Annotated in this window: 41 protein-coding genes, 5 pseudogenes and 1 CRISPR repeat array (1 of these 47 cut by a window edge); of the genes and pseudogenes, 22 read left to right on the top strand and 24 right to left on the bottom strand. The window is 67.5% G+C overall.

Annotated elements, in window-relative coordinates; genetic code table 11:
- Positions 1-254: 254 nt before the first annotated feature.
- Genes BVI061214_RS06780 through BVI061214_RS06755 form a run of 6 tightly spaced genes read right to left on the bottom strand, consistent with a single transcriptional unit; the run spans position 255 to position 6,934 of the window.
- Positions 255-1,088, bottom strand: coding sequence for an ABC transporter ATP-binding protein (locus tag BVI061214_RS06780; protein ID WP_003048110.1), 834 nt, complete (start codon positions 1,086-1,088; stop codon positions 255-257).
- 56 nt (positions 1,089-1,144) lie between these two features.
- Positions 1,145-2,341, bottom strand: a complete 1,197-nt coding sequence (locus BVI061214_RS06775) for an ABC transporter substrate-binding protein (protein WP_053767755.1) — start codon at positions 2,339-2,341, stop codon at positions 1,145-1,147.
- Between the two features lie 13 nt (positions 2,342-2,354).
- Entirely contained in the window at positions 2,355-3,422 is a 1,068-nt protein-coding gene (locus BVI061214_RS06770; protein WP_053767754.1) for a branched-chain amino acid ABC transporter permease, read from the bottom strand.
- Complete coding sequence (locus tag BVI061214_RS06765) at positions 3,419-4,267, bottom strand: branched-chain amino acid ABC transporter permease (RefSeq protein WP_156303236.1); 849 nt, start codon at positions 4,265-4,267, stop codon at positions 3,419-3,421. Before BVI061214_RS06765 ends, BVI061214_RS06770 begins: the two co-directional genes overlap by 4 nt.
- A complete protein-coding gene (locus BVI061214_RS06760; protein ID WP_156303235.1) occupies positions 4,242-6,176 on the bottom strand; it encodes a long-chain fatty acid--CoA ligase in 1,935 nt (644 codons plus the stop codon). Before BVI061214_RS06760 ends, BVI061214_RS06765 begins: the two co-directional genes overlap by 26 nt.
- Positions 6,173-6,934, bottom strand: a complete 762-nt coding sequence (locus BVI061214_RS06755) for an ABC transporter ATP-binding protein (RefSeq protein WP_053767753.1) — start codon at positions 6,932-6,934, stop codon at positions 6,173-6,175. Before BVI061214_RS06755 ends, BVI061214_RS06760 begins: the two co-directional genes overlap by 4 nt.
- Positions 6,935-7,096: 162 nt before the next feature.
- On the opposite strand from BVI061214_RS06755, the gene rpmH reads away from it, so the two are divergent.
- The 6 genes from rpmH to prmC are packed head-to-tail and all read left to right on the top strand — an operon-like array spanning position 7,097 to position 10,502.
- Positions 7,097-7,243 (top strand): 50S ribosomal protein L34, encoded by a 147-nt coding sequence (gene rpmH, locus BVI061214_RS06750; protein ID WP_003048093.1) that lies wholly within the window; start codon positions 7,097-7,099, stop codon positions 7,241-7,243.
- On the top strand, positions 7,213-7,581 hold the full coding sequence (gene rnpA / locus BVI061214_RS06745; protein ID WP_082333161.1) for a ribonuclease P protein component: 369 nt from the start codon (positions 7,213-7,215) through the stop codon (positions 7,579-7,581). The genes rpmH and rnpA overlap by 31 nt, the downstream gene beginning before the upstream one ends.
- A 5-nt stretch (positions 7,582-7,586) precedes the next feature.
- Complete coding sequence (gene yidD / locus BVI061214_RS06740; protein WP_003048091.1) at positions 7,587-7,835, top strand: membrane protein insertion efficiency factor YidD; 249 nt, start codon at positions 7,587-7,589, stop codon at positions 7,833-7,835.
- Complete coding sequence (locus BVI061214_RS06735) at positions 7,832-9,124, top strand: YidC/Oxa1 family membrane protein insertase (RefSeq protein ID WP_053767752.1); 1,293 nt, start codon at positions 7,832-7,834, stop codon at positions 9,122-9,124. The genes yidD and BVI061214_RS06735 overlap by 4 nt, the downstream gene beginning before the upstream one ends.
- Before the next feature lie 9 nt (positions 9,125-9,133).
- Positions 9,134-9,721, top strand: a complete 588-nt coding sequence (locus BVI061214_RS06730; protein WP_053767751.1) for a Jag family protein — start codon at positions 9,134-9,136, stop codon at positions 9,719-9,721.
- Positions 9,684-10,502 (top strand): peptide chain release factor N(5)-glutamine methyltransferase, encoded by an 819-nt coding sequence (gene prmC / locus BVI061214_RS06725; protein ID WP_053767750.1) that lies wholly within the window; start codon positions 9,684-9,686, stop codon positions 10,500-10,502. Before BVI061214_RS06730 ends, prmC begins: the two co-directional genes overlap by 38 nt.
- Here prmC and BVI061214_RS14040 read toward each other — a convergent pair.
- Together BVI061214_RS14040 and lptB are read right to left on the bottom strand one after the other, a co-directional pair.
- Positions 10,449-11,836 (bottom strand): annotated as a pseudogene (locus tag BVI061214_RS14040) (DUF3084 domain-containing protein). The gene prmC and the pseudogene BVI061214_RS14040 sit on opposite strands and share 54 nt — an antisense overlap.
- Positions 11,837-12,565 carry an LPS export ABC transporter ATP-binding protein gene (lptB, locus tag BVI061214_RS06715; RefSeq protein ID WP_003048086.1) on the bottom strand — a complete coding sequence of 243 codons (729 nt, stop codon included), beginning with the start codon at positions 12,563-12,565 and terminating at the stop codon, positions 11,837-11,839. It lies immediately after the preceding pseudogene.
- 53 nt (positions 12,566-12,618) lie between these two features.
- Here lptB and gltX point away from each other — a divergent pair, with 53 nt between their 5' ends.
- The 3 genes from gltX to ftsY are packed head-to-tail and all read left to right on the top strand — an operon-like array spanning position 12,619 to position 15,412.
- Complete coding sequence (gltX, locus tag BVI061214_RS06710; RefSeq protein WP_053767749.1) at positions 12,619-14,025, top strand: glutamate--tRNA ligase; 1,407 nt, start codon at positions 12,619-12,621, stop codon at positions 14,023-14,025.
- Positions 14,026-14,057: 32 nt separating this feature from the next.
- Complete coding sequence (locus BVI061214_RS06705; protein WP_040684469.1) at positions 14,058-14,498, top strand: hypothetical protein; 441 nt, start codon at positions 14,058-14,060, stop codon at positions 14,496-14,498.
- Complete coding sequence (gene ftsY, locus BVI061214_RS06700; RefSeq protein WP_053767748.1) at positions 14,498-15,412, top strand: signal recognition particle-docking protein FtsY; 915 nt, start codon at positions 14,498-14,500, stop codon at positions 15,410-15,412. The genes BVI061214_RS06705 and ftsY overlap by 1 nt, the downstream gene beginning before the upstream one ends.
- Here ftsY and BVI061214_RS13235 read toward each other — a convergent pair.
- A complete protein-coding gene (locus BVI061214_RS13235) occupies positions 15,409-15,555 on the bottom strand; it encodes a C1orf53 family protein (RefSeq protein ID WP_003048082.1) in 147 nt (48 codons plus the stop codon). The genes ftsY and BVI061214_RS13235 overlap by 4 nt on opposite strands.
- A gap of 29 nt (positions 15,556-15,584) precedes the next feature.
- On the opposite strand from BVI061214_RS13235, the gene BVI061214_RS06695 reads away from it, so the two are divergent.
- Positions 15,585-15,995 (top strand): disulfide oxidoreductase, encoded by a 411-nt coding sequence (locus BVI061214_RS06695; RefSeq protein ID WP_053767747.1) that lies wholly within the window; start codon positions 15,585-15,587, stop codon positions 15,993-15,995.
- A 128-nt stretch (positions 15,996-16,123) separates the two neighbouring features.
- Positions 16,124-16,640: a CRISPR direct-repeat array (repeat unit 28 nt; unit sequence GTAGTCCCCACGCACGTGGGGATGGCCC).
- A gap of 62 nt (positions 16,641-16,702) precedes the next feature.
- On the opposite strand, the gene BVI061214_RS06690 is transcribed toward BVI061214_RS06695, so the two are convergent.
- Together BVI061214_RS06690 and BVI061214_RS06685 are read right to left on the bottom strand one after the other, a co-directional pair.
- Complete coding sequence (locus BVI061214_RS06690; protein WP_053767746.1) at positions 16,703-17,416, bottom strand: hypothetical protein; 714 nt, start codon at positions 17,414-17,416, stop codon at positions 16,703-16,705.
- 10 nt (positions 17,417-17,426) lie between these two features.
- Positions 17,427-19,532, bottom strand: coding sequence for an ATP-dependent helicase (locus tag BVI061214_RS06685; protein WP_053767745.1), 2,106 nt, complete (start codon positions 19,530-19,532; stop codon positions 17,427-17,429).
- 34 nt (positions 19,533-19,566) lie between these two features.
- Between BVI061214_RS06685 and BVI061214_RS13230 the strand changes: the two are divergent.
- The 3 genes and pseudogenes from BVI061214_RS13230 to BVI061214_RS06670 form a co-directional block, all read left to right on the top strand.
- A pseudogene (locus BVI061214_RS13230) lies at positions 19,567-20,238 on the top strand (phosphohexomutase domain-containing protein); the annotation flags it as partial.
- 211 nt (positions 20,239-20,449) lie between these two features.
- Entirely contained in the window at positions 20,450-21,403 is a 954-nt protein-coding gene (locus tag BVI061214_RS06675) for an MBL fold metallo-hydrolase (protein WP_053768607.1), read from the top strand.
- Positions 21,404-21,471: 68 nt separating this feature from the next.
- A pseudogene (locus BVI061214_RS06670) lies at positions 21,472-21,799 on the top strand (DUF2267 domain-containing protein).
- Between the two features lie 116 nt (positions 21,800-21,915).
- On the opposite strand, the gene BVI061214_RS06665 reads toward BVI061214_RS06670, so the two are convergent.
- Genes BVI061214_RS06665 through BVI061214_RS06650 form a run of 4 tightly spaced genes read right to left on the bottom strand, consistent with a single transcriptional unit; the run spans position 21,916 to position 24,992 of the window.
- Positions 21,916-22,788, bottom strand: a complete 873-nt coding sequence (locus BVI061214_RS06665; protein WP_053767744.1) for an HD domain-containing protein — start codon at positions 22,786-22,788, stop codon at positions 21,916-21,918.
- A 38-nt stretch (positions 22,789-22,826) separates the two neighbouring features.
- Positions 22,827-23,642 carry an enoyl-CoA hydratase/isomerase family protein gene (locus BVI061214_RS06660; RefSeq protein WP_003048072.1) on the bottom strand — a complete coding sequence of 272 codons (816 nt, stop codon included), beginning with the start codon at positions 23,640-23,642 and terminating at the stop codon, positions 22,827-22,829.
- 1 nt (position 23,643) lies between these two features.
- Positions 23,644-24,351 carry a phosphorylase family protein gene (locus BVI061214_RS06655; RefSeq protein WP_053767743.1) on the bottom strand — a complete coding sequence of 236 codons (708 nt, stop codon included), beginning with the start codon at positions 24,349-24,351 and terminating at the stop codon, positions 23,644-23,646.
- Positions 24,352-24,365: 14 nt separating this feature from the next.
- The gene (locus BVI061214_RS06650; RefSeq protein WP_003048068.1) at positions 24,366-24,992 is read right to left on the bottom strand and encodes an ABC transporter ATP-binding protein; all 627 of its coding nucleotides are present in this window, start codon (positions 24,990-24,992) and stop codon (positions 24,366-24,368) included.
- A 48-nt stretch (positions 24,993-25,040) separates the two neighbouring features.
- Here BVI061214_RS06650 and BVI061214_RS14035 point away from each other — a divergent pair.
- Together BVI061214_RS14035 and BVI061214_RS12550 are read left to right on the top strand one after the other, a co-directional pair.
- A pseudogene (locus BVI061214_RS14035) lies at positions 25,041-25,687 on the top strand (Crp/Fnr family transcriptional regulator).
- 9 nt (positions 25,688-25,696) lie between these two features.
- Positions 25,697-26,439 (top strand): annotated as a pseudogene (locus tag BVI061214_RS12550) (2-phosphosulfolactate phosphatase).
- Here BVI061214_RS12550 and BVI061214_RS06635 read toward each other — a convergent pair.
- From BVI061214_RS06635 to BVI061214_RS06625, 3 genes are read right to left on the bottom strand one after another with little or no spacing between them, the layout of a single operon-like run.
- The gene (locus BVI061214_RS06635) at positions 26,396-27,688 is read right to left on the bottom strand and encodes a dipeptidase (protein ID WP_053767740.1); all 1,293 of its coding nucleotides are present in this window, start codon (positions 27,686-27,688) and stop codon (positions 26,396-26,398) included. The pseudogene BVI061214_RS12550 and the gene BVI061214_RS06635 sit on opposite strands and share 44 nt — an antisense overlap.
- Positions 27,688-28,383, bottom strand: coding sequence for a heat shock protein transcriptional repressor HspR, fused homodimer type (hspR, locus tag BVI061214_RS06630; RefSeq protein WP_003048059.1), 696 nt, complete (start codon positions 28,381-28,383; stop codon positions 27,688-27,690). Before hspR ends, BVI061214_RS06635 begins: the two co-directional genes overlap by 1 nt.
- A gap of 41 nt (positions 28,384-28,424) precedes the next feature.
- A complete protein-coding gene (locus BVI061214_RS06625; RefSeq protein ID WP_003048057.1) occupies positions 28,425-29,183 on the bottom strand; it encodes an IclR family transcriptional regulator in 759 nt (252 codons plus the stop codon).
- A gap of 97 nt (positions 29,184-29,280) precedes the next feature.
- Here BVI061214_RS06625 and aceB point away from each other — a divergent pair, with 97 nt between their 5' ends.
- Positions 29,281-30,843, top strand: a complete 1,563-nt coding sequence (gene aceB / locus BVI061214_RS06620; RefSeq protein WP_053767739.1) for a malate synthase A — start codon at positions 29,281-29,283, stop codon at positions 30,841-30,843.
- 205 nt (positions 30,844-31,048) lie between these two features.
- On the top strand, positions 31,049-31,267 hold the full coding sequence (locus tag BVI061214_RS06615; protein ID WP_003048053.1) for a CDGSH iron-sulfur domain-containing protein: 219 nt from the start codon (positions 31,049-31,051) through the stop codon (positions 31,265-31,267).
- On the opposite strand, the gene BVI061214_RS06610 is transcribed toward BVI061214_RS06615, so the two are convergent.
- From BVI061214_RS06610 to BVI061214_RS06590, 5 genes are all read right to left on the bottom strand, one after another.
- The gene (locus BVI061214_RS06610; protein WP_053767738.1) at positions 31,241-32,173 is read right to left on the bottom strand and encodes a restriction endonuclease subunit S domain-containing protein; all 933 of its coding nucleotides are present in this window, start codon (positions 32,171-32,173) and stop codon (positions 31,241-31,243) included. The genes BVI061214_RS06615 and BVI061214_RS06610 overlap by 27 nt on opposite strands.
- Positions 32,098-33,165, bottom strand: a complete 1,068-nt coding sequence (locus BVI061214_RS06605) for a hypothetical protein (RefSeq protein WP_156303233.1) — start codon at positions 33,163-33,165, stop codon at positions 32,098-32,100. Before BVI061214_RS06605 ends, BVI061214_RS06610 begins: the two co-directional genes overlap by 76 nt.
- 14 nt (positions 33,166-33,179) lie before the next feature.
- A complete protein-coding gene (locus tag BVI061214_RS06600; RefSeq protein ID WP_053767736.1) occupies positions 33,180-33,785 on the bottom strand; it encodes an N-6 DNA methylase in 606 nt (201 codons plus the stop codon).
- Complete coding sequence (locus BVI061214_RS06595) at positions 33,776-34,111, bottom strand: hypothetical protein (protein WP_156303232.1); 336 nt, start codon at positions 34,109-34,111, stop codon at positions 33,776-33,778. The genes BVI061214_RS06600 and BVI061214_RS06595 overlap by 10 nt, the downstream gene beginning before the upstream one ends.
- 360 nt (positions 34,112-34,471) lie before the next feature.
- Positions 34,472-35,545: a radical SAM protein gene (locus BVI061214_RS06590; RefSeq protein ID WP_053768606.1), complete on the bottom strand. Its 1,074-nt coding sequence runs from the start codon at positions 35,543-35,545 to the stop codon at positions 34,472-34,474.
- An 18-nt stretch (positions 35,546-35,563) separates the two neighbouring features.
- Here BVI061214_RS06590 and BVI061214_RS06585 point away from each other — a divergent pair, with 18 nt between their 5' ends.
- The 5 genes from BVI061214_RS06585 to wecB are packed head-to-tail and all read left to right on the top strand — an operon-like array spanning position 35,564 to position 39,806.
- On the top strand, positions 35,564-36,406 hold the full coding sequence (locus tag BVI061214_RS06585; RefSeq protein WP_053767734.1) for a phosphotransferase family protein: 843 nt from the start codon (positions 35,564-35,566) through the stop codon (positions 36,404-36,406).
- A gap of 10 nt (positions 36,407-36,416) precedes the next feature.
- Entirely contained in the window at positions 36,417-37,043 is a 627-nt protein-coding gene (gene upp / locus BVI061214_RS06580) for a uracil phosphoribosyltransferase (RefSeq protein WP_003048045.1), read from the top strand.
- Positions 37,040-38,128 carry an MraY family glycosyltransferase gene (locus BVI061214_RS06575; RefSeq protein ID WP_053767733.1) on the top strand — a complete coding sequence of 363 codons (1,089 nt, stop codon included), beginning with the start codon at positions 37,040-37,042 and terminating at the stop codon, positions 38,126-38,128. The genes upp and BVI061214_RS06575 overlap by 4 nt, the downstream gene beginning before the upstream one ends.
- A complete protein-coding gene (locus BVI061214_RS06570) occupies positions 38,125-38,691 on the top strand; it encodes a Uma2 family endonuclease (protein WP_053767732.1) in 567 nt (188 codons plus the stop codon). The genes BVI061214_RS06575 and BVI061214_RS06570 overlap by 4 nt, the downstream gene beginning before the upstream one ends.
- The gene (gene wecB, locus BVI061214_RS06565; protein WP_053767731.1) at positions 38,688-39,806 is read left to right on the top strand and encodes a non-hydrolyzing UDP-N-acetylglucosamine 2-epimerase; all 1,119 of its coding nucleotides are present in this window, start codon (positions 38,688-38,690) and stop codon (positions 39,804-39,806) included. Before BVI061214_RS06570 ends, wecB begins: the two co-directional genes overlap by 4 nt.
- Here the strand turns inward: wecB and BVI061214_RS06560 are convergent.
- Positions 39,781-40,806 carry the 3' portion of an MFS transporter gene (locus BVI061214_RS06560; protein ID WP_053767730.1) on the bottom strand. 171 nt of this gene lie beyond the right edge of the window, so the window shows 1,026 of its 1,197 coding nt (coding positions 172-1,197); its start codon lies beyond the right edge, outside the window; its stop codon occupies positions 39,781-39,783. The two genes, wecB and BVI061214_RS06560, sit on opposite strands and share 26 nt — an antisense overlap.

The following is a 40,806-nucleotide window of genomic DNA, read 5'->3' as shown; positions in this document are numbered from 1 at the left end:
TGGAGGACTTTTACGACAGCCTCTTAGACCCCCATCTCCCTCTTGAGGGCCAAGAGGGCCTCCAAGGACTATGAGGGCCAGGGCCGCGTAACTGCCCCTGGAGGACTTTTACGACAGCCTCTAAGTACCCCACCGCGGCGGGGGCCCCAGAAAAGCCCTTCCCCAGCCCGGACTTGGGCCATAGAGTGCGGGCACTTAGGGCAAGCCCCTAAGGGACCTTTTGGGCCCCCATGCGTAGGCCAGCATGGGGTGGACTACATGAAGCGCTTGCGCCTCTTGTAGGCCTTGACCTCCTTGAAGCTCTTCCGCCCGCCCCCCTTGGCCACGCCCAGGTAAAACTCCTGGACGTCGGGGTTTTCCAGGAGGTAGTCCCGGTCCCCCTCGAGGACCACCCGGCCCGTCTCCATGATGTAGCCGTAGTGGGCCACGGAAAGGGCCACCCGGGCGTTCTGCTCCACCACCAACACCGTGACCCCCTCCTCGGCGTTGACCCGGGCCACGATGTCAAAGATCTCCCGCACCAGAAGGGGGGCAAGGCCCAGAGAGGGCTCGTCCAGGAGGAGGAGCCTGGGCTTGGTGAGGAGGGCGCGGCCGATGGCGATCATCTGCTGCTCCCCCCCCGAACAGTACCCCGCCAAGCGGTGGCGGAGGTCGGCCAAGCGGGGGAAGTAGTGGTAGATGCGCTCCAGCTCCTCCTTCAGGTTCACCCCCCGCCGGGTCAGGGTCCCCACCAGGAGGTTCTCCTCCACTGTCAGGTGCTTGAAGACCCGCCGCCCCTCCAGGACCTGCACGATGCCCTTCTTGACGATCTCCTCCGGGGGCCGGTTGTGGATGGGCTCGTTTCGGTAGAGGATCTCCCCTCGGACCACCTCCCCGTCCTCGGGGATGAGAAGGCCGGAGATGGCCCTTAGCGTGGTGGTCTTCCCGGCGCCGTTGGGGCCCAGGAGGGCGGTGATCCGCCCCTCCGGCACCTTTAGGGAAACCCCCCGGAGCACCTGGATGATGTCGTGGTAGACCACCTCAATGTTGTTGACCAAAAGGAGAATGGGCCCCAGGTCCTCGGGGCGGGTGGGGTTCAGGGTGTCCATGCCGTGGCCTCCAAAAGGGGGGCCGAGGCCACAGGCCCCAGGCCCCCCGCCATGGGCTACTTGCCGTAGTGGACCTTGCGGAAGAGGGCCGAGGTGAAGGGCTCGGTGACGGGCACGAAACGGCCCCCCTTGGCCTCGAGGATCCTCAGGCCCTCGGCCCCGGTGCGCTCGCTCTTGGTGAAGTCCACCTCAATCCCCTGCTTGGTGGAGACCGCCAGGCCGGGCCGGAAAGCGTTGGGTCCGTTCATGGCCACGATGGCCTGGTAGACCGTCTCGTTGTTGATGCGCTTGAAGCGCTCCTGGGCCCGCCGCATGGCCTCCACGGCGATGGCCGCCGCCAGCATCCCCGCGGTGTAGTTGTGGTTCTGGGCGTAGCCCGCGGGCCTGCCAAAGCGGGAGACCAGCTCCTTCTGCAGGCGGATGCCCGGGGTGTCCTCCTCGGGGGTGAAATAGGGGCTCGCCCAGAGGAAGCCCTCCACCGCCTCCCCCGAAAGCTGCAGGAGGTCCACGCCGCCCGTGTAGACCGCCCCCAGGTGGCGCATCTTGCCGGAAAGCCCTAGCCTGCGGGTGTCCTTGAGGATGTTGGCCACGGGCCCGGCCACGTTCTGGTGGACCACGAACTCCACCCCGGCCGCCTCAAAGCGGCGGAGGAGGGCGGTGTTGTCCAGGTTGCCCGCCCCCACCTCCTGCACGTCCACGATCTGCAGGCCCAGCAGCTGGGCCGCCTTGCGGGCCGCCTCCACCGGAGCCCGGCCGAAGGGAGAAGGGTGAACCACCAGGGCCACCTTGGCCCCCTTCTTCTGCTTGGCGATGTACTCCAGGAGGGCCACCACCTGCTCGGAGTAGGTGGAGACGGGGATGAAGAAGTAGTCCCCGTTGGGGGGGTCAATGAGGCCCACGTGGTTGGAGGCGGGCAGGGTGGGGATCCGGAGCTCCTGGATGAGGGCCTTCATCTGGAGCATGGCCCCCGTGGAGTACCCCAGGTAGACGGGGATCTTGAACCGGTCCACCGCCTCCTCAAAGAGGCGCTGGGTGGTAGCGTTGTCGTAGCGGTCATCCCGCACCACGCAGTTCAGCACCACCCCGGGGATGGACCGGGCCATGTGCCGGCAGTAGTCCTCAATCGCCGCCCCGTAGGGAGCCCCCGTCTCCGAGGTGGGACCGGTGATGGCCCCCGACCAGAAGAGGGTCACCTGTTGCTGGCCTAAGGCCAACCCCAAAGCCGCCAAAACGCCTAAAACCGCCTTCCGCATACCTATCCCTCCCTTAGTACTTGAACGGCCAGGTGCGGAAAAAGCTCCGCACCAGTCGCCACCAGTTGTAGAGGCCTCGAGGCTCAAACATGAGGAAGAGCAGGATCACGAGGCCGAAGACCAAAGGCCGGAGGGCGCTGGCCACGTCCACCCCGGCCACGCTGAAACCCAAGCCCTTGATGAAGTTGGAAAGCGCCTCCATGTTCACGTCCAGAAGGACCAGGAAGCCCGTCCCCAGGAAGCTTCCCACCAGGGTGCCGAGCCCCCCCACGATGGCCATGGCCAGGTACTTCACCGAGTGGGCGAAGACGTAGTCCTCTATGACCACCGCCCGGGAGAGGTAGGCGTAGAGGACCCCCGCCACCCCGGCGTAAAAGGCCCCCAGGGCGAAGGCGAAGAGCTTGGTGCGCCCGGGGTCCATGCCCATGGCGTCGGCGGCCCGGTCGTTGTCCCGCACGGCGATGAGGGCCCGGCCGTACCGGGTCCTGAGGAGGTTCCGCCAAAAGAGGGCCAGGACCACCAGGGTGGCCAGGCTCACGTAGTACCAGAAGTGGAAGTGGTTGCGGAAGCCCGCCTCATAGCCGAAGAGGCTGGCCCGGGGCATGTCCATGGCCCCCCCTTGCTTCAGGAGGGGGGAGTGGCCCACGGTCCACTCAAAGATGATCTGGAAGGCCAGGGTGGCCAGGGCCAGGTAGAGGTGCTTCACCCTCAGGCTCGGAATCCCCACCAGGAAGCCGAAGAAGGCGGCCACCAAGCCCCCTATAGGGATCAGAAGCCAGAAGGGAAGGCCCAAGGGTGCCAAGAGGGCAGCCGTGTAGGCCCCTACCCCCATGAAGGCCGCCTGGCCGATGTTGATGAGGCCGGCGTAGCCGGTGGTGATGTTGAGCCCCAGCACCGCCACGCTGTAGACCAGGATCAGGTCCAGGATGAAGACCTGGGTCCGGGAGAGGAACTGGGGGAGCAGGAGGAGAAAGCCCAGGAAAAGGAGGAGGGAGACGAGTTCCCGGTGGGTGGCGAAGATGCTGGTGTCCTGCCGGTAGTCCGTGCGGTAGTTGCCGGTCTGGGCCCAAGGGTTTCTCATACGCGCTCAATCTCCTCCGTGCCGAAAAGGCCATGGGGCTTGAACCAGAGGACGAGAAGGAGGACCAAGAAGGGGAAGACCTCCCGGGTACCGCCGCCAGGCACCAAGGGGTCCAGGAAGCCCGCGGCCAGGTTCTCCAAGACCCCAATCAGAATGCCCGCCACCACCGCTCCCGGTATGGAGTCCAGCCCGCCCAGGATGACCACGGGGAAGACCCTGAGGCCGATGTGCACCAGGCTGTCCAGGTTGAGGCCGGAGATGGTGCCCACCATCACCCCCCCCGCGGCTGCCGTGAGGCCGGCGGCGGCCCAGGCCAGGGCGAAGACCTTGGCCACGGACACCCCCAGGCTCATGGCCGCCATCTGGTCGTCGGCCACGCTCCGCATGGCCACGCCCAGGGTGGAGCGCTGGAAAAACCAGCCGAAGGCCAGGATCAGGGCCAGGGTGAGCCCCAAGGCCAGGAGCTGGGCGTAGGAGATCCGGGCCCCCAAGAGGGTCACCCCGCCCTCGGGAAGGAAGGAGGGGTAGCCGTAGCTCCCCGCCCCGTAAGGGGTGAGGTGGAGGACCCCGTCCAGGAAGAAGGCCAGGCCGATGGTGGCCATGATGACGGAGATGATGGGCTGGCCCACCAGCCTTTTCAGGAAGACGCGTTCCAAGGTGTAGCCCACCACGGCCGTGAAGCCCAAGGCCAGGGGGAAGGCCAGAAGGAAGGGAAGCTTGAGGGTAACCAGGAAGAAGTGGGCGGCGAAGGCCCCAATGGCCAGGAGCTCCCGATCAGCCCCAGGACTATCCCAGATACCAGAAGCTCCACCAGAAAGCTCATACGGGCACCTCCGCCACCACATCCAAAACCGGAACCTTGGCCCGCACCCGCTGGACGCTACCGTCCTGGTAGCGATACTCCGCCTCCACCTCCACCTCCCTTGCCCCGGAGTAGAGGGCCTCCACCAGGGGGGCGTACTTCTTGGCGATCAGGCCCCGGCGCACCTTGCCGGTGCGGGTGAGCTCCTCGTCGTCGGCGTCCAGGAGCTTGTAGAGGAGGACGAAGCGCCGGATCCTAAGCTCCTCGGGAAGCTCGGCGTTCACCTTTTCCACCTCCTTGCGGATGAGCTCGGCCACCTCAGGCTTCAAGGAGAGGTCCAGATAGGTGGTGTAGGCCAGGCCCCGGTCCTCCGCCCACTTGCCCACGGTCTGGGGGTCAATGTTGATGAAGGCGGCCAGGTAGGGCTTGCGGTCCCCGAAGACCACGGCCTCCTTGATGTAGGGGGAGAACTTCAGCTTGTTCTCCACGAACTGGGGGCTGAAGACGGTGCCCCTCTCGGTGCGCATCACGTCGGAGAGGCGGTCAATGACCACCAGGTGGCCGTCCTCCGTCAGGTAGCCGGCGTCCCCGGTGTGGAGCCAGCCTTCCCGGAAGGTCTCCGCCGTGGCCTCGGGCCTCTCCCAGTAGCCGGCGCAGACGGCGTCCGAACGCAGGAGGATCTCCCCTTCCTCGCTGATCCGGACCTCGGTGCCGGGGATGGGCTTGCCCACGGTGTCGTAGCGGACATCCCCGTCCCGGTGGACGAAGGCGATGCCGTTGATCTCCGTCTGGCCGTAGATCTGCTTGAGGTTGACCCCGATGGCGTGAAAGAAGCGGAACACGTCGGGCCCCAAGGCGGCCCCGCCGGTGTAGGCCCGCCGGAGGCGAAGGAAGCCCAGCTGGTCCCTCAAGGGCTTGAAGAGCACCTGGTCCGCCAGCCAGTAGGCGAGGCGAAGGCCTAAGGGCATGGGCCTACCCCGCATGCGGTACTCCGCCGCCCGGTAGCCCACCCTAAGGAGCCTCTCGTAGACAAAGCGGTTAAAGGCGTAGCTTTCCGACATCCGCACCCAGATGTTGCTCTGGATGCTTTCCCACACCCTGGGGGGGCTGAACATGACGTGGGGGCCGATCTCCTTCAGGTCCTGCAGGGCGGTCTCCACCGCCTCCGGGAAGTTGACGGCGAAGCCCCCGGTGAGGGCCATGGCCACCGACATCATCTGCTCCCCGATCCAGGCCAGGGGCAGGAAGGAGAGGTAGTCGTCGGTGGGCAGGAGGGGGTCCACCTCCTGCAGGGCCACCCCCATGTGGACCATGTTGCGGTGGCGGAGCATGGCCGCCTTGGGCCTGCCCGTGGTCCCCGAGGTGGAGGAGAGATGGCAGACCTCCTCGGGGCTGGCCTCGAGGAGGAGCCTCTCCACGGCATCGGGGTGCTTCCTGCGGTGCTCCCGCCCCCTTTCCAGGACCTCCTCAAAGGAGAGGAGCCAGGGGTCCCGGTAGCCCCGCATGCCCTTCTCGTCCTCGTAGATGACGTGGCGGACCTTGGGGATCTCGGCCCTCACCTCGTAGAGCTTGTCTACCTGCTCCTGGTCCTCCGCCAGGACGACGCTGGCCCCGGTGTAGCTCAGCATGTAGGCGATCTCGGAGGGCAGGCCGGACTGGTACACGCCCACGCTGATACCCCGAACCGCCTGGGCCCCGAGCTCGGCGTAAAGCCACTCGGGGATGTTGTCGGCGATGATGGCGAGCCGATCCCCCGGCGCAAAGCCTAAGGAAAGGAGGCCGTGGGCGAAGAGGAGGACCTTCTCGTAGTACTCCCCGTAGGTGACCTCGTTCCAGATGCCCAGGTCCTTCTCCCGGAGGGCCACCCGGTCCCCTTCCTCCAGGGCGCGGAGCCTGAGGAGCTGGGGCAGGGTGTAGCGCTTCATCTCGTAGGAGGGGCGTAGGGCCTTCACGCTTCCACCCCCATGTAGGCCTCCTGGACCCGCGGGTTTTGGGCCACCTCCAGAGGCGGCCCCTCGGCGATGACCTGGCCGAAGTCCAGGACGTAGACCCGGTCGGAGATGTCCATGACCACCCCCAGGTCGTGCTCAATGAGGACCACGGTGGTGCCCTGGGCCTTGATCTCCAGGATGAAGCGCACCATGTCCTCCTTCTCCTCCAGGGTCATGCCCGCCATGGGCTCGTCCAGGAGGAGGAGCCTGGGGGAGAGGGCCAGGGCCCGGGCCACCTCCACCTGCTTCCTGACCCCGTAGGGCAGGTTGCCCACCAAAGCCTTGCGGTAGGGCTCCAGCTCCATGAAGTCTATGACCTCCTCCACCCTCCTGCGGTTTTCCACCTCGAGGTCCAAAGCCCTCCCGTAGAAGGCCCCGGCCTGGAGCAGGCCGTAGCGGAGGTAGGTGTGCCGGGCCAGCATGAGGTTTTCCAGGACGGTGAGGCCGGAGAAGAGCTCTATGTTCTGAAAGGCCCGGGCGATGCCCCGCTTGGTGATCTCGTGGGGGGAGGCCCGGGTGATCTCGTGCCCCTCAAAGAGGATGCGCCCTCGGTTTGGGTGGTAGAAGCCGGAGATGCAGTTCAAAAGGCTCGTCTTCCCCGCCCCGTTGGGGCCGATGACCGAGACCAGCTCCCCCTTCTCCACCGCCAGGGAAACCGCCGACAAGGCGGCTAGACCGCCAAAGGTTAAGGTGACGTTCTCCACCAGTAGCTGGGCCACGGGCTTCCTCCCTAGAGCCGTTTGGGGGGAAGTATAAGGGGAAGGCCCGAGCCTGTCAACGTTATGCCGCCCGGGTGCAAAAATCCGTTAGACCCAATGCAGGCCCTCTTGTGCTACACTCTTTAGGGTATCGGGGCCCGTGGGGCCCAGGGAGGGAAATGGATGAAAAGGACCTGGCAACCCAACCGGAGGAAGCGGGCCAAGACCCACGGCTTCCGGGCCCGCATGAAGACCCCAGGCGGCAGGAACGTGCTGAAGCGCAGGCGAAGAAAGGGCCGCTGGCGCCTGACGCCCAAGGTAAGCGGCTAGGCCAAGGCCCCCCCAAAGCGGGGGGCAGGCTTCTTTCCTTAAAAGGGGACCGGGCTTTCCAGCGCCTGCGCAAGGGCAGGGCGGGAAGGGGCAGGTTTGTGAGCGTGAAGTGGCTCCCCGCTCCCGAGGCCCGGGTGGGGATCGTGGTCTCCAAAAAGGTGGGCAAGGCGGTGGTGCGCAACAAGGTGAAAAGGCGCCTTCGGGAGATCCTCCGCCGCCTTCACCTCCCCAAGGCCCACATCCTCCTGGTGGCGAGCCCCGAAGCGCGGGAGGCGGGCTTCGCCGAGCTCTTCCAGGACGTGGTCCGGGCCCTCAGGAAAAGCGGGCTGATACAATAGGCGGCGTGCGCGGCCTCTTGATCCTGCTCGTGAAAGCTTACCGCCGGTTCATCTCCCCCCTGAAGCCCAGGACCTGCCGCTTCCACCCCACCTGCTCCGCCTACGCCCTCGAGGCCCTAGAACGGCACGGGGCCCTCTTGGGTAGCTACCTGGCGGCGCGGCGCCTTCTAAGGTGCCACCCCCTCCACCCCGGGGGGCTTGACCCCGTGCCCCCCGTCTTCCCGCCCAAGAAGGCCAAGGAGGGCCTCCGATGAGGCGCCTTATCGCCCTCGCCCTCCTCCTCCTTCCCGCCCTGGCCCTGGAGGCGGGCTTCAAGGACGTGGACGTGAACGGGGACGGCGTGCCGGAAAAGGTGGCCGTCACCAACCTCGTGGACCTGGCCTTTGACCAGAAGGGCCAGGTGGTGGGCTGGTACGTCAAGACCTACAAGGGCACCGCCATCGGCGACTACGCCAAGGCCCCCAACCTCAGGGCGAATGGCCCCGTGGTGAGCCCGGCGGGCTTTACCCCAACGAAGGCGGAGTTTTTGGTGGAGGACGGCCGCCTCCTGGCCCGCTTCCAGGGCCAGGAGGGCACCCTCACCTACGAGATCGCCAAGGGACGGTACACCGTGGGGGTCCGGGCGGACTTCCCCCTTACCCTAAGGCTTTCCGCCCAAGGGGCTCCCCGGGTCCTCCTGGAGGGCCAAGGGGAGCCCCTCCCCAGCGGGGAGGGCCGGTTCCGCTACCTGGCCTGGCAGACCCGGCCCAAAGCGGGCTATGCCCTGGTGGCCTTCGGAGAGGGGCCCCTCGAGGGCAAGCTGGTGGGGAAGGAGGGCGAGGTCCGGCTACCCCCGGGCCAGGAGGTCAAGGTCTACGGCGGGCAGAACGAGCTGGTGCGCTTCCACGTGGAGGGCCTCCTCGCTCTACCCGGCCTCTTCACCCCCAACCTCTGGGGCCAGCTCTCCTTGGGCCTTCTTTGGATCATGGAGATCGCCTTCCGCTACACGGGGAGCTGGGGCCTCGCCATCCTCTTCCTGACCCTGGTGGTGCGCCTCCTCCTCTGGCCCCTCATGCACCAGCAGTTCAAGAGCATGGCCGAGATGCAGCGCCTCCAGCCCCTCATCCAGAAGATCAACGAGAAGTACAAGGACGACCCCAACAAGCGGGCAGAGGCCACCATGAAGCTCTACCAGGAGCACAAGGTGAACCCCGCCGCCGGGTGCCTGCCCCTTTTCATCCAGATGCCCATCCTCTTCATCCTCTGGAAGGTGATCGCCAACTACGAGTTCGGCCAGGGCCTCCTCTGGATCCCCGACCTGGCCCTGCCCGACCCCTACTACATCCTCCCGGTCCTCTACGTGGCCTCCACCCTCCTCTCCACCTGGCTCTCCGCCCACGGCAACAAGGACGTCATCCGCCAGGGGCTTTTCATAAACTTGATCTTCGTCTTCCTGGTCCTGCAGTTCCCCGCCGGGGTCACCCTCTACTGGGTCCTCTCCAACCTCATCGGCCTCTTCCAGCAGTGGCTCATCAACAAAAGCCTCAAGCCCCTGGCGGCGTAAACTGGGGTCATGGACGAGAAGAAGAAGAGCATTGACGACCTCCTCTCCGACCTGGGGGTGCTGGAAGAGGCCCCGGTGGAGGTGGAGCTCAAAGAAAGCGGGAAGGAGAGCCAAACCAAGGGCCCCAAGGAGGTTCTGGAAGAGTTTCTCGTGGGCCTCCTCCTCCGCCTGGACCCCGCCCACTACGTGGAGGTGCGCCAGGAGGGAAACCTCCTCCGGGCCGAGGTCAAGGGCGGGGACCTGGGGCGCTTCATCGGCAAGGAGGGGCGGACCCTGAAGGCGGTGGAGTACCTGGCGGGGGTGGTCCTGGCCAAGCACTTCGGCGGGGCCTACCGGGTGGTCCTGGACGCCGCCGGCTACCGCAAGCGGCAGGAGGACAAGATCCGCAGGCTGGCCCAGGAGGCGGCCCTTACCGTGGAGCTCACGGGAGAGCCCCTGCCCCTGCCCCCCATGCGCCCCTCGGAAAGGCGCATCGTCCACATGCTCCTCAAGAACCACCCCAAGGTGACCACGGAAAGCCACGGGGAGGGGGAGGAGCGGCACGTGGTGGTCTACCCCCGTGATAAGGCTCCTCCGGGAACTGGAGAGGGAGCTTGAAGGGGCGGGCCTCCCCAAGGGCGAGGCCCTGGACCTTCTGGCCCTGGCGGCGGGGCTTCCCCGAAAGGCCCTCCTCCTTAGGCTTTCCGAGCCCCCACCCCCGGGAGCGGAGGCCAGAGCCCGGGAGCTCCTAAAAAGGCGGCTTTCCGGCTATCCCCTGCAGTACCTCCTGGGGGAGGTGGAGTTTTTTGGCCTCCCCCTAAAGGTGGCCGAGGGGGTCCTGATCCCGAGGCCGGAGACCGAAGGGCTGGTAGAGCTGGCCCTGAGCCTTCCCCTTCCCCCAAGGCCCCGCGTCCTGGACGTGGGGACGGGGACGGGGGCCATCGCCTTGGCCCTGAAGCGGCACCTCCCCGAGGCCGAGGTCCACGCCACCGAGGTGGACCCTAGGGCCCTGGCCCTGGCGGAGGAGAACGCCAGGAGGCTGGGCCTTCCGGTCCATTTCCTGAAGGCCCCCCTCACGGGGGGGCTAAGGAGGCTGGACCTCATCGTCTCCAACCCCCCGTACCTGCCCGAGGCTTACCGGGAGGTGGCCCCCAAGGAGCTCGCTTTTGAGAACCCGCTGGCCCTTTACGCCGGGCCTGAGGGCCTAGACGTGGCCCGGCCCCTGGCCGGTGAGGCCTGGGAGGCCCTGAGGCCCGGGGGCTTCCTCCTAATGGAGCTCGCCCCGGAGAACGTGGGCCTCATGGCGAAGGAGCTTGGCGCCATGGGCTTCCAGGAGGTGGCGGTCCTAAGGGACCTTCTGGGTCGGGAGCGGTACCTCCGGGCCCGGCGGCCCCCCTAGGAGCTGGTAGGCCAGAAGGGGCCTTTCCGTGGTCCAGAGGTCCTTGGCGGCCACCACGCCCAGGCGCACCACGCCCTTTCTGCCCTGGAGGAGGGCCAGGCCCCGGGCCAGCTCCTCGGGGGAGGGGAAGGTGGCGTCTCGGGGGGAAAGCCCGCCTCCAGAAGCCTCCGCCGCGCCTCCTCCCCCAGGCGCTCCAGGACCTCCTGGTGGCGGGCCTGGGTGGAGAGGCGGAAGGTGGCGCTGGCCAGGACCTCCCCGGCGGCAAAGGCCTTCTTCTCCGGGTAGAAGCGGAAGCGCACCAGAAGCCTGCCGTCCCGGTACCCCGCCCCCTCGAGGACCGCAAGACCCGGCCCCTGCACCTCCCCTTCCAATAGCTCCGCCCCCCGGAAGCCCTGGAGGAGGGCCCGCCGCTCGGCCACCCGCTCCAAAGTGGCCCTCCCCTCCTCGGCCCCCAGGCGCACCTCCCCCAGGTAAAGCCCCTGGCTCAGGCGCAAAAGCCTCTCCGAAAGCTGGCCCCGCTCCCCCGCCAGGGCCTCCGCCTGCCTGAGGAGGCCCCGCACCCGCTCCTCGGCCTGGGCCAGGCTTCTCTGGGCCTCGGCGAGCCGCCCCCGCAGAGCGGAAAGCTCCTCCTCAAGGCCCTGGCGCTCCCGCCTGGCCTCCTCCAGGCGGGCCTGGAGGAGGGCGATGTCGGCCTCCAGGCGGCCCTTTTCCCCTTCCAGCCGCTTCTTCTCCGCCGCCGTCCTCCTCAAAGCCTCCTCCAGGGCCTTCAGGGCCTCGGTCCCTTCGGCCAGAGCCCTTTCCTTCTCCGCGAGGGGGGCTTCCTTTTCCGAAAGGAGCGCCGCCAGCCGGGTCTTTTCTTCCTCCAGCCGGGCCTTCTCCTTCCCCAGGGCGGCCACCTGGGCCTGAAGGCCCCTGGCCTCGGCCATAAGGCGCCCCTTCAGGGCCTCGGCCTCTTCCAGGGCCTTTAGAAGCTCCTTCCTCTCCGCCCTGAGGGCGTTGAGCTCGGAAAGGGCCCGGGCGGCCTCGGCCTCCATGGCCTCTTTGGCCCTTAGGAGGGCTTCCCGCTCCCCCTTAAGCCGGTCCCGCTCCTCCCGGACGGCCTGGGCCTCGAGGATGGTCTCCCGGGCCTCCCGGAAGACCAGCAAAAAGCCCAGGTAGCTGAAGAGGGCGATCCCCACCCCGGTCATGACGGCCACCAGGGTGGCCGTCTGCCTGGGCCTGAGGCCCAGGAAGCGGAAGTGCCGCTTTCCCGCCCACTTGGCCACCCGGTCCCCCAGGTAGGCCACCAGGGCGGAGAGGAGGAGGATGAGGACGAGGAGGGCCCAGAAGGTCATCTAAAGCTCGTAGTCTTCCCCCAGGTAGTGCCGCCGCACCCCCTGGTCCTTGGCGAAGGTCTCGGGGTCGCCGTGGAAGAGGATCTCCCCGTCGTACATCACGTAGACCCGGTCGGTGATGGCCAGGGTCTCCCGCACGGCGTGGTCGGTGACGAAGACCCCCACGCCCCGCCTTTCCCGAAGCTCGGCGATGACCTTCTGGATCTCCCGCACGTTCTTGGGGTCCACCCCGGTGAAGGGCTCGTCCAGAAGGATGAAGTCGGGGTCGGTGCAGAGGGCCCGGGCGATCTCCAGCCGACGCCTTTCCCCGCCGGAGAGGGCGTAGGCCATGCGGTCTTTGAGGTGGTAGATGGCCAGCTCCTCCAGAAGGGCCTTGGCCTTTTCCAGTCGCTCCCTCTGGGAAAGGGGCTGGAACTCCAGGATGGCCAGGAGGTTTTCCAGCACCGTCATCCGCCGGAAGGCGCTGGGCTCCTGGGGCAGGTAGCCGAGGCCCATGCGGGCCCTTTTGTACATGGGCAGGCGGCCGATCTCCTGGCCCTTCAGGAAGATGCGCCCCCCGGTGGGCCGGATGAAGCCCACCACCATGTAAAAGGTCGTGGTCTTCCCCGCCCCGTTGGGGCCGAAGAGGGCCACGATCTCCCCCCGCTTGAGGTGGAGGTCCACCCCCTTGACCACCTCCTTGGGGCCGTAGCGTTTCCTAAGTCCCTGGGCCACAAGCTCGCCGTCCATGGCCCTAAGCCTAAGGGCAAACCTTTAGCCCTGGGTGAGATAATGGGCCAGGTATGGTGGTGACCCGCATCGCCCCAAGCCCCACCGGCGACCCCCACGTGGGCACGGCCTACATCGCCCTCTTCAACTACGCCTGGGCGCGAAAGAACGGGGGCCGCTTCATCGTCCGCATTGAGGACACGGACCGGGCCCGCTACGTGCCCGGGGCCGAGGAGAGGATCCTGGCCGCGCTGAAGTGGCTGGAGATCGCCTACGACGAGGGGCCGGACATCGGCGGGCCCCACGCCCCCTACCGCCAGTCGGAGCGTCTGCCCATTTATAAAGCCCACGCCGAGGAGCTTCTGAGGCGGGGGTGGGCCTACCGGGCCTTTGAGACCCCGGAGGAGCTGGAGAGGATCCGCCAGGAGAAGGGGGGCTACGACGGCCGGGCCCGCCACATCCCCCCCGAGGAGGCCGAGGAGCGGGCCAGGCGGGGCGAACCCCACGTGATCCGCCTCAAGGTCCCCCGCCCCGGTACCACGGCGGTCAAGGACGAGCTCAGGGGCGTGGTGGTCTACGACAACGGGGAGATCCCCGACGTGGTTCTCCTCAAGTCCGACGGCTACCCCACCTACCACCTGGCCAACGTAGTGGACGACCACCTCATGGGGGTCACCGACGTGATCCGGGCCGAGGAGTGGCTGGTCTCCACGCCCATCCACGTCCTCCTCTACCAAGCCTTCGGCTGGGAGGTGCCCCGCTTCTACCACATGCCCCTCCTCAGGAACCCCGACAGGACCAAGATCTCCAAGCGCAAGAGCCACACCTCCCTGGAGTGGTACAGGGTGGAGGGCTTCTTGCCCGAGGCCCTGAGGAACTACCTTTGCCTCATGGGCTTCTCCATGCCCGACGGGCGGGAGATCTTCACCCTCGAGGAGTTCGTGGCCGCCTTTTCCTGGGAGAGGGTCTCCCTGGGCGGGCCCATCTTTGACCTGGAGAAGCTCCGCTGGATGAACGGCAAGTACATCCGGGAGGTCCTTTCCCTGGAAGAGGTGGCCCAGCGGGTCAAGCCCTTCCTGGAGGCGGCGGGCTTCTTTTGGCCCAGCGAGGCCTACCTGCGCCGGGCGGTGGAGCTCATGCGCCCCCGCATAGACACCCTGAAGGAGCTTCCCGAGAAGGCCCCTTATCTCTTCACCGAGGACTACCCCTTCTCCGAGAAGGCCAGGGCCAAGCTGGAGGAGGGCCTTCCCGTCCTCAAGGAGCTCCTTCCCCTCCTGAAGGCCCAGGAGGACTGGGGCGAGGCCGCCCTCGAGGCCCTTCTCCGGAACTTCGCCGCCCAAAGGGGCCTTAAACTGGGCCAGGTGGCCCAGCCCCTCCGGGCCGCCCTCACCGGGAGCCTGGAAACCCCGGGCCTCTTTGAGATCATGGCCCTTCTGGGCCGGGAACGGACCCTTTCCCGCCTGGAGCGGGCTCTTTCGTGAAGAAAGCCGCAAGCCGGGGTATACTGGAGAGCGTGAAGCGGTTCCTTCTCGCCACCATAGCCCTTTTGGGCCTGGCCACGGCTCAGAGCGCCATCCAGATGCGCTTCGGCTATGGGGAGGGCCTGGGCCTCACCTTCGGGGCCGGGGTGGAAAGCCGCCTCCGGCAGAACCTCTCCGGCCGCCTCCTGGCCGAGCTGGCCCCCGCCGCCCCCGGGGTGGCCCTCGAGGCCAGCCTCCTCTTCAAGCCGGACCTGGGCCAGTACGACCCCACCCTTAGGGGCCTCCTCCCCTACTTCGGCGGGGGGCTGAGCGGGCTCTTGGGCGAGCAGTCCACCGCTGGCGTCAGCTTCAGCGCCGGGCTTGAGGGGCTCCTTGACCCCTACACCGGCCTCTTCGCCGAGGCTACCTACGTCTACGGCTTCGCGGGCTTCCCCAAGGTCTGGCGCTTTGGGCTTGGCGTCAACTTCCGCTGATGGGCTTCTTTGACCGGCTAAAGGCGGGCCTGGCCAAGACCAGGGAGCGGCTTCTCAAGGCCATTCCCTGGGGCGGCAACCTCGAGGAGGTCCTGGAGGAGCTAGAGATGGCCCTCCTGGCCGCCGACGTGGGCCTCTCCGCCACCGAGGAGATCCTTCAGGAAGTCCGGGCCTCGGGCCGCAAAGACCTGAAGGAGGCGGTGAAGGAAAAGCTGGTAGGGATGCTGGAGCCGGACGAGCGCCGGGCCACCCTGAGGAAGCTGGGCTTCAACCCGCAAAAGCCCAAGCCCGTGGAGCCCAAGGGCCGGGTGGTTCTGGTGGTGGGCGTGAATGGGGTGGGCAAGACCACCACCATCGCCAAGCTGGGCCGCTACTACCAGAACCTGGGCAAGAAGGTCATGTTTTGCGCCGGGGACACCTTCCGGGCCGCCGGGGGAACCCAGCTTTCCGAGTGGGGAAAGCGCCTTTCTATCCCCGTGATCCAAGGACCGGAGGGCACCGACCCCGCCGCTCTCGCCTACGACGCCGTCCAGGCCATGAAGGCCCGGGGCTACGACCTCCTCTTCGTGGACACCGCAGGCCGCCTCCACACCAAGCACAACCTCATGGAGGAGCTGAAGAAGGTCAAGCGGGCCATCGCCAAGGCCGACCCGGAGGAGCCCAAGGAGGTCTGGCTGGTGCTGGACGCCGTCACCGGCCAAAACGGCCTGGAGCAGGCCAAGAAATTCCACGAGGCCGTGGGCCTCACCGGGGTCATCGTCACCAAGCTGGACGGCACCGCCAAGGGCGGGGTCCTGATCCCCATCGTGCGCACCCTGAAGGTGCCCATCAAGTTCGTCGGGGTAGGCGAGGGGCCGGACGACCTCCAACCCTTTGACCCTGAGGCCTTCGTGGAAGCCCTTCTGGAGGACTAGTTTTCCTCTTCCTCCCGCCAGGGGCAGTGGCGGCAACCCGAGCCGCAGCAGTACCCCCGCTTCAGGTGGTAGGCCTCGGTGAAGACCAGGTAGCCGTTTTCCAGGTAGTAGTCCTCCCCTTCCTTGAGCTCTTCTTCCCGCACGCCCTCAGTTTAGGGGTATGCTGGGCCCGATGCAGCGCGCTCCCCTTCTCTTGGCCTTCGCTTGGATCGTGGCCCTGGTGGCCACCCTGGGAAGCCTCTACTACTCCGAGGTGCGGCTTTTCCTGCCCTGCGAGCTCTGCTGGTACCAGCGCATCTTCATGTACCCGCAGGCCGTCATCCTGGGCCTGGCCCTGTGGCGGCAGGACTTTGGGGTCTGGCCCTACAGCCTGGCCCTTTCCCTGATCGGGGGGAGCATCAGCACCCTGCATCTCCTGGAGCAGAAGTTCCCCAACCTCTTCACCCTGGCCTGCAAGCCCCCGGTGCCCTGCTCCGTGGAGTACATACCCCAGTTTCCCATCCCCCTTCAGGCCCTCATCGCCTTCGCCCTCATCGCCCTCAGCATGGCCCTTCTCGCCCGGGAAGCCCGTGTGGTAAGATGACCCAAGCGCCCCACCCTCACCCCTTCCCCCGGCGCGGCGGAACTTGAAAACCCCTTCCCGGAACTTCTCCCGAAAAGATACATAACGGGGGGTAAGCGGGTATTTTCGCCGTCCTGGTCAAGTGTAGTGTAGTCCCCACGCACGTGGGAATGGCCCGCCCGGGCCGCCGAGCTGGCCCGGCGGGCGTTCGTAGTCCCCACGCACGTGGGAATGGCCCAGCTCCACCACGTGCTCCTGGCCATCGTAGCGGGTAGTCCCCACGCACGTGGGAATGGCCCAGGTGGGCCCCAGCTGCCGGGCCCACCCCCTGAGTAGTCCCCACGCACGTGGGGATGGCCCGCGTGTCCAGGACCGCCATAGCCACCTGGGGGTGTAGTCCCCACGCACGTGGGGATGGCCCAGGGGGTCCAGGACGCGCTGGTAGCCGCCAGGGTGTAGTCCCCACGCACGTGGGGATGGCCCTCCGTTACCCTCTCCCCATACGGTGTAATAAGCGTAGTCCCCACGCACGTGGGGATGGCCCGGCTCTGGTGAACGCCCTTGCGGCGGTGCCCACGTAGTCCCCACGCACGTGGGGATGGCCCGCTTGGCCAGGTCCTCGGGGGAGTTCACCCCGGGTAGTCCCCACGCACGTGGGGATGGCCCGAGGAGGCGGGAGACCTCCCGGAGGCCGTAGGAGTAGTCCCCACACGCGTGGGGACGTTTTTTTATGGGGTGTACCCCAAGGCCTCCAACACCGCCTTGGCCCGGAAGTCCAGAAGGGTCTCCGGGCCGTGGACCTCGAGGACCCTCTCCCTCACCCCCCGCTCCACCGGGGCCAGGGCCAGGAGGGCGTGGAAGGGTTGGAGAACGTCCAGGGGAAGCCTGCCCCCGGCGAAGATGACCAGGTCCGCCTTGAGGGCTAAGGCGCCCACCTCCTCGGGCCTCAGGGCCACGTGCCCCCGGGCCCTTTCGGGCAGGCGGGCCAGGAAGCTATCCCCCTCGGCGAAGCTCCCCGCCCCCACGGAAACCTGGCCAAGGGCCCGGAGGAAGGGGGCGAGGCCCAGGCGCAAGGGGCCAAGCCAAAGGGCTTTGGACCCCGGGAAGAAGGCGGAAAGGAGCCGGTCCAAAGCGAGCCCCTCCGTGTAATGCCCCACGAGCCCCAAGGCCCCCGGCACCACCAGGTCCACCAGGCCCGCCCGCTCCGCCTCGGCCTCGAGGCGCATCCCCTCGGGAGGCGGCGAGGCCTCCTCCAGCACCATCCCGGCGAAGTCCAAAGGCCTCAGGCAGGGAAGGGCCGCCCAGGGGTCCTGGTCCTCCACCGGGTAGGGGAAGAGGGGGAGGCGGCTTGCGGCGATCTCCGCCGCCAGGGGCCCGAAGAAGGCCGAGGCCTTCCCGTAGAAGACGGGAAGGGGCCTTGCCTTGTGGTAGGGGGGCCACATCCTTCGCCTCCTAGGCCGGCCTCAGGTCGGCGTACTTCAGGGAGAGGCGCTTGAGCCCCACCCCCTCAAAGTGCACGGTGACCTCGTCCCCGGCCGCCGCCACCACGGTCCCCGGGCCGAAGCGGGGGTGGACCACCTTCTCCCCACCCCTAAAGGCCCCGGGCAGGGCCCGGTGGGGCGGCGGGGTGGGCTTCCTGGAGCTTTGGCGGTAAGGGTCGTAGACCTCGTAGAGGCCCTCGTCCACCTCCTCTAGGAAGCGGCTTGGGCGCACGGGCTCTAGGCGGCCGTAGATCTCCCGCTCCTGGGCGTAGGAGAGGTAAAGCCGCTCCTGGGCCCGGGTGACCCCCACGTAGAAGAGGCGGCGCTCCTCCTCGAGGCCCTCCTGGGTGGAGAGGGAGGAGCGGTGGGGCAGAAGCCCCTCCTCCACCCCCACCAGGAAGACCACGGGAAACTCCAGCCCCTTGGCGTTGTGGAGGGTCATGAGGGCAACCCGCCCCTCGGCCTCGGCGGGCTCCTCCGCCCGGGCCGTGAGGGCCACCTTGTCCAGGAAGTCCATGAGGCTTTCCGCCTCCTTGGCGGCCCGCAAAAGCTCCTCCACGTTCTCCAGGCGGTCCTCGGCGTCTTCGGGGTAGGCCTCCTTCAGGTAGGCGGGGTAGTCGGTGGCCAGGAGGAGGTGGCGGAAAAAGGCCTCCGCCGGGCCGAAGGCCAGGTCCATGAGCTCCTCCATGAGGGCCAGGAAGGCCCGCAGGGGCTCGGGGCGGGGAAGGGTCCGCGCCGCCACCTTCAGGGCCTCAAAGAGGGGCAGGCCCCGCTCCTTTGCGATGGCCTGGACCTTCTCCACCGTGGCCGGGCCGATTCCCCGGGGCGGCGTGTTCAGGACCCGCTTGAGGCTCACGGCGTCCAGAGGGTTCAGGCTCAGGCGGGCGTAGGCCAAAAGGTCCTTCACCTCGGCCCGCTCAAAGAAGCCCACGCCCCCCACCACCCGGGCCGGAATGCCCCGGCTGGCCAGGGCCTGCTCCAGGAGGCGGCTTTGCGCGTTGGTGCGGTAGAGGACGGCCACCCGGTCAAAAGGGGGGCCAAGCCGCGCGATCTCCTCGGCCACGAAGCGGGCCTCGTCCCGGGCGCTTTCCGCCCGGAAAAGCCGCACGGGCTCCCCGCCCTTTTTCACCGGCCTCAGGGTCTTCTCCAAGCGGAGGGCGTTCTTAACGATGATGGCGTTGGCGAAGCGGAGGATGGCCTCGGTGGAGCGGTAGTTGTCCTCGAGGCGGTAGACCCTGGCCTTGGGGTAGTCCTGGGTGAAGTCCAGGATGTTGCGGATGTCGGCCGCCCGGAAGGAGTAGATGCCCTGGTCCGGGTCCCCCACCGCCATGAGGTTGGCCTCCTCCCCCGCCAGAAGCCGGGTGAAGCGGTACTGGACGGGGTTGGTGTCCTGGTACTCGTCCACGTGGATGAAGCGGGCCCGCTTCCTGACCCGCTTCAGGACCTCTCCGTCCTCCTCCAGAAGCTTTAGGGCATAAAGGAGAATGTCCCCAAAGTCCAAAGCCCCCTGGGCCCTCAGGGCCTCCTGGTAGCGGTGGAGGACGTCCTGGAGCCTCCCCCGGGAAAGCCCGGCGTAGAACTCGGGAAGCTCCAAAAGAAGGCGCTCGGGGGGCACCCCCTGGTTCTTGGCCCGGTCCAAGAGGCTCTTGATGGGACCGGGCTTGGCGGCGAGCCCGAGCTCTTTGAAGATTTCCTTGAGCAAAGCCGTCTGGTCGTCCTCGTCGTAGACCACGAAGCCGGGCTTCAGGCCCACCCGCTCCCCGTAGACCCTGAGGATGCGCAGGGCGGCGGCGTGGAAGGTGGAGACCCAAAGCTCCCCCGCCCCGCTCACCATGGCCTTCAGGCGGGCCTTCATCTCCTCGGCGGCCTTGTTGGTGAAGGTGACGGCTAGGATCTCCGAGGGGAAGACCCCGCGCCTGGCGATGAGGTAGGCCACCCGGTGGACCACGGTCCGGGTCTTGCCGCTACCCGCCCCCGCCACCACCAAAGCCGGGCCCTCAAAGTGGAGGACGGCCTGGCGCTGGGCCTCGTTCAGGGAGGAGAGCAGGGCCTCTTCGGAGGGATGCGCCTCGCCCACGGGGGTGAGTCTACCACGGGGTAGACTCTAAGGCATGGAGCTCTACCCCACGCCCGAAGGCTTCGTGGGCGAACTGGCCCGAGGCTTCACCTTTGGGAGCGCGGCCCGTCCGGCGGCGGGCCTGGGCGAGGCCCTTCTCGCCCGAGGCATCAAAAGGGCGGTGGTGGGCCACGACGCCCGCTTCCTGGCCCGGGAGATGGCGGAGGAGGCCGCCCGGGTCCTCTCGGGCCTGGGCCTGGAAACCCACCTTCTCCTGGGCCCCGCCCCCCTTCCCCTCTTCGGCCTGGCCCTGGAGACCCTGGAGGCGGGGGGCCTCTACCTGACGGCAAGCCGCAGGCCCGCCCGCTTCCAGGGGGTGAAGCTCCGCCTGGGGCCCGGAGAGCCTCTTCCCGGAGAGGCCCTCACCCTGCCCGAGACCCTTCCCGAGCCCGCGCCCTTCGCCCCCCTGGACCTGCGCCAGGCCTACCTGGAGCGCCTCCTGAAGGACCTGGGGGAGGCCCCTAAAGGGAAGGCCGGGGTGGTCTACCTGGACACCATGGGCGGGGCGGGGGGCGGGGTCCTGCCCCAGGCCTTCCGCGCCCTGGGGCTTGCGGCGGAGCTTCGGGAGCTCCACCCCCTCCCCCACCCCCTCTTCTACGGGGTGGACCCCGACCCCAAACCGGAAAACCTCAAGACCCTCCGGGTCCTCCTCAAGGCCCAGGAGCCCCCGGCGGTGGGCTTCGCCCTGGACGGGGACGCCGACCGCCTGGCCGTCTTCCAGGTGGACGGGGAGGCCCTCCCGCCCGAGGCGGTCCTGGCGGGGCTAAAGGAGGCCCTGGGGGGCCTCGAGGTGGTGGCGGACGGGGAAGGAGGCTACCTCTTTCCCTGGCATCTTAAGGAAAGACCCCTTCCTGGCCGCCCTCCTCCTAGGTGCTCCTGTGAGGGAACTCCTCCCCGGCCTCTACCTCCTCCCCGTCCCCATCCCCTACCCCCTGAAGACGGTGAACCTCTACCTCCTGAAGGGAAACGGGGAGGTGGCCCTGGTGGACACCGCCTTGGGCACCCGCGCCGCCAAGGGCACCCTGGAGCTCTACCTGGCGGAACTGGGGCTTTGCTTCGCCGACATCGGCGCCGTCCTCCTCACCCACCACCACCCCGACCACTACGGCCTGGCCGGCTTCCTGGAGGGTCTTGGCGCTAGGGTCTTCCTCCACGAGGAGGAGCTACCAAGGGGGCACCGCTTCTGGCGCGAGCCCGAGGCCTTCGCCGAGGCGAGCCTTCGGCTTTTCCTGGACCACGGGATGCCGGAGGAGGCCCTTTTGGGCATCCAGGAGACCATGGCCAAGACCCGGGAGCGGGTTCACCCCCCGCAAAGCCCCACACCCCTGAAGGACGGAGAGGTCCTGGAGGTGGCGGGAAGGCGCCTCAAGACCGTCTGGACCCCCGGCCACGCCGACGGGCACGTGGCCTTCTTCCTGGAGGAAGAGGGGGTGCTTTTGGCGGGGGACGCCCTCCTGGAGCGGGTCTCCCCCAACGTGGGCCTATGGGCCTACACCCGGGAAAACCCCTTGAAGGACTTCCTGGCCTCCCTGGACCGCCTGGCGGAGCTTCCCGCCAAGGTAGCCCACGCCGGGCACTTCGGCCCCATTCAGGACGTCCGGGCCAGGGCCCTGGAGCTCAAGGCCCACCACGCCGAGCGCCTCGAGGGCCTCCTCGCCCTCCTGGAGGAGCCCAAGACCGCCTGGGCGCTCTCCCTCAAGCTTTTCCCCCAGGAGCTGGACGCCGCCGGCCGCCGCTTCGCCTTCGCCGAGACCCTGGCCCACCTGGAGTACCTGCGCCTGGAGGGGCTTCTCCTCCGGGAAGGCCCCCCCTACCGCTACTTCCGGGCCTGAGGCCCACCCCCCTTGGCCAAGCCTTTACGTAGACTCAAGCGATGGCCTCAAGGTAAGGGGGTGAAGATATGAGCGCCACCGGCCTGGAGGTGTTTGACCGCACCCTCTACAAGACCCACACCTGGCTCAAGGAGATCATGGAGGCCCTGGGCACCGAGGACCGCCACCGGGCCCACATGGCCCTCAGGACCGTGCTCCACGAAGGAGCGGCATAAGGAGGAGTTCCTGGCCCACGTGGCCCGGGAGCTCAAGACCCCTTCGGGCCCCGCCGTGGACCCCGAGGCGGCGGCGCGGGCGGTCTTCGGCGCGATGGCCAAGAAGGTCTCCGAGGGCGAGCTTCAGGACATCCTGGGCCTTCTGCCCAAGGAGCTCAAGGAACTCTGGCCCAAGGCCTGAAAAGGCCCCACCCTTGAGTTAAGTACCCCACCGCGGCCTTTGCCGCGGTGGGGGCCCCAGAAAAGCCTTTAGCCCCGACTTGGACACCCCAGGTTGCGAAACCAGAGTGCCGGCACTTAGTCCAAGACGAAGCGGTCCTCGCTCTCGTGCAGGCGGACCCGGTGGACGATGCGCTGGTCCCCCCCGTCCCCCTCGGTCATGGCCACCACGCTCACGTAGGGGCGCAAGGGGCTCCTCAGGACCTTCTTGGTGAGGGTCTCCTCCACCTGGAAGATGCCGGCGGAGTTGTTCATGGTGACCTGGATCTCCACCGGCACCTTCTCCCCCTTCAGGATGCGCACCTCGTCCACGGCCAGGGCGCTGATGGAGTGGATGTCTATGCTCCCCAGGGCGAAGGCCTTCCGCCCCCGGCCCTTGGTGATGTCGGTGCCGTCGGCCACGGCGGTGATGCCGGCCTCGAGGGTCAGAGGCTCCGGGTTCAGGTCGTGGCTGTAGATGCCGTGGAGGATCAGGGCCCGAAGGGCGGTGCGCTGCTCGGGGTCAGGGTAGATCTTCTCCAGAATGCGGTTCAGGATGGGCAGGGCCAGGGTCACCCCGAAGACCTCGTGCCCCACCCGGTGCACCTGGTTGCCCAGGTCGTGGAGCATGGTGGAGAGGAGGACCACCACGTAGGCGTCCTCCAGCTCCCCCGCCCCGGACTCCAGGGTGTCCAGCCTCACCCCCGCCTCGGAAAGAAGGCGCAGAATGGCCACGCTGGCCGCCCCCGTGAGGAGGGCGTGGACCCGGCCGTGGTCGTTGTAGCCCAGCTTGCGCATGGTGAGGTAGTTGGCCATGTTCCACCCGGCCCGGGCCTCAGGGTCCTGGATGAGGAGCTCGTAGGCCTTGAGGGCCTTGGGGAAGGCCTTCAGGTGCTCGCGGATGGCCTGGTCCGCCTCGGCGTAGAGCTTGGCCTTGGGGCTGGCTACGTGGACCACGCGCTCTTCCGTCATGGGCATCCCTTACCTTACACCACCGCCGCCCAAAGGGCCTACTCTCCCTTAAAGTTGGGGGGGCGCTTTTCCAAAAAGGCCCGCACCCCCTCCTTCATGTCCTCGGTGGCCGCGGCGTAGCCGAAGAGGTCGGCCTCAATCTCCAGGGCCTCGGCCAGGTCCAGCCCCTCGCCCCGCACCACGCTCTCCTTGGCCAGGGCCAGGGCGATGGGGGCATTCTTGAGGATCTTCTCCGCCAGCTTCCTGGCCTCCTCCAGGGCATCCTCCCCCACCCGGTTCACCAGGCCCATGCTGAGGGCCTCCTCGGCGGTCACGTGCCGCCCGGTGAAGATGAGGTCCAAGGCCCGCCCCCGGCCGATGAGGCGGGGCAGGCGCTGGGTCCCGCCGAAGCCGGGGATGAGGCCCAGGCCCACCTCAGGCAGGCCCAGCCTGGCCCCCGTGGCGGCCACCCGGAGGTCGCAGGCCAAGGCCAGCTCCAGCCCCCCGCCCAGGGCGTAGCCATTGATAGCGGCGATGGTGGGGATGGGCAAGGCGGCGATCTCCGAGAAGACCTGCTGGCCCAAAAGGGCGTACTCCCGGGCCATGAAGGGGTCCTTGATGGCGGCGATCTCCTTCAGGTCCGCCCCGGCGGCGAAGGCCTTCCCCTCCCCGGTGAAGATGGCCACCCGGGCCTCGGGGTCCTGGGCGAGGACCTCGGCCACCTCGGCGAGCTCCCGCAGAAGGTCCTGGGAGAGGGCGTTTAGGGCCTCGGGCCGCCTCAGGGTGACCAGGGCGATGCCCTCTTCCACCTCGTAGGAGAGGTGCTCAAACTCGGGGATCTCCAGGATGAACTCGTGCCCATGCTCCTCTGCCATCTCACACCTCCAGAAGGGCCTCGAGGGCCACCTCCACCATACGCCGAACCCCCTCCTTCAGGACCTCCTCCGGGGCCAGCTCGGGGTCGCCGATCTGATTGGAGACGGTGAGGATGGCCCCGGCCCGCACACCCCGCATCTTTCCGATCAGGAAGAGGGCGCTGGCCTCCATCTCAAAGGCCAAGACCCCAAACCGGCTCCAGGCCCTGGCCCCCTCGGGGGTGGTGGCGTAAAAGGCGTCCTCGGTGGCGATGAGGCCCACGTGGTGGGGGTAGCCCAGGGCCTCGGCCTTCCTCCACAGGGCCGCAAAAAGCCCGGCGTCGGGCAGGGGGGCGTAGGGGCGGCCCTCCAGGTACTGCCGGCTGGCCCCGTCCAGGGGCACGGCCCCCTGGGCGATGACCAGGTCCCCCGGGGCCAGGCCCTCGTCCACCGCCCCGCAGGTGCCCACCCTCAGGAGAACCCGGGCTCCTAGCCCGATGAGCTCCTCGGCCACGATGCTGGCCGAAGGGGCCCCCATGCCCGTGGTCTGCACGGAAACGGGCACGCCCTTGTAGCGGCCGGTATAGCCCAGGAGGCCCCGGTGGGAGGTGTAGAGGACGGGGTCCTGGAGGAAGGTTTTGGCGATCCACTCCGCCCGGCCCGGGTCCCCGGGAAGCAGGACCCTCTCGGCCACCTCCCCCGGCTTTCCCCGCACGTGGATGGGACTCATACCGCCTAAGGATACTACAGGCGCAGGGTGGGAAGGCCTTCCACCAGGGCCTCGTCGTGGGTGGCTAGGACCAGGGCCGCCCCCACCTCCCGGGAAAGCTCCAAAAGGAGGGCCAGGACCTCCCGGGCCTGGCGGCGGTCCAGGCTGGCCGTGGGCTCGTCGGCCAGGAGGAGGCGGGGCCTCAGGTAGAGGGCCCGGGCCACGGCCACCCGCTGCCGCTCCCCGCCGGAAAGCCTTTGGGGCAGGAAGTGGGCCCTTTTTGCCAGGCCCAGCCGGTCCAGAAGGCCAAGGGCCCGGGTCCGGTCCACCCGCCCCGCCAAATACCCGGGGGCCAGGACGTTCTCCAAGGCGGTGAGCTCGGGGAAGAGAAAGTGGTGCTGGAAGATAAGACCCAGAAAGTGAAGCCGCTTCCGGGCCAGAACCCCTTCGGAGAGGCCCCGAATGGCCTCCCCCTCCCAGTAGACCTCCCCCTCCTGCAAGGGGAGAAGCCCCGCCAGGAGGTGGAGGAGGGTGGTCTTGCCGCTTCCCGAGGGCCCCAAAAGGGCCAGCGCCTCCCCGGGGGCCAGGGCGAAGGAGAGGTCCCGGAAGAGGGCGCCCTCGTAGGCGAACCCCAGGCGACGGGCCTCCAGAACTGGCCTCACCCCCCCATCCTCTAGGCAAAAGATGAAGTTTCGGTTAGAGTAAGCCCGATGCCTGGCCCCCTGTTCCACGACCTGCCCCGGAGGAGGAGGCCCTGGCCCGCTCCTACTTCCTGCGCCAGGCCTACCCCAAGGGGAAGCCCGTCTTCCACCAGGGAGACCTGGGGCAGGCCCTCTACCTGGTGGAAAGGGGCCGGGTGCGCCTCTTCCGCACCCACCTGGGAGGGCAGGAGAAGACCCTGGGCTACGTGGGCCCCGGGGAGATCTTCGGGGAGATGAGCCTTTTGGACGGAAGCGAGCGGAGCGCCAGCGCCCTGGCCGAGGAGGAGGCCCTCCTCCTGGTCCTCCACCGGGAGGCCTACCTGGCCCTCATCCGCCGCCTCCCCCTCATCGCCCACAACCTGGCCCGCCTCCTGGCCCACCGCCTGCGGGAGGCCGATCTGGAGCTGGACCTCATGGCCTTTGAGGAGGCCAAGAGCCGGGTGGCCTACGCCCTTTTGAAGCTCCTGCGCCAGGGGATGGGCCCCAAGATCCGGGCGCGCCAGCAGGAGTTGGCGGCCCTGGCGGGGGCCAGCCGGGAGACAGTCACCCGGGCCCTTCAGGAGCTTAAGGCCCAGGGGGCGGTGCGCCTGGCCCCCGGGGAGGTGGAGGTCCTGAGCCCGGCCCTTCTGGAAGAGGTGGCCTTCGGGCTGGTGTGAGGAGAAGGCATGCGCCTTAGGGTAGACCCTCTGCCCACGGAAGAGCTGGTGTACCCGGACGTGGTCCTGGTGGTGGACGTGATCCGGGCCACCACCACGGGGGCGGCCCTCCTGGAAGCGGGGGCCGAAGCCCTCTACCTGACGGGGGACCTCGAGGCCGCCAGGGCCTTCAAGGACGCCGACGTCCTCCTGGCGGGGGAGGTGGGGGGGCTGAAGCCCCCGGGCTTTGACCTAGGGAACTCGCCCAGGGAGGCCCTCGAGGCTCCCGTGGGGGGCAGGATCGTGGTCATGAGCACCACCAACGGCACCAAGGCGGCCCACGTCGCCGCCAAAACGGCCAAGCACGTCCTCCTGGCCTCCCTCTACAACGCCCACGCGGCCGCCAGGCTGGCCCTGGAGCTGGCCACCGAGGAGGTGGCCATCCTCTGCGCCGGCAAGGAGGGGCGCGTGGGGCTGGACGACCTCTACACCGCCGGGGTCCTGGCGGAGTACCTGGGCCTCATGGGGGAGGTGGAGCCGGAGGATGGGGCCAGGGTGGCCCTGGCCGTCAAGCGGGCCTACCAGGACCCTCTGGAGGCCCTAAGCCTCTCCGCCGCCGCCTTTGCCCTGAAGGCCGTGGGCCTGGAAGGAGACGTCCCCTTCGCCGCCCAGGTGGCCAAAAGCGCCGCCGTCCCCCTCCTTGTGGGGCGGGGGGCGAGGCCCTCATCTTCAAGCGGGCGAGGCCGCCAGAAGCTCGTAAAAACGCCGAATAACGGTGACCAGGTCCAGCTTCTCGTTGGGGGCGTGGAGGTTGTCGTCGGGAAGGCCCAGGCCCAGGAGGACGATGGGGGCCCCCAGGGCCTCCTTCAGCTCCGCCACCACGGGGATCGTCCCCCCTTCCCGGGCGTAGACGGGAGGCCGGCCCCAGACCTCCTCGAGGGCCTTGGCCATGATGCGCATGGGAGGGCTAAAGGGGTCGGTGAGGACCGGCTTTCCGCCGTGGAGCCTTTTGACCTCTAGGCGGTAGCCGGGGGGCAGGAGGGCCCGGAGGTGGGCCTCGGCCAGTTCGGCCACCTCCTCGGGGTCCTGGTCGGGCACCAGGCGCAGGGAGAGCTTCATCCCCGCCTCCTTGGGGATCACCGTCTTGGAACCCTCCCCCTGGTAGCCGCCCCACACCCCGTTCGGGTCCAGGGTGGGCCGGGCCCAGAGCCTCTCCAAAGGCCTATACCCCTCCTCCCCGGGAAGGACCTCCACCCCCAGCTCCCGCTTCAGGGCCTCCTCGTCCAGGGCCGGCCAGAGGGCCTTCTCCTCCTGGGAGACGGGGCGCACCTTCTCGTAAAAGCCGGGGATCAGGACCTTCCCCGTCCCCTCGTCCTTGAGCCGGGCCAGGATCCAGCCCAGGGCCTGGATGGGGTTGGGGGCCACCCCGCCGAAGGCCCCGGAGTGGAGGTCCCGCCTGGCCCCAAAAAGGCGCACCTCCAGGTAGCAAAGCCCCCGGAGGCCGTAGGTCAGCGTGGGCACCCCGGGGGCGAACATGGCCCCATCGGAGATGAGGACGGCATCGGCCTTAAGCCTCTCCCGGTTCGCCCGCACGAAGGGCAGGAGGCTCGGGCTTCCGATCTCCTCCTCCCCCTCCACCAGGAACTTGATGCTGACGGGGGCCTCTAGGCCCTCCAAAGCCGCCACGTGGGCGAAGAGCTGGCCCTTGTCGTCGGAGGCCCCCCGGGCGTAGAGCCTCCCCTCCCGCACCGTGGGGGAAAAGGGCGGGGTTTCCCAAAGCTCCAGGGGGTCGGGGGGCTGGACGTCGTAGTGGCCGTAGACCAAGACGGTGGGGGCGCCCTCTAGCAGGCGCTCGGCGTAGAGGATGGGGTGGAGGGGGGTTTCGTGGAGCTCGGTGCGGAAGCCCAGAGCCTTCAGCCTTTCCTCAAGCCACAAGGCCGCCCGACGCACGTCCTCCTTGCGGGCGGAGTCGGTGGAAACGGAGGGAATGGCGAGCCATTCCATAAGGGGGCTTAGGTCCATCACGCCCCCATGCTACTCTCCCGGAGGCCTCTGCCCTCCTCCAAAAGGAGGAGCCTGAGCCTGGTCACCTCGGCCTCAAAGCGGGCCTGGAGGGCCTCGAGCTCAGACCTGAGGCGCATGATCTCCTCCACCCCCGCCAGGTTCACCCCCAGCTCCTGCGTCAGGCGGCGGATCTCCCTAAGCCTCTCAATGTCCCGCTCGGAATATAGCCTCGTCTTCCCCCCAGACCGCTTGGGCTTGATGAGCCCCTTCCGCTCGTAAAGCCTCAGGGTCTGGGGGTGCATCTCCACCAGCTCCGCCGCCACGCTGATGATGTAGAGGGGGCGGTCCTTGGGGGAGGGCTTGGCGGTCTCACCGGGGGCGGGGAGGGCCTTGCGCTCAAGCTCCTTGAAGCGCTCCCCCAGCTCGGCCTTGAGCCTTTGCACCTCGGCCTCAAAGCGGGCCTGGAGGGCCTCGAGCTCAGACCTGAGGCGCATGATCTCCTCCACCCCCGCCAGGTTCACCCCCAGCTCCTGCGTCAGGCGGCGGATCTCCCTAAGCCTCTCAATGTCCCGCTCGGAATATAGCCTCGTCTTCCCCCCAGACCGCTTGGGCTTGATGAGCCCCTTCCGCTCGTAAAGCCTCAGGGTCTGGGGGTGCATCTCCACCAGCTCCGCCGCCACGCTGATGATGTACACGGGACGATCCTTGTCCATGGCCCTTAGCCCCTCCCGCTAAAGCGTCCTAACCCTTCTCATTATACAGACCCTGTGAAGCCCAGGCGCAAGGAGGCCCTGCGGGCGGCCGCCACCACCTGGGGGGCCAGGCGGTGGGCCTCCTCGGGGGAGAGGCGGCTTGCGGGGGCGGAGAGGGAAAGCGCGGCCACCACCTCCCCCCCGGGGCCGAAGACGGGCGCGGCCACGCACCGCACCCCAAGCTCCTTCTCCTCGTTGTCCAAGGCGTAGCCCTGGGCCCGGACCCGCTTTAGCTCCTCCAGAAGGCCCTCCCGGGTGGTGAGGGTGTGGGGGGTGTAGGCCTCCAGGGAAAGCCCCTCCGGCACCCCCCGGTAGGCCAGGAGGACCTTCCCCACCCCTGTGGCGTGGAGGGGGGCCCGGGAGCCGGGAGCGGTGAAGAGGCGGACCAGCTTCTTCCCCTCCACCTGGTCCAAGTAGAGGGCCTCGAGGCCCGCCATGACCGCCAGGTTCACGCTCTCGCCCAAAGCCTCCGCCAAGGCCTCCATCTCCGGCCGCGCCGCCTCTAAGAGGCTCTGCCTGGGGTAGGCCTGGCCCACGGCGAAGGCCCGGGGGCCCACCCGGTAGACCCCGCCCGCCTCCTCCACGAACCCCTTCCGGACCAGGGTCTGGAGGAGGCGGTACAGGGTGCTCTTGGAAAGCCCCGTGGCCGCCGCCAAAGGCCCGAGCCCCGCCTCGCCCAGGACGGAGAGGGCCTCGAGGACCATTAGCCCCCGCTCCAGGGTCCTCACCTCCCCGGCGCCCTTGGCTTTGGGCCTGGGCATGGCCTTAAGGTAGCAGGTCCCCCCTTGTTTTTCAATAGATGAAAAACCTTTTCGTTACTTGACAAACCCCGCGCCCTTCCCTTAGGCTCAAGCCACCATGAAGGGCGTGGAGATCCTCAAGGACCATCCTCTCCTCGGGGAAGTGCTGACGGAAGAGGCCCTCCGGTTTGTGGTGGCCCTGCACCGGGAGTTCAACCCCGTGCGCAAGGCCCTCCTGGAGCGGCGCAAAACCCTCTGGGAGCGGTACAAGGCGGGGGAAAAGCCGGACTTTTTAGAGGAGACCGCCTTCGTGCGCGGGGGAAGCTGGCAGGTGGCCGAGGCCCCACCGGACCTAAAGGACCGCCGGGTGGAGATCACCGGCCCCGTGGACCGGAAGATGATCGTGAACGCCCTAAACTCCGGGGCCAAGGTCTTCATGGCCGACTTTGAGGACGCCCTCTCCCCCACCTGGGACAACGTCCTAAGGGGCCAGAAGAACCTCTACGACGCCGTGCGCCGCCAGATAGACTTCGTCTCCCCGGAAGGCAAGGCGTACCGCCTGAAGGAGAAGGTGGCCACCCTGGTGGTGCGCCCAAGGGGCTGGCACCTCCCGGAAAAACACGTCCTGGTGGACGGGGAGCCCATCTCGGCCAGCCTCTTTGACTTCGGCCTCTACTTCTTCCACAACGCCCACGAGCTCCTGAGACGGGGGAGCGGCCCCTACTTCTACCTGCCCAAACTGGAAAGCCACCTCGAGGCCCGGCTTTGGAACCAGGTCTTCGTGTTCGCCCAGGACTACCTGGGCCTCCCCCGGGGCACCATCCGGGCCACGGTCCTCATTGAGACCATCCTGGCGGCCTTTGAGATGGAGGAGATCCTCTACGAGCTCAAGGAGCACGCCGCCGGGCTCAACGCCGGCAGGTGGGACTACATCTTCAGCTGCATCAAGAAGTTCGCCACCACCGCCCCCATCTTCCCCGACCGGGCCCAGGTCACCATGACCGTCCCCTTCATGAAGGCCTACACCGAGCTCTTGGTGAAAAGCTGCCACATCCACGGGGCCCACGCCATCGGGGGCATGGCCGCCTTCATCCCCAGCCGCAAGGACCCCGAGGTGAACGAACGCGCCTTCCGGCAGGTCCAGGCCGACAAGGAGCGGGAGGCCTCCCAGGGCTTTGACGGCACCTGGGTGGCCCACCCCGACCTGGTGCCCGTGGCCATGGAGGTCTTTGACCGCTACCTGGGGGACAAGCCCCACCAGAAGCACGTGAAGCGGGAGGACGTGAAGGTGGGCGCCGAGGACCTCCTGAACTTCACCGTGCCCGGGGGGAAGGTCACGGAAGGGGGCCTCAGGAACAACATCTCCGTGGCCCTCCAGTACCTGAACCAGTGGCTTCTGGGCAACGGGGCCGCCGCCATCTTCAACCTCATGGAGGACGCCGCCACGGCGGAAATCAGCCGGGCCCAGCTCTGGCAGTGGGTGCACCGGAAGGCAGAGCTGGAGGACGGCCGCACCATCACCCCGGAGCTTTACCAGAAGATCAAGGAAGAGGAGCTTTCCAAGCTGGGAGGGCGCGAAAGGGAGCGCTACCGGGAGGCGGAGGAGATCCTGGACCGGCTGGTCCTTTCCGAGGAGTTCATTGAGTTCCTGACCCTGGTGGCGTACGAGTACATTGATTGATACCCTCGTTTCCTGTTTCCTTCGGCCCACCATGCCTGGTGTCTTCCCCGGTAACCTTTTGCCGGGGCCCCCATGCTGGCGCAAGCCAGCATGGGGTGGTATGAGTACCCCGCCGTGGCCCTTGCCACGGTGGGGGCCCCAAAAGGGCGTGCCAGAGCCTACATGGGCGCTTGACGCTTGGCTCTTCACCCTTGACCATACCCCTATGCGCCTGCGGTTTCGGGAGAACGGGCCCTACGTGCTGGACCTGCCGGAAGGGACTACCTTCCGGTGGAACGGGAAGGAGATGCGCCTGGAAAAGGCCAAGCTGGCCCTCTGCCGTTGCGGGGGCTCTGGGAACAAGCCCTTCTGCGACGGGAGCCACAAGGAGCTGGGCTTTCAGGGGGAGGCGGGAGAACTAGAATCCTTTCAAGCTAAGCCGTAGGAGCTCCCGGTCCACCTGACCAAACCGGAAGGTAGCCAACACCCGGGCGAACTGGCACCGGGTCAGGTGGAAAACCTCGCGTGCGATAAGAGCCTCCAGCTCAGCCCGATCCGCCCGATTTTGAGCCAAGGACGCTTCCACCTTTTTTGCTAACGCCACCACCCGGGCCTTTAGCCCAGGGTCAGGCATGGGAATGGGAAGCTCCCGCAAGAAGAAAATGTTGACGTGGCTGGTGGTCCTAAGCCGAAGGTAGTAGTCCAGGACAAAGCTGTTGAAGAGGGCCAAGAGGTAGAGGAACTCCTCTTCCGGCACCACCTCCTGGTCCACCTCCTCCTCCCCTACCCGGTAACGGTAGGGGCGAACGTAGTTCAGGGTATTGCCCAGGAAGACCCCTGCCGGCACTCGGGCGGCGATGAGCGTGCGCTCGTTGGTGGAGCTGGCCACATCGCGCCACACCAGGCGGGGAAGCTGGTGGGGAAGCCGCCAAGCCCCCCGGCGGAACTGCTCTTCCGCCTTGGCCAGCTGGTCCCTCACAAAGGCCTTGGCCTCCTTGGCCCCAAGCCCCTTCCGCTTCGCCAGCTCCTGGTAATGCCCCTTCAGGCGAGCAAGCTCTCGGCGCAGGAGCTCCTCGTACCCCTCCGAGGGGTCCACCCCATACCGGGGCGGTTCAAAGCGGGGGTTGTACTGGTGCACGCTCTTCCCCTCCAAAAGGGAGGGCAGGCTAGAGGAAGCCTCGCGAAAGAGCCTCTTATCGTTAGTCATGTGGAAGTCGGTGCCAAACTCATACCCCAACTCCCCTAGAAGCGGGTGGGTTCCGCGGATGGCGCTAGCTAAGGGGATGTCGCCATGATAGCGGAACTCCACCAGCCCCTTGGCCCAGGGAGAGAAGCGCTCCAGGGTGTCCAAGGGATAGGGAAAGTGCCGATTCCACTCTTCCTCCTTCCGGATGTAGAAGCGGGCGGGAAAGGTGCCTTGGGACGGCTGGTCCATCCGGAAGGCCAGAAGATCAAACTTGAACTGAGGATGGACATCCGCGAACCAGCGCTTGCCCCGGTTCTCAAAGCTAAAGAGGGATCCCCTTGGCCCATAAGGGGGTAGCGCTCCTTGAGAAAGCCAGCGTACATCCGCCTGCTCTCTTGGTAAGCCTCCCAGCCCTCGCGGAAGCCCTGATCCTTCAGGGCCTCCTGGAAGCGCCTCTCAAACTCCTTGTCGTCCAAGGCGAACTTACTGAAGTCCTCCCCGAAAAACTGGGGAAAGCGGGCGGCGTACTCCTTCTTGAAGGGCTTGACGTTCTCCCAGGGGGGTTCCACGTGGGCCCCGGGGTTGGGGAGAGGCTCTCCCTCCGGGTCAAAGAAGAGCCAAAAGAACTCCAGCTCCAAAAAGGTCCCGTCGCCCAAGTTCAGGTCTTTGTTCAGGTCTTTCCGAAGCTGGTCCTTTAGCGCCAAGGCCTCCTCTAGAGGAGCGTGATCTAAAGGGTTTCGGAGGTAAGCCTCCCTTAAGCTCCAGAGCCTCTTCAGATCGGCGCTTCGGGGCGCGAGGGCTTTCAAAACCTCCCCACGGGGCGGGGAGAGGAGGGTGTCCCCATGGATCAGGTTGAGGCGGAGGTCGGGCAGGGCGTGGCCCACCTGCCCCAGGTTGGTGTAGCGGAAAGCCTTGGGAGCCAACTTGATGGCCTCCTTCCAGAGGTTGACCCGGGCCACGTCTAGCGCCCTGGTGTCCAAGTCCACGGCCACCAGGTGGCGCAGGATGAGCCTGGAGAGAACCTTAGGGTCCGGCCAAAGGCCAGAAAACCCCAGGATATCCCTCACCTTTAGGACGGCCTCTCTGGCCCGGGCCTGGGCCGGGGGAAGGAAGAGGCCCTCCTGGAGCTCCAAAGCCCAGCGGGTTCTCTCTTCCAAATAAGCGTAGACCTCTACCACTTCGCGGAGGATTTTGACCAGGAAGCTTCCCGACCCGCCGCCGGGTCCAAGAAGGCCACCTGGGTGAGGTCCCGGGCCCTAGCCTCCGCCTCGTCATAGCGCTCTTCCCCAAGGGCGCGGTCCAGTTCCCGAGCTCGGGGCCAAAGGGTTTCCTCCACCGCCATCTTGGCCATGAGGGCGGTGAGGCTGGAGGGGGTGTAATAAATCCCGCCCTCCTTCCGCCCCTGGGCCAGGAAGGTTTCGTACGCTTTGCCGAAAACATCCTCGTCTATAGCCCGGTAGTTGTAGTGGAGGAGGCCTTGGCCGAAGGTGGCCTGCCAAGCTCCGAAGCCTAGGATCTCCTCCATCGCTAGGAGGAAATCCTCCAGATTCTTAGGGTCCTGTTCCAGGTGCTCCAAAAAACTATCCTGAAAAAGTTCCGTATCGTAAAAGGCGTAGAACCATTCATCCACCCCCCGCAAAAAGGCTTCAGCCACCTTAGCGGTGCCCTTGGGGCCCCAGAGGCGCCGGGCCTCCTCGTACTTATCTCGGAGGAAGCGGAAGGGAATGAGAGCGTGGTCCTCGAGGGTTTGGGCAAAGACGAACTTGTTTAGCAGCAAACCCGCTTCTCCGCCTTCTCCGGTTCGGAAAGCCCCTCGCGGAAGCGAACCTCAGTTAGCCGGGCGTACCAGCGCTTGAGGTCCTCATAAAAGCGGCGGTCCAAGCCATGCCGAGGCGTCCGGTCCTCTATCCGCCTGAGAGCTTCCCAGGGATCGGCCACCTGCCTGATTTCCCGGTAGAGATCGGCAAACTCCCCCCTGGCAAAGGGCTCAAATCTGACCAGGGCTTCCCGGTTGAAAAGGGCATACTCTACCAGGTTGGTGAGGACCACGTACTCGTAGTCCCGGAGGTAGTCCTTGACCTGGTTGCGCCCGCTGCTTTCCATGGAGCTAAGGTCACGCAAGTGCCAGTCCAAGTCTCTGGAAACAATCTTTTTCTGTCTTTTATCCCAAACCAAGGGGGGCTTTAGCTCTATGGCCACGGGGTTTCCCGACGCTCCTCGGATAAGGTAGTCCACCCAGCCGTCGCCTGCCTGCATTTGGCCGCTCCAAGCGACGCGGGCCTCTTTTTGCAAGAGCTCCACTAAAGGAAGCCATATCTTCTCGGTGAGGGCGGTTTCCGGTTTGGTGGAGGGCAAAACAGCCAGGTAGTCTTTCCCTTCCTCACTGAGGGGAGGCTCACCGCGAAGGAGCCTCCTGATGTCTTCCAGTAGAATCTCTGGAGTAGAGGGTCCCACGAACACACTCTAATACACGAACTCCCGGATGTCGTACCGGGCCGCCTTTAGCCCCATCTTGCGGATGGCCTCCGCCCATAGGGCAAGCTCCGCCTCCACGTCCGGCAAAGGCTCCAGGCCCAAAGCGGCGTAGGGGGTGCCCGGGGTTTCCTGGAAGGGAGAGAGGTAGACCAGGTCCCCCCGACCCAGGGGAAGCCCGGCGAGAAGCGAGAGGCTCTCCTCCCGGTGGGCCTTTTCGTAGGTCCTCCCCCCCGCCCCCACCATGAGGATCAGGCCCAGGGCCAACCCCGCCTCCTTCAGGGCCCGGGCCAGGGGAAGGAGCTCCTTGGGGTGGCCGGGCTTCCCCAAAAGGGCGAGGAGGGGGGCGTGGCCCGTCTCCAGGCCGATGTAGACCCTGCGGAGGCCCAGGCCGAAAAGCCTCGTCCACCAGGAGGCCTCCTTCTTAAGCCCCGTGAAGAGGTCCAGAAAGCCCAAGACCGGCTCCCCGGGGAGGCGCGCCCCCACGGCCTCCAGAAGGGGAATGAGGGGCTCGGAGAGGGCCAGGGCGTTGCCGTCCGCCAGGAAGACCCCGCGCCTTAGAAGCCGCCCCCGGCCCAGGAGGTCCAAGACGGCCTCCACGTGGGCTAAAAACTCCTCCTCGCTCCGCTTCCTGAAAGGACGGTCCTGGTAGAAGGCGCAGAAGGTGCAGCGGTTCCAGGTGCACCCGGTGGTGGCCTGGAGGACGACGGAGAGGTAGGCGTCCGGGGGCAGGATGCTTACGGGCCAGGCGTAGGCCCTCTGGTAAGGGGTGGGGTCCAGGAGGGCCTCGGGGGTCCAGCGGAGGATCTCCCGCCGCCTCTTTTCGTCCCGAAGGTGGCGCCGGGCCAGGTCCAGGATCTCCTCGTAGAGGGCCAGGGCCTCCTCCGGCGAAAGCCGCCTCCGCTTTCTCTCCCCTTCCCGGTAGCGGAGGTGGAGGCTTCCGTCCAGGGCCCGCTTGTAGGTGAGCCCCTGGCGGAAGTAGTGGTAGGGCCGCCCCTCCCGGTCAAAGGAGAGGACCCTGTCCCCCAGGGAAAGAAGGGTGGCCTCCTGGCGGAGAAGTTCCACAGGGCTAGAATAAACCCCGTGGCCGTGGCCGCCCTCAAGGGCCTCCTCCCCCAAGAAGGCTTCGCCCGCCTCACGCCCTTGGGGGGGTTTGAGGCCCGGGTGTATACGGACGGCGAGCGGGTCTACAAGGTGTACGGGCGGGAAGAGGCCCACCTGGCAGCCCTCGAGGCCAAGCGCATGGCCCGGGCCGGCCTGGGAAGCCTGGTCCTGGGGGTGGTGGAGGTGGAGGGCCAGGGGGTCCTGGTGACCCGGCGCTTTCCCGGCAGGCCCTTCTCCCCCGAGGCCTTCACGCCCAAGACCCTCGCCGCCTTGTCCCACCTCTTCCTCTCCCTCCACCGCCTGCCCGAGCCCGGGGTGGTGAGCCGGGAAGAGCTTCTGGAGCGGCTTGAGCGCTTCGCCGAAAGCCTCTTTTCCGTCCCCGAGGCCTTGGACCTGGTGAAGGCCCTGAAGAAGGAGGTGGCGCTGGCCGCCGGAGTGGAGCGCCGCTTCTGCCACCGGGACGCCTGGGCGGGCAACCTCCTCCTGAAGGAGCCCGGGGCGGAGGGCCTGGAGGTCATCCTGGTGGACTGGGTGCGCTCCGGTGGGGACGACCCGGCCCGGGACCTGGCCCTCCTTAAGACGGGAAGCCTGGACCTCCTGGGGGAGGCCAAAGCCCGGGAGGCCCTCCTCCGCCTGGGCCGCCTCTACCCCAAGGAGGTGCGGGAGCGCCTGGGGTTCTACGTCCCCCTCACCTACCTCCACGACCTCCACTGGTTCAGGAGCAAGAAGCCCGAGGAGTTCCCCGAGGCCCTAAAGGAAAAGCTTCCCAAGGCCCTCAGCTTCTTCCAGGACTGCTTTCCCCGGAAGGGGAAGGCGTGTTAGGCTTCTTGGGATGAAGATCACCCTGGTGGACCACCCCCTGGTCCAGCACAAGCTGGCCCACCTCCGGGACAAGCGCACCGGCCCCAAGGACTTCCGGGAGCTGGCCGAGGAGCTTTCCCTCCTCATGGCCTACGAGGCCATGCGGGACCTGGAGCTCACCGAGGCCACCGTGGAAACCCCCGTGGCCCCCGCCCGGGTCAAGGTGCTCTCGGGCAAGAAGCTGGCCCTGGTGGCCATCCTGCGGGCCGGCCTGGTCATGGTGGAGGGCATCCTCAAGCTGGTCCCCCACGCCCGGGTGGGGCACATCGGCCTCTACCGGGACCCCGAGTCCCTAAAGCCCGTCCAGTACTACGCCAAGCTCCCACCCGACATCGCCGAAAGGCGGGTCTTCCTCCTGGACCCCATGCTGGCCACCGGGGGAAGCGCCAGCCACGCCCTCTCCCTCCTCAAGGAAAAGGGGGCCACCGGCATCAAGCTCATGTGCATCATCGCCGCCCCGGAGGGCCTGGAGCGCATCGCCCGGGACCACCCCGACACCGAGGTGGTGGTGGCCGCCATTGACGAGCGCCTGAACCAGCACGGCTACATCGTCCCCGGCCTGGGCGATGCCGGGGACCGCATCTACGGGACCAAATGAGCGAGGTCCTTAAACGCATCGGCGTCGCCGAGCCCACGGGCGGGGGCTGGCTCACGGTGGTCTTCGTCTTCCTGGTGGCCCTCTTCTTCACCTGGCGCTTCATCCCCCATGTGCGCCGCTTCGCCCTCAAAGTGGGCTGGGCCGACCTGCCCAACGAGCGGCGCCTGAACCGCGAACCCCTTCCCAACGCCGGGGGGCTCGCCCTGTACGCCGGCGTGGTCCTGGCCCTGGTGGCGGCGGCCTTCCTCCGGCCCATCCTGGTGGAGGGGGTCCTCATCCAGGTCCTGGCCATCCTCCTGGGAGGGGCCTGGCTGGTGCTGGTGGGCTTCGTGGACGACCAGTTCGGCCTTCCCCCCCTCTTCCGCCTCTTCGTCCAGACCCTGGCGGCCCTCCTCCTCATGGCGGTGGGCATCCGCTTTGAGGCCGCCTTCGGCACGCCTTTGGACCCCGCCTTGGGCCTCTTCCTCACCTGGCTCTGGGTGGTGGGCATCACCAACGCCCTGAACCTCATGGACGGGTTGGACGGCCTGGCGGGCGGCGTGGCCTACGTGAGCGCCATGAGCCTCCTCTTCGTCTCCGCCCAGTTCCCCTACTGGGCGGCGGGGACGCTGGTCCTCGCCGCCCTGGCGGGGGCCGCTTTGGGCTTCCTCAGGCACAACCTCCACCCAAGCCGCATCATCCTGGGGGACGCCGGGGCCTACTTCCTGGGCTACACCCTGGCGGCCACCGCCCTTCTGGGCAACCTGAAGCTCACCACCCTCCTGGGCCTCCTGCCCCCCGCCCTCTTCCTCCTCCTGCCCATCCTGGACACCACCCAGGTGGTGGTGCGGAGGCTCTTGAGGGGCCAGAACCCCCTCTCCACCCCCGGCAAGGACCACATCCACCACCGCCTCCTGGCCCGGGGGCTTTCCCAGAGGCGGGTGGCCTTCCTCCTCTGGGGCCTGGCCCTCCTCTTCAACCTGCTGGCCATGGCCTACCTGAGGATGCCCTGGGAGGCCATCCTGGCCAGCTTCCTGGCCACGGCCCTGGGCCTGGCCTGGGTCACCTACCGGAGGCTCCGAGCCCTTCTGCGGGAAGTAGAATGAGGGCCGTGGTCAAGCGGAGGCCCTTCACCACCGAGGAGTACCACCGCCTCCTTCAGGCCGGCATCCTGCGCGAGGACGACCGGGTGGAACTCATTGAGGGGGAGATCCTGGAGATGAGCCCCATCGGCAGCCGACACGCCGCCGCGGTCAAGCGGCTAAACCACCTCTTCCACGAGTTGCTGAAGGGTAAGGCCCTCCTCGGGGTCCAGGACCTCGTCCGCCTTGGCCCCTACTCCGAACCCCAGCCGGACCTAACGCTTCTTAGGCCCAGGCCCGACTTCTACGGAGAGTCTCACCCGGGGCCGGAGGACGTGCTCCTCCTGGTGGAGGTCATGGACACCTCCCAGGCCTACGACCGGGAGGTGAAGCTTCCCCTTTACGCCAAGGCGGGGATCCCCGAGGTCTGGCTTGTGGACCTCGAGGCCCACCGCCTGGAGGTCTACCGGAAGCCCACGCCGGAAGGCTTCGCCGAGGCCCAGGTCCTGGGCCCTGAGGAAACGGTAGCCCCCCTCCACTTCCCCGAAGCCCGCCTCCCCGTGGCCCTCATCCTGGGGGTCGCATGAAGCGGGTGGTCCTGGCCTTCGGCACCCGGCCCGAGGCCACCAAAATGGCCCCGGTCTACCTGGCCCTGAAGGCGATCCCTTACATCAAGCCCCTGGTCCTCCTCACCGGCCAGCACCGGGAGCAGCTAAGGCAGGCCCTAAGCCTCTTCGGCATCCAAGAGGACCGCAACCTGGACGTGATGCAGGAGCGCCAGGCCCTCCCCGACCTGGCGGCCCGCATCCTGCCCCAGGCGGCCAGGGCCTTGAAGGAGATGGGGGCCGACTACGTCCTGGTCCACGGGGACACCCTCACCACCTTCGCCGTGGCCTGGGCGGCCTTCCTCGAGGGCCTGCCCGTGGGCCACGTGGAGGCGGGCCTCAGGAGCCACAACCTCAAAGAGCCTTTCCCCGAGGAGGCCAACCGCCGCCTCACCGACGCCCTCACCGACCTGGACTTCGCCCCCACCCCCCTGGCCAAAGCGAACCTCCTGAGGGAAGGGAAGCGGGAAGAGGGCATCCTGGTCACGGGGCAGACCGGGGTGGACGCCGTGCTGCTGGCGGCCAGGCTGGGCAGGTTTCCCGAAGGCCTTCCCCCCGGGCCCTACGTCACCGTCACCATGCACCGCCGGGAGAACTGGCCCCTCCTCCCCGAGCTAGCCCGGGCCCTCAAAAAGGTGGCCGAGGCCTTCCCCGAGATCACCTTCGTCTACCCCGTGCACCTGAACCCCGTGGTGCGGGAGGCCGTCTTCCCGGTCCTGAAGGGGGTGAGGAACTTCGTCCTCCTGGACCCTCTGGACTACGGCCCCATGGCCGCCCTCATGAAGGCGAGCCTCCTTCTGGTCACCGACTCCGGGGGCCTACAGGAGGAGGGGGCCGCCCTGGGCGTGCCCGTGGTGGTCCTGAGGAACGTCACCGAGCGGCCCGAGGGGCTTCAGGCGGGCATCCTCAAGCTGGCGGGCACCGACCCCGAAGGGGTCTATAGCGTGGTCAAGGGTCTCCTGGAAAACCCCGAGGAGCTTGAGCGCATGCGCCGGGCCAAAAACCCCTACGGCGACGGCCAGGCGGGGGTGCGGGTGGCCCGGGGCGTGGCCTGGCGGCTGGGCCTCGGCCCTAGGCCGGAGGACTGGACACCTTAGGCCAGGGCCTCGCCTGGTAAAGGCCCACCAAAAGGACCGCCCCTCCCAGGACCAAAGCGGCCCACCGCCCCCCCAGGACTTCAAAGAGGAGGCCCGTCAGGTAGGCCCCGAGGGGCCCCGTGCCCAGCATGACCAGGCTGTAGACGGCCATGACCCGGCCCCGGAGGCGGTCGGGCACGGAAAGCTGCACCAGGGTGTTGGCGTTGATGAGGACCGAGATCATGCCAAACCCCCCTAGGGCCAGGAAGAGGGGCACCAGGGCGGGGTGGGCCAGGAAGAGGCCCATGTGGGCCAGGGCCAGGGCCAAGACCCCAAGGAGGAGCCTCCCCGGCTTGGGCCTGCCGGTGAAGGCCATGACCAAGGCCGCCGCCAGGGCCCCAAGCCCCACGCTGGACACCAAAAAGCCGTAGCCCGTGGCCGAGAGGCCCAGGACCAGCCTGGCGTAGGCGGGCACCAGGGTCTGGAAGTTCATCCCCAAGAGGCTGGCGAAGAGGACCAGGCCCACCACCCGCCGCACCAGGGGGTGGGCCAGGACAAACCCCACCCCTTCCTGGGCCTCCCGCCACCAGCGCCCATCCCCGTCCTCCCCTCGAGGCCCTGGGGGCAGGCGGAGGAGCACCAGAAGGAGGGGCAAAAAGGAGAGGGCGTTGGCCAGATAGGCGACCCCTACGCCGAAGAGGGAGATGAGGAGGCCGGAAAGGGCAGGTCCCAGGAGGCGGCTTAGGTTGAAGCCAAAGGAGTTTAGGGCGATGGCCCCGGGGTAGCGCTCCCTGCCCGCCAGCTCCACGGTGAAGCTCTGGCGAACGGGCAGGTCCATGGCGTTCAGGGCCCCGTAGAGGAAGGCGAAGGCGAGGACGTGCCCGTAGCGCACCTGCCCCGTGAGGATGAGGAGGGCCATGAGAAGGGCCAGGAGCATCATCCCCCCTTGGGTGAGGAGGAGGAGGTTGCGCTTGGGGTAGCGGTCCGCCAGGACCCCGGCGGGTAGGGAGAAGAGGAGGGC

This window comes from Thermus aquaticus (genome assembly GCF_001280255.1).
GTDB classification, from domain to species: Bacteria; Deinococcota; Deinococci; order Deinococcales; family Thermaceae; genus Thermus; species Thermus aquaticus.
Note: the sequence above shows the minus strand (reverse complement) of the source record. Positions and strands in the feature narration are given on the sequence as shown.

What these genes read in the sequence shown, in the direction of transcription:
- BVI061214_RS06780 (WP_003048110.1), bottom strand. Translation starts at nt 1,088, where the DNA reads ATGGACACCCTGAACCCCACCCGCCCCGAGGACCTGGGGCCCATTCTC.
- BVI061214_RS06775 (WP_053767755.1), bottom strand. Translation starts at nt 2,341, where the DNA reads ATGCGGAAGGCGGTTTTAGGCGTTTTGGCGGCTTTGGGGTTGGCCTTA.
- BVI061214_RS06770 (WP_053767754.1), bottom strand. Translation starts at nt 3,422, where the DNA reads ATGAGAAACCCTTGGGCCCAGACCGGCAACTACCGCACGGACTACCGG.
- BVI061214_RS06765 (WP_156303236.1), bottom strand. Translation starts at nt 4,267, where the DNA reads ATGTGGTGGCGGAGGTGCCCGTATGAGCTTTCTGGTGGAGCTTCTGGT.
- rpmH (WP_003048093.1), top strand. Translation starts at nt 7,097, where the DNA reads ATGAAAAGGACCTGGCAACCCAACCGGAGGAAGCGGGCCAAGACCCAC.
- BVI061214_RS06735 (WP_053767752.1), top strand. Translation starts at nt 7,832, where the DNA reads ATGAGGCGCCTTATCGCCCTCGCCCTCCTCCTCCTTCCCGCCCTGGCC.
- BVI061214_RS06730 (WP_053767751.1), top strand. Translation starts at nt 9,134, where the DNA reads ATGGACGAGAAGAAGAAGAGCATTGACGACCTCCTCTCCGACCTGGGG.
- lptB (WP_003048086.1), bottom strand. Translation starts at nt 12,565, where the DNA reads ATGGACGGCGAGCTTGTGGCCCAGGGACTTAGGAAACGCTACGGCCCC.
- gltX (WP_053767749.1), top strand. Translation starts at nt 12,619, where the DNA reads ATGGTGGTGACCCGCATCGCCCCAAGCCCCACCGGCGACCCCCACGTG.
- ftsY (WP_053767748.1), top strand. Translation starts at nt 14,498, where the DNA reads ATGGGCTTCTTTGACCGGCTAAAGGCGGGCCTGGCCAAGACCAGGGAG.
- BVI061214_RS06695 (WP_053767747.1), top strand. Translation starts at nt 15,585, where the DNA reads ATGCAGCGCGCTCCCCTTCTCTTGGCCTTCGCTTGGATCGTGGCCCTG.
- BVI061214_RS06690 (WP_053767746.1), bottom strand. Translation starts at nt 17,416, where the DNA reads ATGTGGCCCCCCTACCACAAGGCAAGGCCCCTTCCCGTCTTCTACGGG.
- BVI061214_RS06665 (WP_053767744.1), bottom strand. Translation starts at nt 22,788, where the DNA reads ATGACGGAAGAGCGCGTGGTCCACGTAGCCAGCCCCAAGGCCAAGCTC.
- BVI061214_RS06660 (WP_003048072.1), bottom strand. Translation starts at nt 23,642, where the DNA reads ATGGCAGAGGAGCATGGGCACGAGTTCATCCTGGAGATCCCCGAGTTT.
- BVI061214_RS06655 (WP_053767743.1), bottom strand. Translation starts at nt 24,351, where the DNA reads ATGAGTCCCATCCACGTGCGGGGAAAGCCGGGGGAGGTGGCCGAGAGG.
- BVI061214_RS06635 (WP_053767740.1), bottom strand. Translation starts at nt 27,688, where the DNA reads ATGGACCTAAGCCCCCTTATGGAATGGCTCGCCATTCCCTCCGTTTCC.
- hspR (WP_003048059.1), bottom strand. Translation starts at nt 28,383, where the DNA reads ATGGACAAGGATCGTCCCGTGTACATCATCAGCGTGGCGGCGGAGCTG.
- BVI061214_RS06625 (WP_003048057.1), bottom strand. Translation starts at nt 29,183, where the DNA reads ATGCCCAGGCCCAAAGCCAAGGGCGCCGGGGAGGTGAGGACCCTGGAG.
- aceB (WP_053767739.1), top strand. Translation starts at nt 29,281, where the DNA reads ATGAAGGGCGTGGAGATCCTCAAGGACCATCCTCTCCTCGGGGAAGTG.
- BVI061214_RS06615 (WP_003048053.1), top strand. Translation starts at nt 31,049, where the DNA reads ATGCGCCTGCGGTTTCGGGAGAACGGGCCCTACGTGCTGGACCTGCCG.
- BVI061214_RS06595 (WP_156303232.1), bottom strand. Translation starts at nt 34,111, where the DNA reads ATGGAAAGCAGCGGGCGCAACCAGGTCAAGGACTACCTCCGGGACTAC.
- upp (WP_003048045.1), top strand. Translation starts at nt 36,417, where the DNA reads ATGAAGATCACCCTGGTGGACCACCCCCTGGTCCAGCACAAGCTGGCC.
- BVI061214_RS06575 (WP_053767733.1), top strand. Translation starts at nt 37,040, where the DNA reads ATGAGCGAGGTCCTTAAACGCATCGGCGTCGCCGAGCCCACGGGCGGG.
- BVI061214_RS06570 (WP_053767732.1), top strand. Translation starts at nt 38,125, where the DNA reads ATGAGGGCCGTGGTCAAGCGGAGGCCCTTCACCACCGAGGAGTACCAC.
- wecB (WP_053767731.1), top strand. Translation starts at nt 38,688, where the DNA reads ATGAAGCGGGTGGTCCTGGCCTTCGGCACCCGGCCCGAGGCCACCAAA.